The organism is Psychrobacter sp. GW64-MNA-CIBAN-0177, assembly GCF_040309585.1.
In the GTDB taxonomy this organism is placed as follows: Bacteria; Pseudomonadota; Gammaproteobacteria; order Pseudomonadales; family Moraxellaceae; genus Psychrobacter; species Psychrobacter okhotskensis.
The window spans coordinates 57,672-115,342 of sequence record NZ_JBEOOY010000006.1 but is presented as its reverse complement, the minus strand read 5'-3'; the positions used below and the strand labels follow the sequence as shown (position 1 = coordinate 115,342).

The 57,671-nt window shown below is 44.1% G+C and carries 49 protein-coding genes (1 of these 49 only partly in view); 18 read left to right on the top strand and 31 right to left on the bottom strand.

Annotation, left to right across the window (positions count from 1 at the left end):
* The 3 genes from AAEY79_RS06065 to ispH all read right to left on the bottom strand — a co-directional run.
* Positions 1 to 349, bottom strand: partial view of a thioesterase family protein gene (locus AAEY79_RS06065; protein ID WP_025652445.1) — the start only. 467 nt of this gene lie to the left of the window's left edge; only the first 349 of its 816 coding nucleotides appear in the window; it begins with the start codon at positions 347 to 349; its stop codon lies off the left edge, out of view.
* Between the two features lie 149 nt (positions 350 to 498).
* Positions 499 to 744, bottom strand: coding sequence for a hypothetical protein (locus AAEY79_RS06060; protein ID WP_025652444.1), 246 nt, complete (start codon positions 742 to 744; stop codon positions 499 to 501).
* A 1-nt stretch (position 745) separates the two neighbouring features.
* The gene (ispH, locus tag AAEY79_RS06055) at positions 746 to 1,702 is read right to left on the bottom strand and encodes a 4-hydroxy-3-methylbut-2-enyl diphosphate reductase (RefSeq protein WP_025652443.1); all 957 of its coding nucleotides are present in this window, start codon (positions 1,700 to 1,702) and stop codon (positions 746 to 748) included.
* Between the two features lie 349 nt (positions 1,703 to 2,051).
* On the opposite strand from ispH, the gene gmk reads away from it, so the two are divergent.
* The 6 genes from gmk to AAEY79_RS06025 all read left to right on the top strand — a co-directional run bounded on the left by gmk (position 2,052) and on the right by AAEY79_RS06025 (position 10,173).
* Positions 2,052 to 2,678: a guanylate kinase gene (gmk, locus tag AAEY79_RS06050; RefSeq protein ID WP_025652442.1), complete on the top strand. Its 627-nt coding sequence runs from the start codon at positions 2,052 to 2,054 to the stop codon at positions 2,676 to 2,678.
* 220 nt (positions 2,679 to 2,898) lie between these two features.
* Positions 2,899 to 3,159 carry a DNA-directed RNA polymerase subunit omega gene (gene rpoZ / locus AAEY79_RS06045; protein WP_025652441.1) on the top strand — a complete coding sequence of 87 codons (261 nt, stop codon included), beginning with the start codon at positions 2,899 to 2,901 and terminating at the stop codon, positions 3,157 to 3,159.
* 474 nt (positions 3,160 to 3,633) lie between these two features.
* Positions 3,634 to 5,820 (top strand): bifunctional (p)ppGpp synthetase/guanosine-3',5'-bis(diphosphate) 3'-pyrophosphohydrolase, encoded by a 2,187-nt coding sequence (locus AAEY79_RS06040; RefSeq protein WP_173238841.1) that lies wholly within the window; start codon positions 3,634 to 3,636, stop codon positions 5,818 to 5,820.
* A 176-nt stretch (positions 5,821 to 5,996) separates the two neighbouring features.
* Positions 5,997 to 6,377 (top strand): RidA family protein, encoded by a 381-nt coding sequence (locus AAEY79_RS06035; protein WP_025652439.1) that lies wholly within the window; start codon positions 5,997 to 5,999, stop codon positions 6,375 to 6,377.
* Positions 6,378 to 6,521: 144 nt separating this feature from the next.
* Positions 6,522 to 8,819 carry a primosomal protein N' gene (locus AAEY79_RS06030; RefSeq protein ID WP_198552010.1) on the top strand — a complete coding sequence of 766 codons (2,298 nt, stop codon included), beginning with the start codon at positions 6,522 to 6,524 and terminating at the stop codon, positions 8,817 to 8,819.
* A gap of 160 nt (positions 8,820 to 8,979) precedes the next feature.
* Positions 8,980 to 10,173 (top strand): cation diffusion facilitator family transporter, encoded by a 1,194-nt coding sequence (locus tag AAEY79_RS06025; protein ID WP_101212390.1) that lies wholly within the window; start codon positions 8,980 to 8,982, stop codon positions 10,171 to 10,173.
* 64 nt (positions 10,174 to 10,237) lie between these two features.
* Here AAEY79_RS06025 and AAEY79_RS06020 read toward each other — a convergent pair whose 3' ends face one another.
* On the bottom strand, positions 10,238 to 10,552 hold the full coding sequence (locus AAEY79_RS06020; RefSeq protein ID WP_101212388.1) for a hypothetical protein: 315 nt from the start codon (positions 10,550 to 10,552) through the stop codon (positions 10,238 to 10,240).
* 201 nt (positions 10,553 to 10,753) lie between these two features.
* Here AAEY79_RS06020 and AAEY79_RS06015 point away from each other — a divergent pair, with 201 nt between their 5' ends.
* Both AAEY79_RS06015 and AAEY79_RS06010 read left to right on the top strand, forming a co-directional pair.
* Entirely contained in the window at positions 10,754 to 11,458 is a 705-nt protein-coding gene (locus AAEY79_RS06015) for a hypothetical protein (protein ID WP_101212386.1), read from the top strand.
* An 89-nt stretch (positions 11,459 to 11,547) separates the two neighbouring features.
* Positions 11,548 to 13,407, top strand: a complete 1,860-nt coding sequence (locus AAEY79_RS06010; RefSeq protein WP_025652434.1) for a monovalent cation:proton antiporter-2 (CPA2) family protein — start codon at positions 11,548 to 11,550, stop codon at positions 13,405 to 13,407.
* A 34-nt stretch (positions 13,408 to 13,441) separates the two neighbouring features.
* On the opposite strand, the gene AAEY79_RS06005 is transcribed toward AAEY79_RS06010, so the two are convergent.
* On the bottom strand, positions 13,442 to 14,371 hold the full coding sequence (locus AAEY79_RS06005; RefSeq protein ID WP_350587889.1) for a DUF2628 domain-containing protein: 930 nt from the start codon (positions 14,369 to 14,371) through the stop codon (positions 13,442 to 13,444).
* Positions 14,372 to 14,756: 385 nt separating this feature from the next.
* Between AAEY79_RS06005 and trmB the strand changes: the two genes are divergently transcribed.
* The 3 genes from trmB to AAEY79_RS05990 all read left to right on the top strand — a co-directional run bounded on the left by trmB (position 14,757) and on the right by AAEY79_RS05990 (position 18,744).
* Positions 14,757 to 15,488 carry a tRNA (guanosine(46)-N7)-methyltransferase TrmB gene (gene trmB, locus AAEY79_RS06000; protein WP_407074181.1) on the top strand — a complete coding sequence of 244 codons (732 nt, stop codon included), beginning with the start codon at positions 14,757 to 14,759 and terminating at the stop codon, positions 15,486 to 15,488.
* A gap of 1,030 nt (positions 15,489 to 16,518) precedes the next feature.
* Positions 16,519 to 17,577, top strand: coding sequence for a recombinase RecA (gene recA, locus AAEY79_RS05995; protein ID WP_025652431.1), 1,059 nt, complete (start codon positions 16,519 to 16,521; stop codon positions 17,575 to 17,577).
* Between the two features lie 57 nt (positions 17,578 to 17,634).
* Complete coding sequence (locus tag AAEY79_RS05990; protein WP_201575617.1) at positions 17,635 to 18,744, top strand: regulatory protein RecX; 1,110 nt, start codon at positions 17,635 to 17,637, stop codon at positions 18,742 to 18,744.
* Positions 18,745 to 18,766: 22 nt separating this feature from the next.
* Here AAEY79_RS05990 and AAEY79_RS05985 read toward each other — a convergent pair whose 3' ends face one another.
* The 7 genes from AAEY79_RS05985 to AAEY79_RS05955 all read right to left on the bottom strand — a co-directional run bounded on the left by AAEY79_RS05985 (position 18,767) and on the right by AAEY79_RS05955 (position 26,446).
* Entirely contained in the window at positions 18,767 to 20,224 is a 1,458-nt protein-coding gene (locus AAEY79_RS05985) for an anion permease (RefSeq protein WP_101212374.1), read from the bottom strand.
* A gap of 347 nt (positions 20,225 to 20,571) precedes the next feature.
* A complete protein-coding gene (locus tag AAEY79_RS05980; protein WP_350587890.1) occupies positions 20,572 to 21,285 on the bottom strand; it encodes a YidB family protein in 714 nt (237 codons plus the stop codon).
* Positions 21,286 to 21,490: 205 nt separating this feature from the next.
* Positions 21,491 to 21,949 carry a hypothetical protein gene (locus AAEY79_RS05975; protein ID WP_350587891.1) on the bottom strand — a complete coding sequence of 153 codons (459 nt, stop codon included), beginning with the start codon at positions 21,947 to 21,949 and terminating at the stop codon, positions 21,491 to 21,493.
* A gap of 141 nt (positions 21,950 to 22,090) precedes the next feature.
* Positions 22,091 to 22,372, bottom strand: coding sequence for a succinate dehydrogenase assembly factor 2 (locus AAEY79_RS05970; RefSeq protein WP_025652426.1), 282 nt, complete (start codon positions 22,370 to 22,372; stop codon positions 22,091 to 22,093).
* Positions 22,373 to 22,508: 136 nt separating this feature from the next.
* Positions 22,509 to 23,405, bottom strand: coding sequence for a dihydropteroate synthase (gene folP / locus AAEY79_RS05965; RefSeq protein ID WP_350587892.1), 897 nt, complete (start codon positions 23,403 to 23,405; stop codon positions 22,509 to 22,511).
* A 166-nt stretch (positions 23,406 to 23,571) separates the two neighbouring features.
* Positions 23,572 to 25,467 (bottom strand): ATP-dependent zinc metalloprotease FtsH, encoded by a 1,896-nt coding sequence (ftsH, locus tag AAEY79_RS05960; protein WP_350587893.1) that lies wholly within the window; start codon positions 25,465 to 25,467, stop codon positions 23,572 to 23,574.
* A gap of 346 nt (positions 25,468 to 25,813) precedes the next feature.
* Entirely contained in the window at positions 25,814 to 26,446 is a 633-nt protein-coding gene (locus AAEY79_RS05955; RefSeq protein WP_025652421.1) for an RlmE family RNA methyltransferase, read from the bottom strand.
* A gap of 349 nt (positions 26,447 to 26,795) precedes the next feature.
* Here AAEY79_RS05955 and AAEY79_RS05950 point away from each other — a divergent pair, with 349 nt between their 5' ends.
* Together AAEY79_RS05950 and AAEY79_RS05945 are read left to right on the top strand one after the other, a co-directional pair.
* The gene (locus tag AAEY79_RS05950) at positions 26,796 to 27,107 is read left to right on the top strand and encodes a YhbY family RNA-binding protein (RefSeq protein ID WP_025652420.1); all 312 of its coding nucleotides are present in this window, start codon (positions 26,796 to 26,798) and stop codon (positions 27,105 to 27,107) included.
* Between the two features lie 246 nt (positions 27,108 to 27,353).
* On the top strand, positions 27,354 to 28,127 hold the full coding sequence (locus AAEY79_RS05945) for a hypothetical protein (protein ID WP_201565457.1): 774 nt from the start codon (positions 27,354 to 27,356) through the stop codon (positions 28,125 to 28,127).
* A 385-nt stretch (positions 28,128 to 28,512) separates the two neighbouring features.
* On the opposite strand, the gene AAEY79_RS05940 is transcribed toward AAEY79_RS05945, so the two are convergent.
* A complete protein-coding gene (locus AAEY79_RS05940) occupies positions 28,513 to 29,238 on the bottom strand; it encodes a CHAP domain-containing protein (RefSeq protein WP_025652418.1) in 726 nt (241 codons plus the stop codon).
* A 253-nt stretch (positions 29,239 to 29,491) separates the two neighbouring features.
* Here AAEY79_RS05940 and AAEY79_RS05935 point away from each other — a divergent pair, with 253 nt between their 5' ends.
* A complete protein-coding gene (locus AAEY79_RS05935; RefSeq protein WP_101212361.1) occupies positions 29,492 to 30,007 on the top strand; it encodes a hypothetical protein in 516 nt (171 codons plus the stop codon).
* Between the two features lie 298 nt (positions 30,008 to 30,305).
* Here AAEY79_RS05935 and lpxC read toward each other — a convergent pair whose 3' ends face one another.
* The 13 genes from lpxC to AAEY79_RS05870 all read right to left on the bottom strand — a co-directional run bounded on the left by lpxC (position 30,306) and on the right by AAEY79_RS05870 (position 46,540).
* Positions 30,306 to 31,223: a UDP-3-O-acyl-N-acetylglucosamine deacetylase gene (lpxC, locus tag AAEY79_RS05930; RefSeq protein ID WP_025652415.1), complete on the bottom strand. Its 918-nt coding sequence runs from the start codon at positions 31,221 to 31,223 to the stop codon at positions 30,306 to 30,308.
* A 446-nt stretch (positions 31,224 to 31,669) separates the two neighbouring features.
* On the bottom strand, positions 31,670 to 32,869 hold the full coding sequence (ftsZ, locus tag AAEY79_RS05925; RefSeq protein WP_025652414.1) for a cell division protein FtsZ: 1,200 nt from the start codon (positions 32,867 to 32,869) through the stop codon (positions 31,670 to 31,672).
* Positions 32,870 to 33,087: 218 nt separating this feature from the next.
* On the bottom strand, positions 33,088 to 34,380 hold the full coding sequence (ftsA, locus tag AAEY79_RS05920) for a cell division protein FtsA (RefSeq protein WP_352287623.1): 1,293 nt from the start codon (positions 34,378 to 34,380) through the stop codon (positions 33,088 to 33,090).
* Positions 34,381 to 34,542: 162 nt separating this feature from the next.
* The gene (locus tag AAEY79_RS05915; protein ID WP_025652412.1) at positions 34,543 to 35,337 is read right to left on the bottom strand and encodes a cell division protein FtsQ/DivIB; all 795 of its coding nucleotides are present in this window, start codon (positions 35,335 to 35,337) and stop codon (positions 34,543 to 34,545) included.
* 523 nt (positions 35,338 to 35,860) lie between these two features.
* Positions 35,861 to 36,961, bottom strand: coding sequence for a D-alanine--D-alanine ligase (locus AAEY79_RS05910; protein WP_227523271.1), 1,101 nt, complete (start codon positions 36,959 to 36,961; stop codon positions 35,861 to 35,863).
* 31 nt (positions 36,962 to 36,992) lie between these two features.
* On the bottom strand, positions 36,993 to 38,429 hold the full coding sequence (murC, locus tag AAEY79_RS05905) for a UDP-N-acetylmuramate--L-alanine ligase (RefSeq protein ID WP_352287620.1): 1,437 nt from the start codon (positions 38,427 to 38,429) through the stop codon (positions 36,993 to 36,995).
* Positions 38,430 to 38,508: 79 nt separating this feature from the next.
* A complete protein-coding gene (gene murG / locus AAEY79_RS05900; protein ID WP_173238824.1) occupies positions 38,509 to 39,594 on the bottom strand; it encodes an undecaprenyldiphospho-muramoylpentapeptide beta-N-acetylglucosaminyltransferase in 1,086 nt (361 codons plus the stop codon).
* Positions 39,595 to 39,815: 221 nt separating this feature from the next.
* On the bottom strand, positions 39,816 to 40,259 hold the full coding sequence (locus AAEY79_RS05895) for a DUF2147 domain-containing protein (protein WP_201565461.1): 444 nt from the start codon (positions 40,257 to 40,259) through the stop codon (positions 39,816 to 39,818).
* Positions 40,260 to 40,515: 256 nt separating this feature from the next.
* Positions 40,516 to 41,487 (bottom strand): glutathione synthase, encoded by a 972-nt coding sequence (gene gshB / locus AAEY79_RS05890; RefSeq protein WP_173238823.1) that lies wholly within the window; start codon positions 41,485 to 41,487, stop codon positions 40,516 to 40,518.
* Between the two features lie 57 nt (positions 41,488 to 41,544).
* Positions 41,545 to 42,264: an orotate phosphoribosyltransferase gene (gene pyrE, locus AAEY79_RS05885; protein WP_201583029.1), complete on the bottom strand. Its 720-nt coding sequence runs from the start codon at positions 42,262 to 42,264 to the stop codon at positions 41,545 to 41,547.
* Between the two features lie 61 nt (positions 42,265 to 42,325).
* A complete protein-coding gene (locus AAEY79_RS05880) occupies positions 42,326 to 43,339 on the bottom strand; it encodes a hypothetical protein (protein WP_025652405.1) in 1,014 nt (337 codons plus the stop codon).
* Positions 43,340 to 43,396: 57 nt separating this feature from the next.
* Complete coding sequence (locus AAEY79_RS05875; RefSeq protein WP_201583028.1) at positions 43,397 to 44,236, bottom strand: SDR family oxidoreductase; 840 nt, start codon at positions 44,234 to 44,236, stop codon at positions 43,397 to 43,399.
* Positions 44,237 to 44,344: 108 nt separating this feature from the next.
* Positions 44,345 to 46,540, bottom strand: a complete 2,196-nt coding sequence (locus tag AAEY79_RS05870; protein WP_201583027.1) for a DUF4105 domain-containing protein — start codon at positions 46,538 to 46,540, stop codon at positions 44,345 to 44,347.
* A 183-nt stretch (positions 46,541 to 46,723) separates the two neighbouring features.
* Between AAEY79_RS05870 and ampD the strand changes: the two genes are divergently transcribed.
* The 3 genes from ampD (at position 46,724) to AAEY79_RS05855 (ending at position 49,928) form a co-directional block, all read left to right on the top strand.
* Positions 46,724 to 47,308: a 1,6-anhydro-N-acetylmuramyl-L-alanine amidase AmpD gene (ampD, locus tag AAEY79_RS05865; protein ID WP_374189998.1), complete on the top strand. Its 585-nt coding sequence runs from the start codon at positions 46,724 to 46,726 to the stop codon at positions 47,306 to 47,308.
* A 309-nt stretch (positions 47,309 to 47,617) separates the two neighbouring features.
* Positions 47,618 to 49,168: a murein biosynthesis integral membrane protein MurJ gene (gene murJ, locus AAEY79_RS05860; protein ID WP_201583025.1), complete on the top strand. Its 1,551-nt coding sequence runs from the start codon at positions 47,618 to 47,620 to the stop codon at positions 49,166 to 49,168.
* A gap of 127 nt (positions 49,169 to 49,295) precedes the next feature.
* The gene (locus AAEY79_RS05855; protein WP_201565469.1) at positions 49,296 to 49,928 is read left to right on the top strand and encodes a hypothetical protein; all 633 of its coding nucleotides are present in this window, start codon (positions 49,296 to 49,298) and stop codon (positions 49,926 to 49,928) included.
* Between the two features lie 84 nt (positions 49,929 to 50,012).
* Here AAEY79_RS05855 and AAEY79_RS05850 read toward each other — a convergent pair whose 3' ends face one another.
* Positions 50,013 to 50,621 (bottom strand): GNAT family N-acetyltransferase, encoded by a 609-nt coding sequence (locus tag AAEY79_RS05850; protein WP_201565470.1) that lies wholly within the window; start codon positions 50,619 to 50,621, stop codon positions 50,013 to 50,015.
* Between the two features lie 278 nt (positions 50,622 to 50,899).
* Here AAEY79_RS05850 and ribF point away from each other — a divergent pair, with 278 nt between their 5' ends.
* Positions 50,900 to 51,940, top strand: coding sequence for a riboflavin biosynthesis protein RibF (ribF, locus tag AAEY79_RS05845; protein ID WP_201565471.1), 1,041 nt, complete (start codon positions 50,900 to 50,902; stop codon positions 51,938 to 51,940).
* Between the two features lie 149 nt (positions 51,941 to 52,089).
* Here the strand turns inward: ribF and AAEY79_RS05840 are convergent, their stop codons facing one another.
* From AAEY79_RS05840 to AAEY79_RS05825, 4 genes are all read right to left on the bottom strand, one after another.
* Positions 52,090 to 52,329, bottom strand: coding sequence for a DUF2789 family protein (locus tag AAEY79_RS05840; RefSeq protein ID WP_101212337.1), 240 nt, complete (start codon positions 52,327 to 52,329; stop codon positions 52,090 to 52,092).
* 214 nt (positions 52,330 to 52,543) lie between these two features.
* On the bottom strand, positions 52,544 to 53,527 hold the full coding sequence (locus AAEY79_RS05835; protein ID WP_101212575.1) for a malate dehydrogenase: 984 nt from the start codon (positions 53,525 to 53,527) through the stop codon (positions 52,544 to 52,546).
* Positions 53,528 to 53,906: 379 nt separating this feature from the next.
* A complete protein-coding gene (locus tag AAEY79_RS05830; RefSeq protein ID WP_227688920.1) occupies positions 53,907 to 54,698 on the bottom strand; it encodes a hypothetical protein in 792 nt (263 codons plus the stop codon).
* A gap of 514 nt (positions 54,699 to 55,212) precedes the next feature.
* Entirely contained in the window at positions 55,213 to 57,237 is a 2,025-nt protein-coding gene (locus tag AAEY79_RS05825) for a lytic transglycosylase domain-containing protein (RefSeq protein WP_264673013.1), read from the bottom strand.
* Positions 57,238 to 57,671 lie beyond the last annotated feature (434 nt).

The window sequence follows — 57,671 nt, the reverse complement described above, 5'->3', positions numbered from 1 at the left end:
TATCTTGCGTCATTAATCGCCATGCACGTGCAATAATTGCATCACGACCGCCACTACTCATGACCGCCTCAACCAGCTCAATAGTTTTACCCGGACGAATACAACGAGTGGTAATGGTAAAGTCATCAAAGGGTATCAGTCCCAAGATGTCAAGGCTAATACGAGCAATACGCGTATTTGCTTGCGGGGCATATTTACTGAGCTCAGCGGTCAGTATTCCTGTGGCTGGTGCCATATGTTGCTCATGCTCATTCCAAGCACCTTGGACGTTCTTCGTTGGTTGGTAATAGGCGACTACCACACCATCGTCTTGCTGCTCGCGTTTAATAAAGTTGTAATAAGCTGACATGGATATCCTTGATTTTCAATCGAATCCCTCTCATTCATCCAGCGCTTTTGACTGCCGTGAGAAGTGGTGATGGTTATATAAAAAATACGCTTTACCAGAGCGTGTTAAACAGCCGCTGGTAATTTTTAGACTGCGCTTACCTTTACTGTTTATTTAGTAAGCGCTTGCTTTCTCATAGTAAGCAGCGTGCGACTCTTAGCCATTATAAAGAGGAAAAAAGCCATGATGGCAATGAGAACAGCATATAACAGACTATAATCCTTCATAAATTGCGCGGTGTTGAGAACCAACATCGATATCAGTACGACAATGACCAGCATGTTGATTTTCAATTGCTTATTAATGTCTTCAACAGAGGCTTCTGCCAGTACGAATTTATTTTTCTGTTTTTTCATGTTATTTACCCACTTGTGTGACCGGAATACGTAACGCTTTGGGCAAGCTGAAAGTAACGTTTTCTTCGATCCCTGATAGCTCACTCGGTAAATCACCACCCCAATCCTGTAGCTGCTGCAACACTTCTTGAATCAATACTTCTGGCGCTGAAGCCCCTGCGGTGACACCCACACTGTCGATACCGTCGAACCAGCTGTTATCCATTTCGCTAGCATTGTCTATCAAGTAAGCACGGCAGTTCATCCGCTCTGCCAATTCACGCAAGCGATTGGAGTTTGATGAGTTTGGCGAACCGACCACCAATACTATCTCGCAGCGACTGGCCAAGTCTTTGACCGCATCTTGGCGGTTTTGGGTGGCGTAACAGATATCGTCTTTACGCGGCCCTTCGATACTAGGGAACTTGTCACGCAAGGCATCGATGACGCGAGCTGTATCATCCATCGATAAGGTCGTTTGGGTCACGAATGCCAAACGCTCGCCATCCTGCACAGTTAGCTTTGCGACATCGGCTTCATTTTCGACCAGATGAATCTCCCCACCATGGCGACGATTAAAGCGTCCCATCGTGCCTTCTACTTCAGGATGACCTGCATGGCCGATCAATACCGCATCCATGCCATCTTGGGCAAATTTAGCGACTTCGATATGTACTTTGGTAACGAGCGGGCAAGTGGCATCAAAGACGGTCAGGTCACGACGCGTCGCCTCATCTTCGACCGCTTTTGAGACCCCATGCGCCGAGAAAATGACAATGGCTCCATCCGGCACTTCATGTAGCTCTTCGACAAATACGGCACCGCGATTGGCCAAATCCGAGACCACAAATTTATTATGGACGACTTCATGACGGACATAAATAGGGGGCTCAAAGCGTATCAACGCTTCGTTGACAATCGCAATCGCACGATCAACACCAGCACAAAATCCACGTGGATTGGCAAGATAAATTTGCATAAGATGGCCTATCATTAGATAATTTGTATTTATAGCTTAACGTCAAAAGTTTAACGTTCAAAAGTTGGGATGCATTCAATACCCTACTTTAGCATAATTTGCTTTTATTGCCTTTTAAAATACCACCGTCGCAGTCGTAATAGACACAGTTGATCTTTAAAAAATAACGGTTGGTCTTTAAAAAATAAAAGTACCAAAAGCAGTTTATAATTATACAGCGGTTACGGTTTCTCTAACCTTACATGATGGCATTTTATATTTTTACCAGCCTTTGACGCTTTGGCGGTTTACTAACACACACTTTACTAAGACGTACTCCATCAGGACGCACTCCATTAGGAAACATTGTATGACAGGTTCATTATTTATTATTACTGCCGCCTCCGGTACGGGCAAAACGTCATTGGTAAAGCAGCTACTTGCCACCACCAATGACTTGACCGTCAGTGTGTCGCACACGACTCGCGCCCCGCGTCCCGGTGAGATTGATGGTCATCATTATCATTTTACTGATGTTGATACATTTGTGGCTGCTATCGGTGACAATAAATTTTTGGAACACGCCGAAGTGTTTGGTAATTATTATGGCACCTCAGAACAAAGCGTGCGTGCGCAGTTAGACGCCGGTGTCGATGTGATTTTGGAGATTGATTGGCAAGGGGCGCTACAAGTCAAAAAAATATTTACCGATGCGACGATGGTTTTTATTCTGCCGCCAAGTATTGCTACTTTACGCCAGCGCTTATCGACTCGCGCGCAAGATACCCTGGAAGTCATAGAGCAACGCCTAGCGGGCGCGGTAACAGAGATGGCGCAATACGTGAATTTTGATTTTGTCATTATTAATGACAATTTCGAAGTCGCCTTGACTGAGCTAAAGGCCATTATCGTCGCCGATAGACAGACCTTAAAACGTCAACAGCAGCGTTATCATCGCACCATTACCAACTTACTCAATCCCAAAGTAGAAGAGTAACCGGAAAAATAGGTGAAGGCTAAAATCGCACTATCTGCCCTCTTATCTGAGCATTGTGCGCGCCGCCTTCGATATAAGTAGCAGCAGACATAAAAAGCAACCACCTACCTAGGCAAAAAATGCTACAATGTCTAGCTATTCCCCTTTATATTTTTGATATTATTTTTATTGAGTGGCGGGCCATGCCCGTGACTGATAAAAACAACCGAGGTAGCTATTTATGGCACGAGTGACGATTGAAGATTGTTTGGATAATGTTGATAATCGCTTTGAGCTGGTTTTGGTCGCAAGTAAGCGCGCCCGTCAGTTGGCCAAAGGTATCGCTGAGCCGTTGGTTGAAGTCGATAACGACAAGCCTACGGTACTGGCTCTACGTGAAATTGCTGCTGGCAAAATCACCCGCGACATTCTAAATCAGCCAGAGCATAACTTTGCCACGAGCTCACTAGACTTAGCATTGTCAGGCGATCATAGCTTTTAATAAGAACGGCTCGAAACGCATCTGCATATCGATGATAAAACCACAGCTTATGCTGTGGTTTTTCGTTTATACAAGTGTTCTTTTGCCGATTACCAATGCCATTTATACCCGAAATCGTACCATTGGGTTGGAATTTATGAATTTTTTCCTAGCACCTGTGCTTAGCAGTTGACATTGAAGGCGATTTACGATTAATTAGAGGGTGGTCTAGCCTTTCTACTGCTCTCTATTATAATTATCGCGCTCTTTTACAATGATCGTTTTCTTTTATGATATGGTCGCTGCAATTTAAAAGCGTGACAGTATCAACCTTGTGAACGATACGCTAGTACAGCTTGCATGCGGTTGCTTTTATATCCATATATCCATGCACCGATATTATTTTTTTAACGATAGATTAGTATTCATTCAGTCACCATTTACCTTAACAGCGCTCAATCAATGATAGATAATGGAAAATAGGATCGTCACTTTATGAGTCAAACCCTCCCCAAACTCAGTCATCACCTAGTCGATGATGCTCAATATAATTTGCTCCGTTCAGTTGGCTATCTGACTGCTGCTGAACGCCGTGACATTATTGATGCTTGTGAGTTCGGCGATATTGCGCACATTAAAGACAAGCGTAAATCAGGGGAGCCATATATTACTCATCCGATGGCGGTCGCTGAGATATTGGCGGGCTTTCGCTTAGATCGAGATACAATTATTGCGGCGATTTTACATGATACGGTCGAAGATACCGAGGTCAGTGATGAGCAAATTGAGCAGCGTTATGGCAAAGTCGTGGCGAGGCTGGTCGATGGGGTCACCAAACTAAAATCCTCGTCTCATAATAAGCAACAGAATAAAGCTGCTACCTTTCATAAAATCCTGACGGCTACCCTTGCTGATCCACGAGTGCTCATTATTAAGTTGGCCGACCGCTTACACAATATGTCGACGCTGGATGCGGTACGTCCCGAAAAACAGCGCACCACGGCGCAAGAGACATTAGATTTTTATGTGCCATTTGCCCGTCTGATGGGTCTCAATGACATTGCCGATTATATCGAGGTGCTATGTTATCGAAATCTTGATTCTGGGATGTATAACAAGATTTCGGATAAGCTACTGCAACATGGGCTGGGACGAAACTTCCAAAGAGAAGCCATTCATAGCTATCTGACTATTGTCTTAAATAATCTAGGGCTCAATGGCCTCGTGAAAGTATTAGACAATCGTGTGGTGATATATCGGCAGTTTTTCCGCAATCGCGGTGAGATTAATGCCCTGCTCCGTCACTACGCTTTTGAGATTGTGCTCGATAGTATCGAAGAATGTGACAAGCTTGCTTATTACCTAATCAAAAAATATCAGATCGATGACGGCCATATCGCTGACAATATTCGGCGTCCATTACCAGGTGGCAACCAATCACTGACCCTTATTTATGAGCGCGATAACGACTTTGTAAAAGTCACTATCTTGACCAAACAGATGCAAAATGCGGCAAGGCTGGGCGTCATTGGCGCAGAACACGCCTCCGATGTCAGCCAATCAGTCATTCAAGCATCGCTGCGCAATATGAAGGACTTGGTGGATGAGGACAGCCTTAATCAACACAGCCCTGACTTTACCGCTGCGGTCTCGACGATTAATGAGCTGATGGATTATTTGCATTCAAGCAAAATCATCTGTTATAGCCCAAAAGGTCGTGCTTATGAGCTACCGCAAGGAGCCACAGCGCTTGACTTTGCTTACGCTGTTGGACCTATGGTCGGCAATGTCGCCGTTGGTGCCAATATCGATGGTAAAAAGGCCAAGCTGGGTACGGTGGTCAAAAACGGTCAATTGGTCGAGATAGAAGTGAATAGCCACTCGGAACCAAAAGCCGAATGGTTAGGATTTGTGGTAACCAATAAAGCTCGTGAAGAGATTTTACGCTGGTTTAAAGATTTATCTGCAGCTGATAAGCAGCACCACGGTCAACAAGCCTTGGATCGCGCGCTAAAAACCTATCAAAAAAGTCTCGATGATTTAACCGATAGCGACTGGAAAAACTTGACAGAATGGCGCGGTCTGGCAGAAAAAAGTGCGCTATTTGAGCAGATCAGCTCGGGTACGCTATTGCCTCAGCTGGTAGTCACGCGGCTATTTAGCGATGAAGTCAGTGACTTGCAGGCCAAAGAACACAGCGATGATACGGCGCAACCGCAGCAATTGATCGTCAACGCCTCAGGGGTTGAGCTTGATTTTGCCAATTGCTGTCATCCGATCTATGGCGACCCTATCGTTGGCCATTTATCGCGTCATGGCTTGGTGGTACATCGCCATAAATGCTTTTCGCTCGATGATATTCGTAAGGACAACCCTTACCAAGTGATACAGCTGCGCTGGCGCAATGATAAGGCCATCAAACAAAATGAGTCCGGTGAGCACGCTAGCAAAGTCCGTTTTTCGGCTTATTTAAAGCTGTCTCTTGCCCTCAGCGACGAACAAATTAGCGAGGTTATCTACCATCTGCGCCAGTTAAATATGGGGGTCGAAACGGTCGATGTGCGCCATACTGACACCATCATCCATATTGTGGTGCGTAGTCGCAATCACTTAGCACAAGGCATTCGCGAGCTGCGCTCACTATTGGGATTTCCTAATATTATGCGACTTTATCAGCTATAGCTATAAGCGCTATTAATGCTTAATACCTAACTTTTTTGCTGATTGAAGAAGCACTAAACCCTTATAGAGTTAGCCTTAATTTTTAGAAAAAACCAAAACAATGATAAACTTTGCTACTTCGTTTTTAGTCAGTAAATCCAATCAATCAAACGAAAAAAATACGTTAAGGATATAATATGAGTCGTCAAACCATTCAAACAGATAAAGCTCCTGCCGCTGTTGGTACTTACTCACAAGCAGTAAAGGTCGGTAACACCGTCTATATCTCAGGTCAGCTTGGTTTTGATCCTGAAACCATGGAACTGCGCGAGGGTTTTAAAGCACAGGCTGAGCAAGTGTTTGAAAACATTAAAGCCATTTGTGAAGCCGCGGGTGGCAGTCTAAATGACGTGGTTAAATTCAATGTATCTTTGACTGATTTGAATGACTTTGCCACCTTAAACGAGGTATTCATTGCCAACTTAAGCGAGCCATACCCTGCCCGTGCAGCGGTACAAGTAGCCGCACTACCTAAAGGCGGTGTGGTTGAAATTGAGTCTATACTATACATTGAATAATACGGAAGTTATTACACTGAATGCTTAAGTGAATGCGTCAAAATAACGGTTGTTAGCGTAAGCCCAAATATCATTATTTGGGCTTACTGTTATTATCCTCATCGAGTTTATTATTTAGATACCCAAAAGTTAGGAATGCATTTTATGTTGGTACAAGTTGCGCTGCCTGTGCCCCTTTATCGGGTATTTGATTATAGCCTACCGGCAGATATGAACATTTCACTAAATGAGGCTGCATCACAACTACCGCCAATTGGTAGCCGCGTCGAGGTATCATTTGGTCGTCAGACTTTAATTGGTATCGTCATTGCTCATATCGCTGCAGCAGATAGCAGCGTACCAATAAAAAAACTCAAACCTATCAATAAGTGCTTAGATGCCGAGCCGATTTTGGACGCCAGCATGCTAAAGCTGGCTTATTGGCTGGCGAGTTATTACCACTATCCACTCGGTGATGTATTAGCAGTCATCTTGCCCACCCTCGTTCGTCAAGGCAATCCGCTAGACTTATTGATTACCCATTGGCGAATTTTGCCGCATGCGAATGATGATGACTTTCGTGCCAATGCCAAAAAACAAAAGCAGCAATTCGATATGCTTAAACTGCATGGCGAACGCGGTGCGAGTGAAGATACTTTGTTGTTGGAAGGCATGCAAAGAGCCTTCTTAAAGACGCTGGAAGAAAAAGGCCTTATCGAACGCTATATTGAGCCAAAACAAGCACCTGCCCCTGTCAAACTCGCGAAAATGCCACTTGATCTGAACGATGAGCAACAGCTTGCTGTCGACGCTATCATTGCTGCCCACGAAGCTAAGCGCTACACGGGATTTTTATTAAACGGTATTACCGGTAGTGGCAAAACCGAAGTTTATTTGCAAGCGATGCAAGCGGTCTTAGAAGCCGGCAAGCAAGTTTTGATTTTGGTGCCAGAGATTGGACTCACGCCGCAGACGCGCGCGCGCTTTGCCAGTCGCTTTGCCGCTCATATTGTCTTATTGCATTCGGGTATGAACAATACCCATCGCCTGCAAGGTTGGCAAGATTGCCGTACCGGTCATGCGCAAATTATCATTGGAACGCGCTCAGCGGTGCTCTATCCCTTTGCAGATTTGGGCTTAATTGTGGTTGATGAAGCGCATGATGGCTCCTATAAGCAGCAAGATACGCTGCGCTATCATGCCGCTGACGTCGCGCTTTATCGCGGATTACAAGCCAATATCCCCGTCGTACTTGGGACCGCCACCCCGTCTCTTGAGCATCTAAAACTGGTCGATGATGGTAAACTGGTAGAGTGCCAATTGCAAACTCGCCCCGGTAATGCCAAGCTTGCCAGCATGCAGCTGATTGATGCGCGCCTGCAAAGTACGCATCAACAAACGACGAACGAAGGCGCACGCTATGATACTGGTCTGACCGATGCGCTTATCGGCGCAATACGGCAAACACTAGAGGCTGGCGATCAAGTATTAATATTTTTAAATCGTCGCGGCTATGCACCAGTTTTGCTATGCGAAGCTTGCGGTTGGCAAGCAGATTGCCCGCGCTGTGATGCCCATTTAACTGTCCATTATAATAGCCAATCGCCATCTAATTCCTATTCAAGCAGCTCATATTTAAAATGCCACCATTGCGATTGGCAAGCCTATATTCCAACGGTTTGTCCTGATTGTGGCAGTCAAAATTTGGATGCCAAAGGAATGGGCACTACAAGGCTCAGCGAAAACTTGCATGCGATTTTTGCCAATCCGCAAACCAGTAAAGAGCTTTACCCTATTATCCAAATCGATCGCGATACCACCAGACGTAAAGACAGCTGGGAGAATATCTATCAACGTATCAATGAAGGCAAGCCTGCCATATTAGTTGGTACGCAAATGGTCGCCAAAGGTCATCATTTTCCTAATGTTACGCTTGTTTGTTTGCCCAATGCTGATCGTGGCTTTTTATCAGCCGATTTTCGCTCACCGGAACATACTGCACAACTCATGATTCAAGTCGCAGGGCGTGCCGGTCGCGGTGATAAATCGGGGCGCGTATTGATTCAAACGCTGCAGCCCGATAATGAGCTGTTATTAAAATTGGTAAAAGATGGTTATCTTTCATTTGCTCGTGAGCTATTGCAAGAGCGTAAAATGATGGGCTTGCCGCCGCATAGCCACTCTGCCCTAATACGCTGTGAAGGCAAAACTCTTGCCGCCACGACGCAAACGCTTAAAGATGCGATTGCTATTTTGCCAAATGGGCATAATCTTGCTGTCCTCGGTCCTATCGATGCGCCAATGAGTAAAAAGAACAGTCGCTACCACGTGCATTTACTGCTGTTAGGCAAAGACAGACAGCAATTGCATCGGGTATTAAATCATTGGTGGCAACCTGTACTTACCTTGCCAAGCGCCAAATACCTGAAGCTGACCTTGGATATTGACCCTGTTGGTTGGTAACTTCCAACTACTACTCTTTATAAGCCCAACTACTCCTCTATAACTCGCCGTTACTAAAGAACGCTATTAGAAATAGTTCATTTATCGTTTACCGCCTAGATACAGCAAGCACAGCTTTATAAGCAATCAAATTTCACCTTCCATCATCCTGAGTGTTGTTATGAATCAAAATCACCCAAAATCTGAAAAGAATGACCATTCTCATGAGAATGCTGCCGCTGATAATCATAAGCACGGTCAAAAGGATGCAGAAGGTCATTATATTAAAGACAGTTATACTGATAATAATCAAGACAATCACGACCACGATGAACACCTAGAACAGACGGTCGCACCGCGCGATACCAAAGGCTATCAGCGTACCTTGCTATTTAGTTTTATCATTATTACTGGCTATATGTTTATCGAAGCCATCGGTGGCTGGCTCACGGGCAGTTTGGCGCTATTGTCTGATGCTGGTCATATGCTCAGTGACGCCGTAGCCCTTGGCGCGACGTTAATGGCGTTCAAAATTGGTGAAAAAGCAGCCACTCATCAAAAGACGTTTGGCTATAAACGCTTTGAGATTTTAGTGGCAACAGTCAATGGTGCGACGCTGGTTATTATTGCGATCATGATTTTTTATGAGGCGATTAAGCGCTTTAATTCGCCGCCTGAGATTGCGACCCAAGGTATGCTTATCGTTGCTACCATTGGTATGTTGGTCAACATTTTGGTCGCTTGGCTGATGCACCGTGGCAGTCGGGGCACAGATGCGCATGGTCACAGTCATGCAGGCAGTAACGAGGACAGTCAAGGAAAAAATGAGGGTAAAGCACCGGTCAATCTGAATATGCAAAGTGCTTATTTGCATGTATTAAGTGACTTAATGGGTTCGGTTGCCGCTATTGTTGCCGCGCTTTTGATGATGAGCTTTGGCTGGATTTGGGCGGATGCGGCGGCCTCGGTGATTGTCGCCATACTGATTTTGTTTAGTGGTTACCGCGTCGTCCGTGATTCGGTCCATATCCTGATGGAAGGTACGCCAGAAGGTATATCGCTAGTTGAGGTCGAAGACAAATTACTTGCTCACCCGCAAGTGCGACAAGTCCATGACCTGCATGTTTGGAGTATCACCAGCGGTCTCAACGCCCTATCGTGTCACGTGGTCGTCGATGGCGAAATGAGTATTTATGAATCCAGTATCCTGATTACCAGTTTAGAGCACAGCCTCCTTGAGCTTGATATTCACCATGCGACCATTCAGGTTGAAAGCTTAGCGCATCCGCAAACCAAGACGCATAGCGATGCTTTAGTTTGCGATATCTCACAGCAGGCGACTGATACCAATAATCATATTGGTCACAACCATTAAGCATAAGACATTAAATATTAAATCATATAAGTATTAATTAAGACGTCGCCTATCTAGCTGTCAGTTATGAGCGACGTTTTAATTGATATTTTTTTATAAAGTGCTGGCAATAACGCAGCATCAGCCAAATTATCCACAGCGCTGTTATTAGCCAAATACTTAGCCCCAACCCTAACAACGTCATGCGAATCCAAAAATCTAGCGCACCGTTCATGAGGTGCGGCAGATAAGCCGGTCCCATATTGGATGCCATTATTAACCAAAACCCAAATAGCAGCGCCAGTCCTGCACCGATAATCCTTAAAATTATTTTACCAACAGTTTCTAATAAGCCACGCCAGTTATCATATATGGACGAAGGAGGTGAATGATGATTCATAAAAAAGCGCCTAAAAAGTGGCTTAAAAAAGATAAATAAAAGACCTTTATTGCAAATCAGCTTATATCAGGCAGATTTTTATCATTGTAAGAGCATGTTAAAAATAATGGAAAATTTGGCCGCGCCGCCATATTTTTCCTATAAATTCTGTATACTTAAGGCTTAAAACCCTTATTCATAACCAATTGATGACCTTTTGCCATGTCGAGACGCTCAGCTCCTTTCGTTGCTCCTAGCTACATTGATGACCCTATCTCAAGCGAGGGTAAAAAGCATGCCAAAACATTGCTATCAACGCTGCAAGAAGACATTGCTAGCTTTCGAGATGCGCAGTTCCCGCCTGATATTTTGTGTCAAATCCGTGATATGCCTATTTATGAAGGCAATCTAGCCGAAGTCCAAGCCTATCAACAGCGTTGGCAGACGCTGCTCGAACGCGCGATGGCCTTTTATCCGGCGGCCAATCTACCGCCCGATTATCTGCCATTACCTGCCAGCCTCGAGATACCTCAATTTATCTATCATGTTCAGCGCCTGCATCTAACCAAAACTCATGCTAAAGAATCTAAGAGCTTTGGCTCAGTAGGTGCACTTACTGATAAATGCGGGGATTATAGCGCTGATGAGATTGCGCGTATGGCTGCCGTATTGGAGAAGGATGATGAGGCGCGTTTAGTCGCACATCGTGAATTTATTGACTTGCGTGCGTACGTCTTTTGCCGCGATAGTATGGGTGAGATGCTAGAGCCCGAACGTGTGCGCTTTTATCGCACTGGACTTATCGTTCATGCACTGCCCAATTTTAAGATGATAGACAGTCGGCAGACACCGCGTAAGCGTCGTAATGATGCTTATAACAATCCGCTTGCTGATAACGGCGTGTGGAAGATTTATCGCAAAAAATAAAGTATGCTAGCGTTATTTATTATTGTCCTTCTTGTTTTATATTGACTGTTTTACATTGCTTATTTTTTTGCCAATTTTGAGGATTCCAGATGTTCGCTGCCGCCGCCGGCTCACCAAATTTAATGTTACAAGCTACAATTTTCTTAGGAGCTGCCCTGCTCTTTGTACCCCTTGGCAAACGCTTTGGTATTGCGACCGTCCTTGGTTATTTAATCACCGGACTGATATTAGGGCCAAGTGCGCTAGATGTGGCGGGCGACGCTGAGAGCTTATTACATTTTTCTGAATTTGGCGTGGTGATGCTGCTATTCATCATTGGTCTTGAGCTCCAGCCTTCACGGCTTTGGGCGCTACGCCGCTCAATATTCGTCCTTGGTGGCTTACAAGTCGGTCTGTCTGGCACCTTATTGATGAGTATCCTCTATCAATTTTTCTCCTTACCACTCGATACGGCTTTTATCGTCGGCTTCGGCTTAGCGCTCTCCTCCACTGCTTTTGTGCTACAAATACTGACCGAAAAACAGCAGCTATCTAGTACCCATGGTCGCGAAGCGTTTACCATCTTGTTATTCCAAGATATTGCCGTGATTCCCTTATTGGCGGTTATTCCATTTTTGTCAGGGGTGCGCGAGCAGAGCTACGACTTAATCTATTTCGGCAAAGTATTTGCGGTTTTCGCCGGACTTATTTTTGCTAGCCGCTATATCATCCGACCTTTCTTTAAATTTGTGGCATCTAGTGGCGCATCAGAATTATTAACCGCAGTTGCTCTATTTATCGTCATGGGCGTGTCTATTTTGATGGGGCAGATTGGTCTATCGATGGCGCTTGGTGCATTTTTGACTGGGGTTTTGCTGGCGGATTCGGAGTACCGTCACGAGTTAGAAGCCAGTATTGAACCTTTTAAAGGGTTATTACTTGGGCTATTTTTTATGTCGGTCGGAATGCTGACTGATGTCAAACTCATTTTGGCCAAGCCCATCTTTATTATCGGCTGTGCGATGGCATTGATGTTTATCAAGTTCAGTGTGGTCACCGCTATCGCAAAAATATCTGGCAATCGCTGGCCAACCAGTATCAGGTTAGGGGTTACTCTTGCTCAAGGCGGTGAATTTGCATTTGTTTTGTTCAGTGTGGCCACCGCTCAAAATGTCTTGCAACCTGAGCTGGCAAACACCCTAAACCTCATTGTGACCATCTCTATGGCGCTGACGCCGCTGGCATTCTTATTATTAGAAAAAATAGGAGAGCCGTTATTCGCCAAAAGCAAACCCAGCCGTGAGTACGATACCATTCCTGATCATGAGCATCAGGTTATTATCGCTGGTTTTGGCCGTGTCGGTCAGATTATCGGTCGCGTATTACGCATGCACAATATCGAATTTACAGCCATCGAACGCTCCGCCAATCGGGTGGATTTCGTCCGGCGCTTTGGTAACCAAGTCTATTACGGCGATCCAAAAAACCCTGAGATATTGCGCGCCGCTGGTATCAAAAAAGCCCGCGTCTTTATTCTGGCGATTGACGACCTAGAGCGCTCTATTACCACCGCTCAATACCTGCGCAAAAACTACCCTGACTTAATTATCTTGGCACGCGCTCGTGACCGACAGCACTATTACCGTCTCCGTGAAGTTGGGGTTCGTCATATCTGGCGTGAGACTTATTTATCGTCTTTAGATATGTCGCGTGAGTCCTTGCAGCTGCTTGGCATCTCTCCTGAAAAAGCGCGCGAAACCGTGCAAACTTTCCGTGACTATGATGATGATTTGATTGAGCGTCAGCAAGCCATCTATGATGATGAGGCCAGCCTGATAGAGTCAGTACAGTCCTCAATGACAGAGCTTGAGAGCTTATTCGATGAGGATATTGGTAAGGCACGTAAAATGGACTTGAGTGAGTTCTCTGACGCCCTAAAAAACCAAGCAGCGCCCGTTGATGAAAACTAGGATATTGCTACTAACCCCAAGGGATAATTGCCGTTTAATCCGGTGAGCAGTTTGGCGGCGCAAGTTTTTCATTTAGCGAGCTGGTACATTGCCAACTGTTGCTATCTTTCACATGATAAAAAGCGACTGTTTGCTCATTGAGATAACGCAGTGGGAATTTAACGTTATGAATCGTTCCTATGACGGCACAATCTGTTTTAGGAACGCCCGGCACTTGAGTATCAATACGCATCAGCACCTGCGGATCATCTATGTTAAACGGCAAATTAATGGGACACTGCCCGGTCTGTTGGTAAATGACCGCCACACGATTCTGCGTCGTCTTGGTGATGTCATAAGCATTAAACAATACCTCATTGGCTTTTGGCTTCGCAATAATAGGTAAAAACTGCACCTTAATCACCAATAAAGCAAAAGCAAAGAGCCCAAATCCCAAGCCCAAACCAAACAAACTGACCCCGCCCTCTCGGCGCAGATGTGCTTGCTGCGCCGCCTCGTCTCGCGGATGATCCTCAATCGCATCAGCGATTTCGCGCCGTGCCATCCGGTAGTAATAAGCGTCTGTCCAACGTGCCACCATAGACGCCCAAAACAGCCAAATAATCGCTGCAATACCCAGCCGCGTTGCCATTTGATATGCATCTGGAATATAAGACATCGCTACAAATTCAAAAGTGACCAGCACAATAGCAACATTAAGCTGAATAAAAGACCAGCCTGCTACGCTGTAAACAATTGCATCCATATAGCGCTTGCGATATAACAGCCAAGGAAAAGTAATAAAAAATGCGGCCCAGTGCCATTTTGGCGACAGATAACCTTGCTCATCAAACTCTGAGAAGCGCTTGAGATAATAGCGCTGGGTACGATGACCGATAAACCATTTATCCAACTGCTCACGCTTGGCAGCTGTCAGCTGTTCTTGGTAAAACGGTGGTGGCGAGTCCGTCTCAATAAATAACATGGTGACAAGCCTTACTTATTATTAAGCATAAATGTTAACGCGCGGATTTTTATATCTTTTTTTATTCAACGATTCTCATTAAGTGGTTATTTTTAAACCATTATTTTAAAACCACACTTGCTATATGATAACGCCAAAAGCCCTGCGTAGAAAACCCATATATATGAAACCTGTAGACACAAACAGTGTATAAATATATAAAAATTATGGCAGGCACGCTAAAATTGGATTGTGCGTTCACAGCGGTGACGATTTCACTTATAATGAGGCAACTTTACCCACCTAATTAAGCCTTGTTAATCCTATGAGTCAACATCCTGAACACAATGACATCAATAGTAGTCATGATACTACTGATGCGCAAAATCCCAATACTGCTGACACCATGAACACAGACATGCCAACGGACAAGCATATTCGTATTGTTAATACCTTTATGAAACGGCGTACGCACATGAATAAAAATGCCGAAATGGCTCTTACTGATCCAGAATTTGCGCATTATTTGGTCAATAACAGCTTCGGTGATGGCAATCTCGACGGCATCGAGGACTTGCGGGTGTTATTCGCGGATAGCCCTAATGGCAGTGCCGCTCCGCTTACTTTAGAGATTGGGTTTGGGCTGGGTGATTCATTCATCGAGATGGCCGCCGCCGAGCCGACGCGCAATTTCGTTGGCGTCGAAGTCCATGAGCCAGGTATCGGTAAATGCGCTTATATGGCAGGTACGCAAGAGCTAAACAATGTCAAAATCATTAACGGTGATGCCATTCAATTACTCAAGCAATTACCAGAAAACCATATCGACCGCATCCAGCTTTACTTTCCTGACCCATGGCAAAAGAAGCGCCATTATAAGCGCCGTTTTGTCAGTCCTGAGCGTATGGCGATTGTCACGCGCAGTTTAAAGCAAGGTGGCTGGTTCCATACGGCAACCGACTGGGAGCATTATGCCTTTTGGATGGTTGAGGTTTTAGATGGTTTTTCAGGGCTAACCAACCAAGCAGGCGCAGGCAACTTCACAGACCGCCCTGACTTTCGTCCAATGACCAAGTTTGAGCGCCGTGGTTTAGAGCGCGGACATGGTGTCTGGGACTTGATCTATATTAAAGAGTAAACGTTACCACGTTACCCTTAATGGTTTTTCGACAAAGCGGCTAAGATATCTAGCCGCTTTTTTGTACTATCGGTATCGCTTTTCCTCATTCTATCTAAATATATGTAGCGTTTAATTGGCTGAACCCTCTGTCTGAGGTGCTTTGAAGAATTTTATTTATCCAAATTAACAAAGCAGCAATATGTGAAACATAGCCATTTCGACGAAATTTACAGAAGAAGAAATAGTTGCATAATAGCAAAAATGTATAACTGAGTGATTTTCTGCTCCTACTTATTCATACAAACATTGATACTATAAGGGCTGCATGAGTTCTCCCCATAAGCTGTGGATAACCCTGTGTATAAGTCACCACTTGACAAGAATTTTCCTAGGTAGCTTAAAGGGTTAGGTAAAATCGTTCATTTTTTATACAATTTAAAAACCCTTAATATTCAATATCTTAGACATCATTTGAAATCATAATAATTTATTTTTAATATTTTTAAATATTATTCAATTATCAAAGATGTTTCACACACGACGAATAAACTTTGATTATTCGTTGTGGACAACTTATAAATCTATTGACAAACCACCCTGTTATCCGGTCTGAAATAACAGATAAATGCTAGCATGGTTTGTATAAAGTCATCGTTGTTTATCACGCGACAATTAGTGTCGTTTAGCGTTTCCTAACCCTAAAGCCAGTCCTTGGATTTTGTTATAATTGCCTTATCTAATCAATAGTAGTACAAAGCATATGCTTTAATTAATTCACTATTGATACGCCAAAGTCTCCTATAATCATAGATGATTATGAACTTTTTTTTACTTATCTCATTATTTAATTTTACTGTATAGTAGAGTGATATATTAGCTATTACTTACTAATTACCACCTATTACAACGTCGCTAGCCTATTTAAAGGCTGAATCTTTCTTATGATTTAGGTCATTCCTATTATTAGCCTCACTACCCTAGCGTTATATAGTAGCAAAGACATCTTATTTACCATTTCAAAATAATTATTGAATAAAAGGAATCCAGTATGGACGACAATAAAGCCAAAGCACTCAAAGCAGCCCTCGGTCAAATCGAAAAGCAGTTTGGCAAAAACACCATCATGCATCTAGGTGACGACTCAGCCATTATGGATGTTGATGTGGTATCAACAGGCTCACTAGGTCTAGACATTGCGCTCGGTATCGGCGGTCTGCCAAAAGGTCGTATCGTTGAAATTTATGGCCCAGAAAGCTCTGGTAAAACGACTATGACGCTGCAGGCGATTGCAGAATGTCAAAAGCAAGGCGGGACCTGTGCCTTTATCGATGCTGAGCATGCGCTTGACCCTGTCTATGCACGCAAGCTTGGGGTAAACACTGATGACTTATTGCTCTCGCAGCCTGACAATGGCGAGCAAGCACTTGAAATCACCGATATGTTGGTACGCTCAGGCGCAATCGATATGATCGTGATTGACTCAGTAGCTGCCTTGACGCCGCGTGCTGAGATTGAAGGCGAAATGGGTGACTCACATATGGGTCTGCAAGCGCGTCTGATGAGCCAAGCCCTACGTAAAATCACTGGTAACGCCAAACGCTCTAACTGTATGGTGGTGTTTATTAACCAAATCCGTATGAAAATTGGTGTGATGTTCGGTAGCCCTGAAACGACGACTGGTGGTAACGCGCTGAAATTTTACGCTTCTGTACGTATGGATATTCGCCGTATCGGTGCGGTCAAAAATGGTGATGAAATCATCGGGAACCAAACCCGTGTCAAGGTCATCAAAAACAAAATGGCACCGCCCTTCCGCCAAGCAGAGTTTGAAATCACTTATGGTGAAGGTACCAATCATTTAGCCGAAGTGATTGACTTAGGCGTTGAGATTGGGGCGGTTGGTAAAGCAGGCTCTTGGTATAGCTATGGCGATGAAAAAATTGGTCAAGGTAAAGCCAACTCTGTACTGTTCTTAAAAGAAAATCCTGCGATTGCGAAAGAGATTGAAGATAAAATTCGTGATGAAAAACTTGGATCGAAAAAAGAAGCCAAAGCAGCGGATACTAATGAAGCCGATGTAGAACCCGCTTCTGAACCTGTTCAATAACGGCTCCATTATTCACCGTTATCAATGATCATGACTTGTTATGAAAATTAAATTGTTATGAAAATTAAAACTCTAGCTGAAATACTTGCTGAATCGGACACCGATTCAGCGAGTAGTGCTAATACTAACTCAAAAAATTCTGCCCAATCTTCTAAGACTTCTCGGCATTCATCTAAAGACAAGCCTAAACAGTCGGCTAAAACACATAAGCGCTCGACCTACTCTCGTAAAGCTACTTCGTTATCTGATGACTCCAGCTTTGAGATAGAATCAGTTGACGCACCCCCTTCTACTAGAAAAAACCCTACTAGATCCAAGAAACGTAAAAAGCGTTTTCACCCAGCGGCTAACTTTAGCCCTGAGCCTAGTGATGTGCCTGCTTATCAGCCACCAGAAGCGCAAAGTATCAAAGAGATGCTCGCTGAGGTTAAGCAAGATATTCACGGTCATAAAAACGATGAGGACCTTGAGACTAACACGGGGCAAAATCTAGAAAGCTCGAGTTATTCCTCTACGCTAACGGCAAGCCATAACCATGATGGTGATGCTGAAGCCGATAGCACAGCCGACAACCTACCCGCGGCGCTTAAAGCGTATTTGCGCACCCCTGAACAACGTCAAGCGGATATTGATGCCATTAAAGCCGAAAGCCGCTTACGTTGGTTGGCATTTTATTATTTATCGCGACGTGAGTATGGCAAGGCTGAGCTTAAGCAAAAGCTGCTCGATAAAGAGCAAGACCCAGAAAAAGTTGATGCGCTGCTTGAAGAGTTTGCAGAAAAAGGCTATCAAAGTGACTATCGCACTACCCTCATGCTGATTCGCGAAAATATCCGCAAAGGTCGTGGACGAGGACGTATCAAGCAGGAGTTTTATCGTAAAAAAATTGCCATGCCGGGTAATATTGATGAGCTAATCGATATGGCGAATGCAGAGTCAGAGGAGTTTAGCGAATTCGTAGATGACAGCGCTGACAATTTGGTCGATGGTGTCGATTGGCTCAAGCTCGCTGTTGCTGCTCGCACCAAAAAGTACGGCGACGACATTCCTACTGAGCAAAAAGATAAAGCGCGCCAACTACGGTTTTTGCAATATCGTGGCTTTAACACCGATATCTGCTTTGCGGCGCTCAACTACACGCTAGACACGTTAGATGAGCGCTTTTAGGATAGTGACTTATAACGATTGATTAATAATAGCCGAGCACCTTCCACCAAATCAGACCAGCACCTATCCAAATCACCAAATTGACCACACTCATTATCGCGCCAATACTCCACCATTCTCTTAACGTGACATAACCTGAGTTAAAGATAACAGGTGCGGTACCAGTCGCATAGTGGGTAAGCGTCATCATGATGTTCCCTGCTGCGGCCAAGATTAACGCATACAACATTGGCGGCGCACCTAACGTCAATCCTACTGCATAAAAAGCCGCAAATAGTGCGGTAATATGCGCGGTGGTACTAGCAAAGAAGTAATGGATATATAAATAAACCAAAGTCAAAATAGTCACGGCACCGATCCAGCCTACCCCAGTTGTACCAATCAGAGACTCAATATTGCTTGAAAACCAGCCTATCAAACCAAGCTCATTGAGATATGCTGCCATCATAATGAGCGCACCGAACCAAATAATGGTATCCCAAGCAGATTTCTCTTTTAGGATATCATCCCAAGTCAGCACACCCGTTAATATTAAAGTCGTTAGACCAATAAAGGCCGTGGTGGTAGCATCAACACTATATTCTTCACCTAAAATCAGTGCCGGTATATTTGCCCACAACAGCAGCATCAGAGCAAACACCCCGAGCATGATTTTTTCTTGGCGACTTATTTTGCCCATTTCTGCCAAATTGTCCTTGGCAAAACCTTTTGCATCGGGCGTGACTTTGACATCAGGTGGATAAACCATATAAATAACTAAGGGCATGATTACCAAGCACAGTATCCCCGGTACAAACATCGCTACTGCCCACGTCGTCCATGACAGCTGAATGTCACCGCCAGTCGCCTTATTAACTAGGTCTACGACTAAAGGATTGGGCGCAGTAGCTGTAATAAACATACCAGAAGTGATAGGGTTGGCATGATAGTTAACCATTGCCAAGTAGCGACCAATTTTATTTTGCGTACCCTCTTCTGGAGTGGAATGAAAGCTCTGAGCAATGGACTTCATAATAGGGTGGATAATACCGCCGCCACGCGCCGTATTAGAGGGCGTAATGGGCGCTATCATCAATTCAGCCGCAGTCAAAGAATAAGCCACGCCGATCGTTTTTTTACCAAAAATAGAGATGAAATAATAGGCGATACGTCGACCTAGACCTGTTTTTATTAAGCCACGAGATATCATTACCGCGATACCAATCAGCCAAATTAGCGGGCTTGAGTAGCTTGATAAGGCATCGCTAATGGCCTGTTTTGGACTATCACTTGTCACACCCGTCAGTGCCACTAGAGTGACCGCAATAATAGCAATCGCTCCGATGGGCAATACCTTGCCTATAATGGCAACGATAGTGGCAATAAATAATGCCAACATGTGCCACGCTTCAGGCGTGACGCCAGTTGGAACGGGAATGACAAACCAAATAATCAAACCCACTAAAATAGCAATCGCCGCTTGGACAGGCTTAAATGGCATGAGTAAGCATCCTTATTGAGTCATTAATCTTATAAAGTTCTTACACCATCACATAGTCATATCTTATAGAATATTCGCACTATAATAGCTGCCATAAAACAAGACTGGATAGCTCGTTTAAAACTATTATAATATTTATATTACCCTTACGCTATTGTTTACCATTTTTAATATATCTGTTTAGATTGCAAAACAGATAAATGTCGCTAAAACTGGATTTATCATAGTGGTGATAAAAATTGGCAACAAAAAAAAGAGCATGCCATCAGACATACTCTTTCTTAATTAAATTTTTATCAATGCTGTTTTTTTAAAGTGGTTGTTTTAACGTGGTTATTTTAACGTATTTATTTTAACGTGCTCAGTCGACTCGATAACTGACCGATGATCTGATCAATCTCTTGATTGGCCTCAGCTTCGTTGTCTAGATTACCATTCGGAGTCAATTGATTCATCACTTCTGGGAGCAATTCGGCAAGCCCTTGACGCACTTCAGTCTCATTAGCCCCTGTCTTCGCGGCCACTTGCTGAATCTCGTCTTCATCAAATAATTGGTTGATCTCGTTGGGGTCTAAATTGTCGTTATCTTCATTATTACTCATCCAAGAGCGCACTTGATTGTCGTGACCCATACCTGTGATTTTCGATAGAGCAGCGCTTAAGCCACCATTACGTTGAATCCAGCTCAATACCATGGGCATGAGGGCAGCAACCAGCATGCCTTTACCACCGCCAAAGCCGCTTCTATTACTCTTACCACCCAATACGCTGCCCAGGATATCACCCAAGCCGCCAGCACCAGAGCTCATACCACCGCGCTGATTGCCACCGGTGAGACTGCCCATAATATCGTCCAGACCAAATCCATTATCCGCCTGACGATTATACTGCTGTGGATTATAACCACCAGATTGACCACCGCCCAATACGCTACCTAAAATATCACCCAGACCACCCGTACGACGTGATGTCGACCCTTGGTTCACAGGATTACGCTGTGCATCATCTGGCGCCATGGCACTACGCGCTACTTGACTCACTAAATTCCCTAATAAGCTCATAACCTCATCCTTTTTTGTCGTTTTGTTTATTATCTTCAGCCGCTATGTTATTTGACTATAACCAGCAGATAACGTAAACGCTGAATATATTTTAATATAGCAAATCTATCTTACCATCGAGATAGGTGTTTTGTTATTGACCATATTGGCTTATGAAGGCTCATCTAAACCTAATATAACTCTATATAAACCACACCACGCTGTATCAATTAGTCGTTACAGCGCTCACATTTGCTAAAACATTTAATTCGCGCCATTGCTCAAGGCTCACTTGATCGCGAAATACGGTCAATGACATGGAACGCTGATAAGGCTCTTTAATCATAAAATCAAAGCTCATTGCCCAATGATAATGATGGACAGCAAGCAGTTGTGCTTGCCATAGCCCATCGCCTTGGCTCGTCCGTATCCTAAGTTGCCAATGTTGATCGATACGCTTATCAATTGGCGGCTGTGTGAGATGCAACAAAACTGGCCGTGACAGTGCCAGATAGCTGACGACGGCTGCCGTTACTATCAATATAAGTACATACTGCCACAACGCCAACGCAGCCAGCCATGCCAAACCAAGCATGACTAACGCCAAACCAAGATATAGTAAAGTACGCAAATAGCTGGCGGGCTTGATAGCAGTATCAATCCTTAGGGAGGTAATCATCGTCATATATGCAAATCCGCCATATGGGGAAAGCCGTTATAACTATCAGACTTTATCAGCTATCAATATAGACTTAACGACGCAAAAGAAACCTAAAAATATGAATGATTTTAAAATTGTCAAATTATCAAATTATTAATGTCAATGCTATGACACGTCTTTAGCATGACGCCATGTCTTAATTTTATTTACTAGTGCCCATATGCGGTCATCTTCTGGACGGTTTTGATTGGTAAAATAATCGAGTAAATCAGGATCTTCGTGAGTCAGCATTTGGGCAAAGGTCTCTTGTTCAGTAGGTTCTGCGGTTAAGTAAATCTCTTTGACATAAAGGTCAATGTAGAAGTCTAACTCTTTTAAGCCACGACGCGCTTGATAAATGATACGGCGCTGTTCATTGGTTGGCTCAGGCTGGGTCGTAGTGGTCATAGAAATGCTCTCATTATTTTAATAGGTGTTCAGATTAATATTAAGTGTTAATCATTGGCGCTAACTATCAAATATGCATATAGTGCAATAGCAGTGATTAGAGCTATTCTAGCATTGATTTTTTAGTGTTAATTTTTTAGTGTTGATTGTAGGCAGATAACTGCTGCCATAACGCCACAGCTTGCTGCATCATCGCGACATTATGAGTACGGATAATACTAGCGCCTTGTTGCAAGGCAAATATACCCGCAGCAACTCCGACTGTATCACGTTCTATTGCCTCAGTTGTAGCCACTGCTTCGATACCGCTTTTAGTTAATACTTCTGCTAAAAAACGCTTGCGAGAAATACCAAACATCATAGGGAAACCAAGACTTTGTAATTCTCCTAGCTGCGACAATAACGCGCAATGATGCTCGTAGTTTTTGGCAAAACCAAAGCCTGGGTCGATAATGATTTTCTCACACTTGACACCAATGCTGACTACCTCATCGATACGGGCTATTAACTCTGCGCTAACGTCAGCGATCACGTCGTCATAGAGCGCCAGATTATTCATCGTCGTTGGCTCACCGCGCATGTGCATCAACATAACTGGTATATCAAGCTCAGCCGCTAGCGCTGCAGCACCCTCGCATTTGAGCGCTCGTACATCATTCCAAATATCAGCACCCGCCTCAACAGCTGCCCGCATAACGGTAGGATTACTGGTATCGATAGACAACCAAACTACATCGCCAAGTTGCTGTCTAATCGCTTTGACGACCGGTACAACACGCTGCAATTCCTCACTAGTCGCGACAATAGCAGCATTTGGCCGCGTAGATTCGCCGCCAATATCAATAATGGTCGCACCCGCCGCTATCATCTCTTTAGCATGAGCAAGCGCGCTATCAATAGCGTTAAATTGTCCACCGTCCGAAAATGAATCAGGTGTAACGTTAAGAATACCCATGATCTGAGGTCGCGATAGATCCAACATTTTTTCGCGACTAGAGACCGTATAAATAGGTAAAGGCTGAAATAATGACATAACCAATCCGTTGCAAATTAAGTTGATAAACACTGGGTCAGCACTTTATTTTTATCTCATGATATCAGTAAATCTGCTGCTGTTCTAAATGCTTCGTAAAATGATGACAATAAAAAAGCCCTCTATTAAAAAGGGCTTCTTATATTGGCTACTAATGCGCGATAAACTACATCGCTGGTAATGGTGGCGGTGTTGAACCCGTCGTTTTCATATTATCTTTAGCCAAATTAACTTCATTGTGCTGATATACTCTAGGCGGACGTGGATCTTCACCGGCTAAGATATCTTGCAGTTGATCACGGTCAATGGTCTCCCATTTCATCAAGGCATCAACCATCGCATGCATTTTTTCTTGATTACCTTCAATCAATTCGCGCGCGATATCGTATTGCTCTTCTAACATGCGGCGAACTTCGTCGTCAACTTTTTGCTGCGTTGCTTCAGAAATCGTACGACCACCGCCACCAAAGTAACCTTGTGAGTTGTCATCATCTTCATAGACCATGATACCTAAGGCATCAGACATGCCGTATTTGGTTACCATCGCCCGTGCCATTTTGGTTGCCCGTTCAAAGTCGTTTGAGGCACCCGTCGACATTTGATTGATAAAGACTTCTTCAGCGATACGACCACCAAATAAAATCGCAATATCACTGAGCATTTTTGATTTATACATGCTGGTTTGATCATGCTCAGGCAGCTGCCAAGTGACACCCAAAGCAAAACCACGCGGCATAATCGTCACTTTATGCACCGGATCGGTACCCGGTAGTAGCTCAGCCACTAGCGCATGACCTGCTTCATGATAAGCAGTGGCACGGCGCTCTTCTTCACGGATGACCATTGATTTGCGCTCAGGACCCATGTAAAGCTTATCTTTCGCATCTTCAAAGTCATTCATGTCAACGCTACGCTTGTTACGACGCGCAGCAAACAGAGCGGCTTCGTTCACAAGGTTGGCCAATTGCGCGCCACTAAAACCGGGCGTACCACGTGCCAAAGAGTTGGCATCAACACTAACGGTATTCGGCAGTTTTCTTAAATGTACTTTTAATATTTGTTCACGGCCTTTGATATCTGGCAAGCCGACTTGTACCTGACGGTCAAAACGACCCGGACGTAATAATGCCTTGTCAAGTACGTCAGCACGGTTAGTAGCAGCAATGACGATAACGCCTTCATTGCCCTCAAAACCATCCATTTCGACCAACAGTTGGTTCAGCGTTTGCTCGCGCTCATCGTTACCGCCGCCCATACCAGAGCCACGATGACGACCAACTGCATCGATCTCATCGATAAAGATAATACAAGGCGCGCTTTTCTTCGCTTGCTCAAACATATCACGCACACGCGAGGCACCGACACCAACGAACATCTCAACAAAATCAGAACCTGAAATTGAGAAGAACGGTACTTTGGCTTCACCAGCAATTGCTCTTGCTAGCAACGTCTTACCAGTACCTGGAGGACCTACCATCAAGATACCACGGGGGATCGTCGCCCCAAGCTTGGTAAATTTATCTGGATCACGCAAGAACTCGACCACTTCGACCACTTCTTCTTTGGCTTCTTCACAACCTGCCACATCTTCGAAGTTGACCTTGATTTGGTCTTCAGTCAGCATCTTGGCTTTTGACTTGCCAAAGCTCATTGGGCCGCCACCTTTACCGCCTGCACCGCCCTGCATATTACGCATAAAGAATAAGAACAGACCAATAATCAATAGGATTGGGAAACTGGCTATCAGTAACTGCATCAACACACTTTGACGTTTCGGTGCTGTGCCCTGAACCTCAACTTGGTTCTCGCGCAGTAATGGCATTAGTTGCTCATCAGCCACAGCTGGTCGAATGGTCTCAAATGATGAGCCATTTTTCTTTTCGCCGGTGATCTGTTCGCCATCAATTTCAACACTGGCTACCTGACTTTCTGACACAGCGGTCACAAACTCAGAGTAGTTAAGGCTATCCGGCTCAGACGATTGGTCAAAGCCGCTAAACACCAGCACCAAAACGCCGATTACCACCAGCCACAATAAGGTATTTTTTACCATGTCGCTCACTAGTTATTCCCATCCCTTACTTATTGGTGTGTCAACTTGACACGTGACGTCTATAAACGCATTGCTCATTAGTTCAATAACTGCCAAATACGAAACTTATCCTCATCAATGACATATAAATCTATCGTAAATGAGCCAGTAAAGCGCTTATTCTCAGACGACTTTGCTTAAAACATATGCTAGAAACAAAGTTAATATACCATGATATGTGGTGTTATCCTGCATAATTCAAGCAGGTTTTCCTTTTATTCAGTTAACGATTGTAGCGTGTTAAATCTTACATGAAGCTAGCTATATTGTGATGACTTATTCCAAATACAACGAAAGCAACTCATTGAAAGTAAAACTATTTAATGGCAATCCAAAACATCTCTTTCGAGCGTGGTCGTGAAGCGCCAGGCTTGATACTACGAATCTTACTAAAATCAAGCTGCATCTGCTTGCGTAATTCTTGTGTACCCTCGCCTTGAAACACTTTCATAATAAGCGCGCCACCTTCTGGTAAGGTTGCAAGTGCAAAGTCCACTGCCAGCTCGCACAAGTACATCATACGCGGCTGATCAATGGCGCTATTGCCAGCAGTATTGGGTGCCATGTCAGACAATACTACGTCAACCTGCCTGTCACCGACTTCTGCCATAATGGCATCAAAAACCTCAGCTTCACGGAAATCACCTTGGATAAAGGTAACATCAGGCAAAGTATCCATCGCTAAAATATCAGAGGCAATCAAGATACCTTGTTCCCCTACCAATTGGCCAGCAACTTGTGACCAACTGCCCGGCGCACTACCCAAATCAACGACCGTCATGCCTTTTTTGATAAGGTTGGTCTTTTCATTTATTTCTAATAACTTATAAGCAGCACGAGCACGATAGCCATCTTTTTGCGCTTTTTGGACATAATGGTCGTCAATATGCTCTTTCATCCAAGCACTGCTGCTTTTCGACAGTTTTTTGTTCTCAATACGCGTGGCCAAGATACCTGCTCCTATTACTTTTACTTTGCAAAGCTGCAATAAGCATCCAATCAACAGCCATTACTCTTATAAAACATACTTAATATCAAGCCAATCAGGTTTAATACTCTGTTGATTGAGCAATTCATACATTTTTAGTCGTAAACTGCCTTAATTCTATTGGTTTAAACACTGCTTTATCAGACAGTAGCGTTTATAATGTGTTTATACATTCAGTTTAACATTTTCATCACGTAAAATCGTGCAAAATCCTGCTGATCTCATGCAAAATGGGCACAGATTATCTATAATGATCATTAACTGTTTTTGATAGTACACTCTTTTATTTTTACCAACACCTAGGAATTCTATGGAACTCGATAACGCTACAATTAAACGTCTAAAGGGCATCGGTCATGAGCTCAAGCCTATTGTCATGATTGGCAATAAAGGCATTACACCGACCATCACTGAAGAGATTGATCGTGCCTTATCGGATCATGAGCTGATTAAGGTAAAATTACCTGCAGGCACAAAAGAAGAACGCGATGTCATCGGTGCTGAATTGGCAGCAGCAGCCAATGCCTCTTTGGTTCATTCTATTGGGCGTATGGCACTATTACTACGCAAAAACCCAAATGCCAACCCTAAGCTATCAAACCTTGCCCGTCATGCGCAGTAGTATGTCATGCTCAGCTTGGTTTAAATAACTGGCTACCGTTTCACCAAAATAGCAGCTGAGCTATGATGATACAGCCTAAAAGCCGCGATGCAATCTGCTCGCGGCTTTTTTTATTGATATTCTTGAAAGCTAAATTAAAAGCTGACTTGAAATCAGCCTCGTAATACCTTTATTTGAACGTGCTTTATCATATGGTAGTATCAAAGACCTTTTATCTCGTACCAACTTTTTGAGTCATAGAAAATTATGAGCCAGACCTTTAACCTTTGTATCGCCACTGAAACCCTAGCCAATGATGCGCAGCAGCTTAGCGTAAGTACGGACACCCTACATGATATTCGAGTGGTCGTGCACGCGACCATCCTACAGCAGCCAACGTTGCAACTACAGTTAGCCTATCAAATTACCCTACCCACTCAGTCTTTAGCCGATCAATTACATTGGCCGACTTGGGAGGAAACACGCGTTGGCTTTACTGATTATTTGTGGGAGGAGAGCTGCCTTGAGTGTTTTATTGCTGGTAGCGCTTTGGATCAGGATAGTGCTAATAGTAGCAGTACAGCGGCTTATATTGAGGTCAATGCCAGCCCAGATGGTCGTTATGCGCTTTATCAGTTCGAAAGCTATCGAAATCCTGCGACGCTACCGCCACCCCCTTTATTATTAGCAAATGGGCGTACATGCGCAAAGATTGACTGGATTGATCACCCAGATTTACAGATGCCGTCAGTCGGCGTTAACCGCGCTCATAATTCATCAGCAGCGCACACATTATATAATTACAAGCGAACCTTTAGTGTGCCGATAAAAGAACGGTCTAGCCAAAATTTTGCTATTAGCAATATGGTCGTTGAGCACATACATCCCTGCGTCATTTTATGGTTTGGTGAGACTGCTTTATATTTCGCACCCAGTCATGCTTCTCCGCCTGACTTTCACAATCGTCGCTACTGGACTAGGTTTGATTCTAAAGCAGCCTTACTTAACCAGCTAGCATCATCGATAGCAACTGAACGATAATGCTTATCTAGGGCGTGTCCTCATTTTAAAGATGGTGATAAAAACGAGGTAAATTGCAGTCAAGCAAGGAAAAGAGTGCAGATAATATCGAGATATTACCTAGCTATTTGACGATATTTTGGTAAGACTTAACCATTTTTAGCTCATTTAGAGCCCTATCAGTTAAATTGAGGACAAGCCCTAATCCCATTTTTGAACAAAAAAAACCCAGTAATGTCATTAAGAGCATTACTGGATCTGGAGAAAACGATTTACTTAAAACTCGATGTACTTGACGCTTGTAGTCGATAAGATAATTCGGGTATCAGGAAGGCGCATAAAAATATTACAAATAGTAGCCTAAACAAGCCTGATACCGTCTCTCATTTATACAGGATTGACTATATTAGTCAGCCATCGCAAGGTAGATACCACGGTCTGATGCATCATCAACGTATTGCGAATCACGCCATGTCGTATAGTTATAGACGCCGCTGTATGGGCTGATGCTGCTTTGACGGAAATCAGAAACCCAGTCAGAACCATCAAATATTTGAATATGACCATGCGGATGCTTTGAGCTGCGATCATATACTACAACATCGCCAACTTGGGGTGGCATGTTGTTGCTGATTTTGCTAAAGCCTGCACTGCTGAGTGTGCCACGGCTAGCATACTGATACGCTGAAGGATTCGGGGTGAATTCATAACCGGCTGATTGTAAAGCCTTACGCACATAACGAGCACAGTAACCAGAGCTTCTTGATAGTGCCACGCTTGAAGCACGTGCCGCTGCGATAGCAGGAGCAGAATAGCGATCTGGAATTTTACTCGCTTGCTGCTGGCGCTGCTCATAAGACAAGCGACTGGTTAGCGAGGCAAGCTGATATTCTTTTTGCTTGGCATGGGCGCTTAAATTGTCAATGGCTTGACTGATCTCGTCATTGCTAGAGACATAAGCGCCGCTATTGGTGCTATAGATGTTGCGACTAGAACCATAGTTCGCAGAAGCAGAGATATTGGTGATGGTATGACTCAAGGTATTATTTGGTTGAAAGGTGGTTTCGGCAGCACCACTCGTTTGTGCTATGCCCATTCCTAGTACTGACAAAATTAATAAAGCTTGTTTCATAAATTTACTACCTATTTGTTAATACAAGACTGCTCGTCATCCATAACGAAGCATCAATTAGTTTAGAGGACATAATCATCAAATAAACATGATAAAATCCTTAATACAACAGCTCACTCTTCTTTCTACAGTCACTAACGCTGGTTTCTTTGGCAGCGCGGTCATCTGCTTTATAAATCGTTTGCTATCCATCCCATATATACTGTGTTTAATATGAATATCGATTTTGTCACCTACTAGATGAGTCATTACGATGTCAAAAAAACAGCCTAATCGGCTTGCCCAGCTTATTGATCATCAAGCTTTTGCTGGTAGCGCACTACCTCAAACCCTTGCTGACAATATGCGTCTATATATTCAGGCGACCGCTGAGATAAAAGAGCTGCTAGTAGATTGTCTACCAGAGGAAATTCTTAATACCTGTTGGGTCGTTGGCTTAACTGCTGAGCAATTAACACTCAGTGTGGGCTCAATGACTGCTGCTAATCATATTCGCTATTTACAGAACGCTTATTTGCAAGTATTAACAGAGCAGTCAATTACATTTAAACAACTCAAGCAAATTCGCGTCATTGTAGCGAGAATATCTGCGGATAGTCCTTCTTCTAAAAAACTATCTGCGTTATCAGCAACCTCATCAAAGTCTCGCAAAGCCAATGAAAATCAGGCTCTTAGCCAAAACACAAAGCGGACTATATCACAGGCTGCAGAGCATGTCACCACTGATGAAAAGCTCAAAAAAGCACTTTTACGTCTGGCCAATCATTAAAAATCTTGAGTTCTACCTGTAAAGTTATGTAACTATTTTCGGAAAACAGCGCCCTTACGCTAGGTTTTTGTAATGACGTAAACAAAAAAAATCATCTGTTAGTCGCATTCACATTGTGAAGGTAACTAACAGATGATTTTTTTGATTATCTACAACGTCGGTATTATCTACGCTAACGTTATATTATTTAAAAATACTAACTTATATATTCATTTATAAGAATATAAATTAACTATCCTTATAATCATTTTATGTAATATTGCGTAAATGTTTCGATACTTCGTGTATATTCCTGTATTCATCCTTCAACCGCTAGGCCTTTTAGGGGTAAATATTCGATAGGACAGGTTACATTGTCATCAAAAGTTACAATTTCAAAGCTGTCAGGATTGGATAATATTTCACGTATCAACAAATTGTTTAAGGCATGACCAGATTTATAGGCATTAAAACGACCCAGAATTGGATAACCAATCAGATATAAATCGCCTAACGCATCCAAAATCTTATGGCGCACGAACTCGTCATTGAAACGTAAACCTTCTTCGTTAAGGATATTGGCTTCATCGATGACAATCGCATTTTCCATACTACCGCCCAACGCCAAGTTGTTTTGACGCAGAGCTTCTATATCGCGTAAAAACCCAAAAGTACGGGCTGAGCTCAGCTCTTCTATGAAGTTTTGCGTAGAGAACTGCAGCTGGGCATGTTGAAAATTCTTGTCGATAGCAGGATGATCAAAATCAATTTCAAAGTTTAATTCAAAGCCTTCATAAGGACGTAACTCTGCCCATTTATCCTCTACTTTTACTCTGATTGGTCTCAAAATCTTAAGGAATTTCTTTAAGCCTTCTTGCTCACAGAAACCCGCTTGCATTAGTAATGCGACAAACGGTGCAGCGCTCCCATCCATAATCGGTATCTCTGAGGCGGAAACACGAATCAATAGGTTATCAATGCCAAGTCCGGCAATCGCACTTAATAAATGCTCTACCGTACCTACCCGTGCCCCTCCAAATACTAGATTGGATGACATCATGGTGTCCTGCACTAAGAAAGCACTGGCTGGAATCGGTTGACTACCTTCGATATCTGAGCGCTCGAAAACAATACCAGTATCGACTGGCTGTGGATGAAACTCTAAATCAACAGGCTGACCACTATGGAGACCGGTACCTGTAACGGCTATCGCTGCTTTTATAGTTCGTTGGTTCATGGCTGTTTTCCCACATATTTTGTTACAATTGACCTAGTGTACCATTACCCGTACCCAATTCGCCATAGTTAAAAAGCGTTAATTTGCTTATGTCTCTGATTGATAACTCTTATCGTAACTTTGTTATTCAAGCAAATTATATTTAATAAACCTATAAATAACTATAGGAAACAGTCTGTTAAGAATAAATTTTGCTTCACTGCACCTTGTTCGAGACATATTATCAATAAGGGCTTTAGTATTAGTAGCTAATGTTCATAAAACCCCTACCACATGCACATCTCGATTTCGTAAAAAACATATAGCCAGTCAAAAGTAATATCGAACCATCACGCACTGCTGATATCGTCGCGTTTTTAGGATATTTTGACTATACCTTATAAACAAGCACAAAAAAGCCAGCGACATAGCACTGGCTTTTTATAATCACTAGAAGTAAACAACAACTATTTGTTTTGTTGACGCTTTAGATAGTCTTGGATACTGTTGGTCTTGGTTTTAGGCTGCTCTTGTGTCGGATTTGCGCGAGCCAGACTATCTTGATGCAGTTGGGCTTGCGATTGCTTTTGACTGTTTAACGCGCTGGTATGCAAGTTAGGATCAACAGGCTGCGTGCTATTCACCGAAGGTACAGGCTGCTCAACAACTTCAGGCTCTTCACCCGCGTGTTCATCTAAGGTCAAGCCCGTTGCGATGACAGTGACATGCAAATCATCACCCATTTTTTCATCGATAACAGAGCCGTAGAAAATATGAGCATCATCGATATCAGTAATTTCTTCGACGATTGCACTGATTTTGCTCATTTCATCCAATGACAAAGACTCAGATGAAATCACGTTAACCAGTAGACCTTTGGCATTCTCTAAACGTAAATCATCAAGTAACGGTGATCTGATGGCTTTTTCAGTCGCTTGACGCGCACGATCGTCACCGCTGGCACGGCCAATACCCATCATCGCATGACCTTTGGCAGTCATTGCGGTGCGAATATCGTTAAAGTCAATATTGATCATACCTTCGCTGGCGATGGTTTCAGCGATACCTTGCACGGCGTGTAATAACACATCGTCCGCTTTTTTGAACGCATCTTGCATAGAGATATTGCCATAAACGCTCATCAACTTATCATTAGGAATGGTAATGATAGAGTCAACGAAGTTGGTCAACTGCTCAATACCTGCTTTGGCCGCCTTGATACGTTTACCGCCTTCGAATTTGAAAGGTGTGGTCACAACAGCGACCGTCAATACTTCCATCTCTTTAGCAATACGAGCCACGACTGGTGCTGCGCCCGTACCCGTACCACCGCCCATTCCAGCGGTAATAAAGACCATGTCAGAATGTTCGAGTAACGCGCGGATCGCTTCTTCTTCGCTCTCTGCTGCTTCACGTCCGACTTCTGGATTGGCACCAGCGCCTAGACCACGGTTCGTTTTTGCGCCCAGTTGTAACTTATGCGGTGCTGTCAAACGATCAAGTGCTTGTTTATCCGTATTCGCACAGACGAACGTCACACCTCTAATCCCTTGTTGTACCATATGTTCAACAGCATTACCGCCACCACCACCCACACCGAATACTGTGAAGCTTGCTTGGCCGTTATTTTGAAGCTGGTTATCATCTGGCATGGTGTATTTTGACATAAAAAAGATTCTCCAGTTGCAGATAGCGTGATGGTCGATACATGCTAACGCACTCATATGACGCGCTATCGACTTACTATATATAAATGTATTTAAATAAAACAGGGCTATGGCTTAAATCGTTAAGCTGGGACAAAAATATGTCGTCATTGCTCAGGGTATTACTGTCAATGTTACTTTTAATATTACTTTATGCATTTAGTGTCGGTATATCTTTACTATAGTATCTTTTTAAGCACACTAGCAAAACGTTGCCCTGCGCTTTGAAAGACGCCAGTCACTCTATTTTTTTGAAGCGCTTCCGGCTCGCTTTTTTCACTGTGACGAAACTGCTCGCTTTGACTATATAGTAATGTACCAAATGCTGTTTGATAAGCGCGATCATTGACCTGAATATTCAGCTGCTTAAAGGACTCGTCATTATCAAAATGATTATAAGCACTGATCGCCGGATGAGTATTGGTCATCACCACTGGCATTTTTAGCAACTTCTTAGCAAAGGGTATCATACCTTTGACAGCACTACCGCCGCCTGTCAGCACGATCCCTTTGTCGATATAGCTAATCAAATCCGCTTCATGCAGTTGACGCGCCACTTCAGTAAAAATCTGCACATAACGCGCTTCGATAATACGGGCTAAATTATAAATACCGATATTAATCTCGTCGCTGGTCCCTTGCGGTTTAAAAATAAAGAACGAGCTAGGATCGACACTATTGACATCAACCGTACCATGCGATTTTTTAAGTTTTTCAGCTTCTATCATTGATATGCCAACATCTGCTGAAATATCCATCGTCACTTCATGGCTGCCTGTGGCGATACAATGTGTAAAGATCAGCTTGTTTTCTTTGTAGACACAAATACTGGTCGTACTCGCGCCAATATCGACCAAGCACACACCCTGCTGACGCTCGTCGCTCATCAGGCTATATTCTGCACTGGTCACTGCATCGAAGACAATATGATCGATACCAACATCACAGCTCTGTAATAATTTTTGGATATTTTGACGGCTGGCGACTGGCATCATCATCATGTGATACATCACGCTGATATTATGCGCCACCGTTTCGATCGCATCGTCGACCATAAAGTCTTGTTCATCGACATAGATACCTTGCTGACAACAATGCATCAAATAATAGTCTGAAGATAAGTCGCGTGATTTGGCATTGGATAAAGCCTGTACCATGTCTTTGGCACGGACGACTTCGTCCTCTACTCTCACTTCGCCAGCACTGTTTTTGCTAAGTAGCTCAGGCGTCGCTAGGGTCAACCACACACTATGCACCCGGCAATTAGCAGTATCTTCTGCTTCTTGAATGGCTTGTTTGATAGCGCCTTGCAAGCGTTCACGATGTTTTATTTGACCTTGATAAAAGTCACTATTTTTAACTTGCCCCACACCCATGATACGAATGTCTTTTGCAGAGACAACGCTGCCAATAACGACATAAACTGCCGTGGCACTTAGATGGACAACAACCAGATTTTCAGTATTTTTCATGGTACCAGACAAATTATCGCTAAACAGGAGACCAAATGACGTCCCCATTAAATCATTAAAAAAGCGCTATTACTACGCTGTTATATCCTACTGTACGTTCAATTTTGATGCTTATACAATACTTCTGCTTACTTATTATTGACTGTGTTTTCTGACTGTCAATTATTTTGCTGCTTCGGCTTCGGGTTGTGCCATATTCCAAGCAATGGTAAAACCGTTTTTGTAACGTAAATCGACCGACTGTATCTCTTTTCGGCGGTTACTTAACTGATTACCTAATAATTGACTTAGATTCAGCAGTTTTTGTGCGGTGTTTTCATTGTCAACAATGACGCGCTGACCATTATCAAAACGAATGAGCCACGTCATTCTTGGTGACAGAATAATATCAGCGACTTGCATATCAAGTGGCGCATACCAATCATTGATTTGCTGCATTTGTTGCATGATAACCGGTGCTTGCGTTATCTCACCTTGTAACGTAGCAAATTGCGCTTGTGTCAAATCTCTACTGTCAGCGGGAACAAAAACAGCCCCTTTTGCATCAACCAAACGCTCGGTACCAAAATTAGCAACTGCTTGCTTGGGGAGTGCTGTGACGACGATACCACGTTGCCAATCCCGAGACACACTCACTTGGTCAACCCAAGCAAGGCCAGTAGTGATGTCCCTTAGTGCTTGTAAATCAGACGTAAAAAAACTGCTGACTTTCTGTTGGTTCATCACTTGCTGTAGTGCTCGATACTGAGCGACTGTCAAACCTTGATTGCTGACATGAATAGCTGCTGGAGGTGCATCGCGTAGGGCTTTGCCACCCATAATCAATATAAGCACTAATAAACCCAACACCAATACCATAAAAAAATATCTGACCGAAGTCGGTACTTGGAAGTTAGATTTTGGGCGACGGGTTTTATCACTCATCAAGTCAGTTACGTCGTTGACAGTTTGAGCCATAATGACCTTTGTCCCTATTTTGCATAAAACTATTTGCATAAAGCCAATAGTGCGTTCTATTAAAAGTTAATCTGCATCACGGACGCAGAGAATGACGGATTGAATATGTTAGCAAAATATTTGGCGAAAATGAGTGATATAACCCTGTTATCTGATTTCAAACGTAACATTTTTCTCATTTTATGAAGAACTTATAACATATACTCATAAAACAACATAAATATCACTAAAACGATTCAATAATTACAATATTAACGTATTTTGCGGTCAAACAATAGCCTAACCCTTACTACTAACAACGAATTTACACAAGTTTACACGAAGCTGTGGTATAGCAGGGCTAGCGATACATTCATATCTGCTTATATTCATAAATATTCAATAATGTCAGTATCTATTTGACGATTATTTTTACCCATTAATAATCACTTTTCAAACTTCTATAGTATCAATAGCGATTATCACAAACTGCGTTATGAATATTAAGCCAGACAAGAACATTTAAGCTGAATCTACCAACTGTTTATAATGTTTGCGTAAGGATGTGCCAGCACAGCGTATTGAAATCCATACCACGCGCCTTAGCTGCCATCGGTACCAAACTATGACTGGTCATGCCCGGGACGGTATTAATCTCAAGCAACCAAAAGTTACCTGCTTCGTCCTGCATAGCATCGATACGCCCCCACCCTTTGGCATCAACAGCACGGAATGCAGCAAGGCTCAAATCTTGTAAATGCTTTTCATCAGCGTCACTTAAGCCGCACGGAATATAGTAGCTGGTATCGTTACGATTGTATTTGGCTTCAAAATCATAGAAGTTGGTGATATCAGCAGGCTCAAGACGAATGACCGGATAGGCTTCGTCATCGATAATAACAATCGTAAACTCGCGACCAGTAATCCAGCGCTCAGCCATGACAGCATCACCGCACTGTACCGCTGTTGCATAAGCCGCCGGCAACTCGTCCAAGTTATTAACCTTGGTCATGCCAATACTCGAACCTTCATGAACGGGCTTGATAATGAGTGGCAGACCTAGCATATTGACCACTTGCTGCCAGTCGGTATCGGCCGTCAATAGTGAAAATGGTGCCGTCGCTAAGCCGCAGCCTTGCCACAATTGCTTGGTACGAACCTTGTCCATGCCCAGCGCTGATGCCAAAATGCCTGAACCTGTCTGCGGAATATCAAACCATTGCAACACGCCTTGTAGCAAACCATCTTCACCGCCGCGACCATGCAACACATTAAACACGCGATCATAATCACGCAGCTCAGTAATGTCCTGATGCTTAGGATCAAAATGAGTGGCATCAACGCCTTGGTTTTGTAGCGCTTGCAAGACAGCGGCGCCACTGTCTAACGACACGCTGCGCTCATTGCTACTGCCACCATAAATAACGGCTACTTTACCAAACTGGCCAGCATCTTTTACTTCGCTGTTGTTATTGCTTAGTTCTGCCCTATCATTAGCGACTTTATCACTTGCAAGCTTGTCTTGCTCCGCTTGAGCCGCCGCCGCTAGTGCTGTCTCTGGGTTGGTAATCGTTGCTTTACCTTCAACATTATCGCTGGCTTTATGAAGGTCGTTTGCATTTTTTTGGTGGTTATTGCTTGTCATAAGGATAGTTCCTAGAATTCTTTTTAGCTTATTAGATATAAAGGTTATTGGCGGCCAAATCTACTGCTATCTGGCCCACATTACCCGCACCTTGGGTAATCAGCATGTCATTGGCTTTTAATAAACGCTGCATGACCGGTGCTAAATTGTCCTTGTCAATAATCGTCGGTTCAACTTCACCGCGCAGCCGAATGCTACGTGCCAATGACTTGGTATCAGCACCAGTAATCGGGCTTTCACCTGCTGAATATACGTCTAATAATAATAGCTCATCTACGCTGGAGAGTACTTCGACAAAATCATCAAAACAATCGCGGGTACGGCTATAACGGTGCGGCTGAAACATCATTACCAAACGACGCTCAGGGAAGCTTTGACGCGCCGCTTTAATCGTCGCGTCGACTTCTTTTGGATGATGACCATAATCGTCAATCAACAACACGTCACCATCATCGATACTGACAGAGGCATGCTGCTCAAAACGACGACCCACGCCTTCGAATTTTTGCAAGGCGCGTTTGATGGCCTCGTCATCGACACCTTCATCTGTCGCCATGGTAATAGCGGCAAGCACATTGTAGACGTTATGAGTACCAGGAATATTAAGGGTCAAACGTAAAGGCTCGCGGTCACGGCGCAATACGGTAAAGTGAGTTTTTGTGCCCTCTGTCACCAAGTCAACGGCCTGTACATCGTTAAAAGGCTCAAGCCCAAAGGTCAATATGGGACGACCAATATCATCAATCATCGCATATAATTCTGGGTCATCACCGCACACAACGGCCAAACCATAAAACGGCATATTTTGTAAAAACTGAATATAAGCGGCTTTTAATTTGTCAAAACTATTTTCATACGTTTCCATATGGTCTTGATCGATGTTGGTCACAATTGCAGCCATCGGATGCAAAGACAAAAACGAGGCATCAGACTCATCGGCTTCTGCTACTAAGAAACGGCTGCTACCCAGTGCGGCATTTTTGCCAGAAGCGTTCAGCTTACCACCAATCACGTAGGTAGGATCGAGCTGCCCTTCTGCCATCATCGTAGTGAGCAAACTGGTCGTTGTGGTCTTGCCATGCGCGCCGGCCACGGCAATGCCATGACGATAACGCATTAATTCACCCAACATATCGGCGCGGCGTACCACTGGCAGACGCGCTTCAAGCGCTGCTTTTACTTCAGGATTGCTGCGATCAATCGCTGACGATACAACGATGACATCCGCATTGGCAATATTTTTGGAATCGTGACCTATCGATATCTCAATACCAATCTGCTGTAGACGGCGAGTCACCAGGCTATCAGCAATATCAGAACCGCTGACTTGATAGCCCTGATTCTTCATCACTTCCGCGATACCGCACATCCCCGAGCCGCCAATACCGACAAAATGCAAGTGCTGAATACGGCGCATCTCTGGTATTTCAATCAAACGCTTAGGTAAGGCTTTCGCAGGAATAGACATAGGGTTTTCTCTTTATATAAGACTAATGAAATTTGCTAAAGTAAAAAATCGCTGACAAAATTAATGCTAAGACCGACGCTTATAATGCTTGCCAGATAATATCAGCGACTTGCTGGCTGGCGCGGCGATTGGCGAGCGCATGGCCTTTTTTGGCCATCGTCAAGCAGGTTTGTCGATCCAGTACAGCAAGCTCATCACTTAAACGCTTCGCTGTCAGCTCAGACTGCGGTAATAAAATCGCTGCCTCGTGTGATGTCAAGGTACGCGCATTCGCTGTTTGATGGTCATCAACGGCATGCGGTAGCGGCACAAAAATCGCAGCGATACCGACGTTTTGGATTTCGGTAACGGTCAATGCGCCTGCGCGGCAAACAATCATATCCGCCCAATTATAAGCCGCTGCCATGTCATCGATAAAGGGCTGTACGGTAAAGTGATGCGCACTTAAATTCTCGCTATCATAAGCCGTTTGCGTGGCTGCGTCGTTATTACGGCCACACTGATGACGCACTTCAAAAGGACGGTCTATTAATGCCAGCGCTTTTGGTACGATTTCGTTTAAAACTTGCGCACCAAGTGAGCCGCCTACGACCAACAACTTAAGTGGTGAGCTATCAGTGACATCATAACGCTCAGCCGGTTCGGCAACCCCCGTAATGGCGTTACGCACTGGATTGCCAACCGTTTCAAGCTTAGCATCAAGCTGACTATTCGCAAAGGTATTCTCAAATGCTTGTAATACTTTAGTGGCCATCTTAGCCAAATAACGATTACTCATACCAGCAATGGCATTTTGCTCGTGAATAATCAGCGGTGTTTTGGTCAGACGCGCCGCAATCCCGCCGGGTGCAGTCACATAACCGCCAAAGCCAACGACAATATCAATCTGATTGTTGCGAATGACTTTGATGGCGGCCATGGTAGCTGAGAGTAAGGTAACCGGCAATTTTAGTAAGCGCCCTAGCCCTTTACCGCGCAGGCCCTGCATATCGATAGCATGAAACTGATACCCAGTCGGCGCAACCAAGCCATTCTCCATACCGTTTGGCGTCCCTAACCAATGGATAATAGCACCGCGCTCGGTTAGTGCTTCGGCCACGGCAAGCGCTGGAAATACGTGCCCACCTGTGCCAGCAGCCATCATCAATATATGCGGTGTTTTCATGAACGTCTGCCTATCTTTTCTTTATTTATATGAAGGGTTTGTCAGCCTGCAGTCATATCGATCGTTAGAGAATACTGACACTGTAAAAGCCCGCATAGTATAGAGGAAATCAATGTCTTATATACAGTAATTTCTGGTTTACCAATAACAAAAATCCAAGCCGTGAGCAATCGCGACTTGGCTTTGTTGATGACTTAGATTGAAGGGTAAAACGTCAATGCTTAACGGTGTTTTAAAATACGAGTTTTACCCAGTAATGAGATGCCTTTATAGCCACGTAGCTTCAGCGTATCGCCTTGTAATTCTGCTTTTCCAGAAAAGGTTCTGCCAGTCTCTGGCTCAATACCGCTACCATTGACATATTTATTAGGATCGTTAGCATCTGGCTCTAAATCCCACAGCACCGTCGCTCCCGTCAAAGGCTTGTTTTTAAATTTACCTTTACATTCATCACAGACTTTTTTATTTTTGGCACGAGGGTCCAAAATCTCAACAATTTTGGCCGAAAGCTTACCGTTGCTTTCAGAAAACCTTAACACCGCATCGGGCTTACCACTATCGTTGTAAGTGGTCCATTTGGTATTGTTGAGTTGGTCTGCTGCACTGGCACTAAAACCCAATGCTAGGCCTGCGGTAAGTAAGAGTGATTTTGCAAATGTATTCATAGTACGTCCTTGTGTTATGAAAGAGTTGATACAGTGCTTGGTATCATCTTATAGCTCGATAATACTGTCCTATCATATAAAATTATGATAAATAATCAAGATATCTTAGCATAATTATTAGGTTTTTTATGAACATAAGTTTCTTTTCAATCACTCTTTTCTTACTACTAAAGCTTGATAGCTTTACAGTTTAATAATTATAAAGGTTAATGACTATTTAGCTCAAATAACTGTTTATTTGAAATAGCTATTGAACTTAGACAGCCAATTTATTTTCAATCGCTACGATAAAGTCTGTACCAATATCGGTGCCACATTGGTCATCAATCTCACGTACGCAAGTTGGACTAGTGACGTTAATCTCCGTAATACGGCCACCGATTAAGTCTAAGCCGACGAACATTAGTCCTTTTTCTTTGACGATTGGCGCGACCACTTCTGCGACTTGACGCTCAACGTCAGTCAGCGGCATAGCCACACCGCTACCGCCGGCAGCCAGATTACCACGGGTCTCGCCTTTGGTAGGAATACGCGCCAAGCTATAATCGATTACCACGCCATCGACGATTAGCACGCGCTTATCGCCTTGTTTGATCTCTGGTAAATAACGCTGTGCCATAATTGGCAAGGTCTCAAGCTCAGTTAATATCTCCAGCGTCACTCCAATGTTTGGGCTATCAGCAGTCAAACGAAAAATACCAGTACCGCCCATACCATCTAACGGCTTGACGATAACGTCTTGCTGTTCAGCGATAAACTTGCGAATATGCGCTTGTTTACTGGTCACAATCGTTGGGCTCATATAGTCGCTAAACCAAGTTGCAAACAATTTCTCATTACAGTCGCGAATTGCTTGTGGGTCATTGACCACCAACACACCTGCCGATTTGGCATGATCGAGCATATAAGTCGCATAGATAAAGCGCATGTCAAACGGGGGATCTTTACGCATCAAAATCACGTCATAGTCGCTGACTGACACTGTCGCCTTGTCGCCTAGCGTATAAAAATCTTCAGGATTGCGTGCAACGGTTACTGGCTGCGCATCTATCATCAGCTGCCCACGATCCAACCATAGATCATGTATTTGGCAATAGCCCAGTGTGTGTCCTCGATCTTGTGCTGCCCACATCATCGCAAGGCTGGTGTCTTTTTTATAATTAACCCGCTCGATAGGATCCATAATGACGAGTATTTTTAGAGATTTTTTTTGCTTTTCTTGGCTCATGATAAGGCTCACTTACGTTATATTATTATTAGAATAGATTCAAACTTCAGTACCCAACTATACACCGTACTGCGCGCGGTAATGCTGCATTTTTGCCAGTTGCGTCGCATCTTTATACTGACCGCTTTGTACGTCATGGTCATCCGCTAAATAGCTGATTAAATCGTCGATATCGACGAGTGCACGTACTGGTACTTTTAGGGTCGCAGCAAGCTCTTGAATAGCAGAATGATCGCTTTGGCCTTTTTCTTTACGATCGAGGGCCACTATAATACCGGCCACACTAGCACCTGCTTGCTCTAAAATATCGACCACTTCGCGCATCGCTGTGCCCGCCGTAATCACATCGTCAAGTACCCAAACGGCTTTGCCACTGACATCAGCACCTACCAAATTACCCCCTTCACCGTGGGTTTTGGCTTCTTTACGGTTATAACCCCATTCGGCATTAATGCCATGATGCAGCCATAACGCTTGCGCGGTTGCAGCCACAAATGGAATGCCTTTATAGGCCGCACCAAAAATGACCAGCTCTTGCTGCTCTGCACCGTTATTGTTAGCTGCCATCTGTTCGGCCATTTTCTCAGCCAAAGCATCTGCATAACCACGTGCTAGTAATGACAACATCTCACCCGTTGCCAGCAAGCCAGCATTAAAAAAATACGGACTGATACGACCAGACTTGAGCACGAACTCACCAAACTTCAGGACTTGATTGTCTAAAGCCAGTTGAATAAATTGGTGGGATGAGAAAGAAGGGTTTTGAGCATGAGACATTATGGCGTTCCTATCGTCGAAAAGAAGGTCAAAAAACTGGCATTATTGTACGCATTATTGGTCAGCTTGACCAACCATTGATGTCGTAATCCTGCATATTGGGGTAACGAGTCAGTAGCCCACTACGTGATGAACAATTAAAATAACACTGGCCATCATGGCTCACTTGTATGTCCCAGCCTAAATGATAAGCGGCAACAATGATATGCCCAGCAAATATGCGCATCTGACGATAAGCATGGCGCTGGGCGGGCTCACAAACAATTTGGCTAAGCAGATAGCTGCGTACATGCTGACAGATTTGCGCAGCGCTATAGCTATGATTGATGCTTTTGCGCGTACTACATTGCTTTAGGGCATGAACGGCGACACTACACGCCATAATATCCGTCGCCAAACTGCCCTCGCCTGTCTCAAACTGCTGCGGCTGCAAAACCACTTGCCAATCATCGGCATAGAGGCTGCTGAGTAATTCATCAGGATTATAGTGTTTGGTCAATGCACGCAGCGACGCTGAAGTACTTTTGGTGCTCTTATTAATCTTGTTCGGATCGCTCTGTAGCGGACTATCCGCAAGCGTAAAACCGTAACGATGCAGTTTTGGATAAGCACGAAGTACTTGCTGAATATCTGACATGTCCAACAAAGTCATATCGGTTAATGGCGATAATAATGGCTGCTCGCTATGATTGTGATAAAAGCTGTCGGGAAACTCAACAAGTTGGGCGGCATTGAGTAAGGACAAATGCTCAGTCAGCGCCTCTGAGGCAATAAGCGCCCACTTCGATAGTGTCGCCTCATTAGGCTGATAAAAGCGCGCAGAATTCCCATAAAGCCGTCGTAATTGACCATTTAAGCGTCGAGCAGGTTCTGGAATATCACTTAACGGACGTGCAGGATCAAGGGGCGATTGACTGGGATCAAAATTGGGATGGACGATTGCAGGCTGCTGTGAATCAGCTAGCATAGATGATTGCTCAGCCTTTTTTTGCACATGGTTTTCTGCCAGCTTACCGCCTTCTGCTGCCAGATTAGCATGAGACAAACGGTCATCAGAAGTAGAAGGCTGGGTCATGAAATCTCCATAAACTATAAAACATAAAAACAATTCTAATTAAATCAAACTATCATCTTACTCTTGATAACTCAAAATATCACGATAACCTGCTTGCCAGTCAGGATAATCCAGCCAAGCTAACGGAATGTTGCTATGCAAGCGCTTCCCCGTAACTGCTGTTTTTGAATGATCAATAGTAGGCGGTGTCTCACCTATTTGCTCGCTTAACCAAACGCCTAGCTCATGAGTGGTGACGGGCGCATAGTCAGTGGCGATATAAAGTGGCTTTGGTGCCTCAATGGTCAGGACGTTGGTGATAATATTGACCAAATCACGATCCATAATACGATTACTCCAGTGCTGTGCGGCTACTGGCTCTTTTTGTTTCTCTTTGGCCTTGCATAAGCGCATGAGACGCGCGCGACCATAAATACCGCTCGGACGAATGATAACGGCTTTATCGCCAAAGCCTTGTTGCAGCACTTGTTCTGCTTGCAAGATTACCTTTGATGCTTCGCGCTCAGGGCTGACAGGCACAGTATCTGCATCAATCCATTCGCCACTATCCTGACCATAAACACCCGTTGAGGAAATAAAAACAACGCGCGCAAGGTTGGTTAGCTTATCCGCAAACTCTGCTAAGTGTTGATTAATCGCCAAATAACTGTCGTGATAACCGCTGGTTGAATACTCATCAGGAGTGACGATAATTGCAATATGAGTAAATTCTTGCAGTTGGGCAGCGCTAAGCGTCAACGCATCAGCTTGCATAAACTTTGCATTACTATTCAAATCATAATGCTCGCGTTCATTGCGGGCAAGGCCTGTGACCGATGAGCCTTCCTCAGCAAGTTTATTGGTAACGGGCAAACCGATATCACCTTGTCCAATAATCAGTAAATTTTGCGTACTCATAATGCGTCCTTTCTTTAACAAAAGCCTTTTGGCACAAGTTTTTCATTACCAGTCTTTCACGCACCATCTAAAAATACTACTTATGAAGACAGCGGCTAGAAATAGTGGTTAGAAATAGCGTCTGTATGACAGCTGCACGTCGTCATTAGCATCGATGCGATCTTGCCATTCATAATTAGCATTAATACGTAATGCTTGTTTTTTATCGATATCGTATTGCAGACCTAACGTTGAGACCGGCTGCCAGTAGTGACCGCGAGCGTTAGAGTCATCACTGCTGCCATGATACCAATATGGCAATTGCAATTCAGCCTGCGCGCGTAACTGATTGTTAATCTGATAACGGCAACCAGCATTCACGCCTGCACCTACTCGAAAGCCTTTATTGATACCGCGCCCTGCTTGCCCCGTGCCTGATAGCAATGCGTAACATAGCTGCGGCGGCATCTCGCCAGTACCAGCGCTTGGCGTACCAAACGCCCACGACCAGCCCGTCTCATAGCCCACGCTCCCGACCAAATGATCGCTGCCAGCTTGCTGTGAGCCATCGTTTACTCGGGTTGCCTCGACACTGACACCCCAAGTTTTGCCTTGCTTAGCGCTATTTACCGGGTTAAATGAGCGGCCACGCAGCAGTGTAATGTTCTGCAAGACCACGCTGTCCAGCTGTTTATTGTTACTGTTGTCATCATTATCATAAAAGCGTAGCGTCGCTGCCAGCCCTTCTAAATTAAAAAACTGTGAAAACCCAGTGGTACGATCAAGGGTGTCATGAAAACCTGCACGCACACCCACATCGATATAGTTATTGTCACCGCGTTGTCCGACACCAATCTGCGCCATTTGCAATGGATGTCTATCTATTGGGTTATTGTTCGAAGCGACGATAGGCAGGTTGCGTATGGTTTGACCATCTGCTGACATACTGGATGCTGGATTGCGCTCTGCAGATTTGATCTCTTGGGCTGCCTCTTTAGGCAATGGCTGATAACCTAGCTTAGCGGCGACCTTGGCTTGATTGAGCGCGGCTTGACGCACAGTATCATCAGCTGGCGTATAACTAGGGTTTGCCAGTAAGTCTTCTTCATTAAGCAGCTGAATGACGTCAGAAGGTACGACGGCATAAGGCAGTCGGCTTAATAAATGCTGCTGTGGGCGTACGACGTCGATAAGACGTAAAACCTCAGAGGCGCAATTATCGGTGGTGAAGTAATACGGTAACTCTAACCCTTTGGTCTCCCAAACATGCAACATGATTTGCTGCACCTCGCTTGGGGTCAAATTCAACTGATACGTCCACGCATCACGCTCATCGTCTTTGAGATACTTCGCCAGCTTTTCTGGATAAGGATCGATTTCGATGGCGTTATCATAGCCACCTGTCATAGATTTGAAAGCATAAATCAAAAAGCTGTCGTCTGGATCACCATCGACCGTATAATTCAGCGCGTAGGCATGATGAATCTGACTGGGATCAGCCACACTGGCCTTTGAGTCAATACGCAATAAAGTATGGGCAAAGGCTGATATAGGATTGTCCAAATACTCTTCGGCAAACATAATAGACAGCTGCTCGGGCGCTAGTGTTTGCATCCACTCATTCAGCTCTGGACACTCAGCTTGCCAGTTTGTCTTATCAATATTTAGCGTATCAGTCAGCCATTGAACGCGCGCTGGGAAACGACAGAGCACCGAGTTATTAGCGGTATTGTTTTTAATCGCTGTGTTTTTTTTAACGGTCGTGTTAGGCGTCGGCGCTAATTCTTCAGCAAGGGCGACCAGCAACGCATCAAGCTCTGCACCTGAGTCTTGTTGACCTTTTTCACTCAAAAAGAAGCTAGCATCCTCAACGAGACTTGTGTCTTTTTTCTTACCAATTAAGTTTTTTTGATCATCAAAGAAGTACAATAAACGTCGCCATGTCGTATGCTGAGCTAGGTTTTCTGTTTTTGCCTTCTCGCGCCACGATGCTAGCAGCTGCTCGGCAGTAATGTTGGTAATACTACTGACGTTATTATCGACACCGCTAGTAGTTTTATTGGTGCGTGGCTGATCAGTGACATCTTTATTTGAGGTGCTATTTGGCTTGATGTTATTATCTAGCTCAGCATCAGCGTTGTTATCCAACGCTAACGCGCCTGTGGTCACAAGCTCTGCTGGCGTTGGCAAAAATGCCTGCGCTTGTGCCGTCAGCAACAGACCTGCAACCATTAATGGTAAACGCGCGCGCCTGCTCATCTTCGTTGGCGTATAATCTGTCGTCAACAGGTTGGAGTGCACCACAAGGTTTGAATATATAGACATGAGTAATATCTCGCACTGTAAGAGCCATACGCTTATCGCGTTATTGGGTCTATCTAATCGTCAAAAGAAGGTTATGATTAGCTGTTTTTTAAAAAATTTCGCTATTAATTAATAAAAAATTGGTAATCACGAGTATTTGCTACGCACTTATTAACCCCATAATAAAAGAGAGCACTTATGTCCATGACACCGCCAATGACTATCAAAGACGGGCGCTTATCCTCAGCCACTTGGCTTATGTCGCCGAACTATAATAAACGACCCGACAACCTGACTATTGACACCATTATCATTCACAATATTAGCCTACCACCGAATGAGTTTGGCGTCTGCGGCAGTGATGGTGTTCATTATGTAAAAGCATTATTTACCAATCAATTAGACTGGGATGCGCATCCTTATTTTCAAACCATTCAGGGCGCAGAGGTCTCAGCACATCTATTTATAGAACGTGATGGTGCTATCACACAGTTTGTAAACTTTGCCGAGCGCGCATGGCATGCAGGCAGATCTAGCTATCTTGGCCGTCCTGAATGTAATGATTATAGCATTGGCATCGAGCTGGAAGGGTCAGATTTTGTGTCCTTTACCTCTGTGCAATATGACACACTTGCAGCCGTTATCGCTGCACTATATGACGCCTACCCCAAAACCCGCCGCCACCTAACGGGTCATAGTGATATCGCGCCGGGTCGAAAGACAGACCCTGGCGATTACTTTGACTGGCCAAAGTTACGTGCGCTGGTAGGAAAAAACCTTACGGACTAGGCGTGTCCTCAATTCAACTGATAGCGATCTAAATGGGCTAAAAATGGTTAAATCTTGCCAATCATCGTTAAATAGCTAGGCAATATTTCGATATTATCCTTGTTTAACTACAGTTTACCTCACTTTTATCACCATTTTTAAAATGAGGACACGCCCTAGCTTATATAAGAATCCTGAACTAATTCCACATTCAATCCATTTATCTCGATTATGAAAATGCTATAATCCGTCAGTTTTTTGATAACAGCAACTCAGCAAACAATCATCAGTAAACAACCAGCAGTAAACAACTTAGCAAAATAGGGTCTCATGGCAAAAAGTCGGTTATTTCGCTCAACCATGGTCGTCAGCAGCATGACCATGCTGTCCCGTATCTTAGGTCTGGTACGCGATGTCGTATTATTAGGGGTGTTTGGTGCAGGTGGTCTGATGGATGCCTTTTTGGTCGCCTTTAAGATACCTAACTTTTTGCGCCGTCTGTTTGCTGAAGGCGCCTTTAGCCAAGCTTTCGTGCCAGTACTGTCCGAATACAAAGAAAAATATAGCTTACAACAGGTACAGATATTAGTCAGTCGTACCTCAGGCGCCCTGTTGTTGATTCTATCCATGCTCACTGTGGTCGTCATTTTGATGGCGCCGTGGGTAGTGACTTTATTTGCTCCTGGATTTGCTGATCAACCTGGTAAATTTGCCATCACCGCCGAGCTGCTGCGTCTTACCTTTCCCTATTTATTATTTATTTCTATGACCGCTTTTGCTAGCGGTATTCTGCAAAGCTACGGGCGTTTTGCTGCGCCCGCTTTTGCACCGGTACTGTTGAATTTATGTATGATTGGCGGCGCATTAATTTTTGCCCCTATGTTCGATACACCGATTATGGCGCTTGGTTATGCCGTTGCAATCGCCGGTTTGCTACAGTTTCTCATACAGCTGCCGCAGTTATGGCAACAAAAGCTGCTGGTCGCGCCTAAGATTGATTTTCAGCACGAAGGCGTTAAACGTATCTTGAAGCTGATGCTGCCTGCTATCTTTGGTGTCTCTGTCACTCAGATCAATCTGCTCCTCAATACTATTTTTGCCTCATTAATGATTGGCGGATCAGTCTCTTGGCTTTATGCGGCAGAACGTATGAGCGAGCTGCCGTTAGGACTGATTGGCGTAGCGATTGGTACAGTCATTTTGCCAAGCTTATCAAAGAGTGAAGCGCAAAAGGATGATGTTAGCTTTAAAAAGACCATTGATTGGGCGGCACGTTTAATCATATTGGTGGGTGTGCCCGCATCAGCCGCCCTATTTATCTTGGCTGATGTGCTGATGCAAGCGCTGTTCTTGCGTGGTGAATTTACCTTGCGTGATGCGCAAATGAGTTCGCTGGCGTTACGCAGTATGGCCGGTGGGATTTTAGGCTTTATGCTCATTAAAATATTTGCGCCCGCATTTTTTGCCCGTCAAGACACTAGAACGCCAGTAAAAATCGGTATCATATCGGTCTTTGCCAATATGGTTTTTAGTGTGATCTTTATCGGGATATTCTACTTTTTAGAGATACCTCTGCATGGTGGTCTTGCCCTTGCGACCACAGGAGCGGCCTTCGTAAACGCGGGCTTATTATATTATTTCTTACATAAGCGCGATATTTTCCGTTTTGGCAACCATTGGAAAAAGCTGTTTGCCCAGTTTGCAATCTCTACCGCCTCTATGGTTGCCATCCTTTATATCATGTTGCCCTACTTCCCAGCCGACGAGGCTCAGTGGCGACGTATCGCGGCTCTGCTCATTATGTGTGCAGTAGGTGCTTTGGTTTATGGGGTGGTATTACTAGCAACAGGCTTCCGTCCACGTCAGCTAAAGCATGGCTAATTTATCTGTGAATGTTGAATAAATGACTTACTAAACCAAAACAAGCTTAATATGAGAATTGACAGTGAATGCCGCTGATAGTTGCCATAATTGTTTATTGATAAATAAATAAAATCTGAGGGTTACTATGACAATCAAGCATTCGATGCTGCAACGCTTACCAATGCTAATAACCGCTAGTGTATTGAGCACTGGATTGCTCATCAGTGGTTGTAGCAACAACGATAATGTAGAAACAGATGGCGCAAACACAGCAAGCGATACAGCCGCCATCGCTGACAACCCTGAAATCGATGCAGCCAATCAAACGGCAGGCGTTGATACGAAGAGCACGGTTGCAGGCGAGCAAATGACTGATAGCGCTGAAGACGAAACAGCTATTGACAGTGACAATATTAACCCTGTGATAAGCGCAGATAAAGAAAACGCCAAGCAGCCAAGCTTAGTCACTAACCCGACTCAATCTGGTACGCCAGAAGACACGGTTAAGCAAGCATTAGATAGCTTATATCAAGGTGACGTGAAAAAATCAGCCGGATACTATAAAGTAGACATGGCAAACTTTGAAGCAGAGCTTGCTAAGACGCAATCTGCTTTTCAGCAAACCGTCGATGGCGTTACTATCCTTGATACGACATATAATGCTAATAAAACTCGTGCAACCATCACTGGTGAGCTGATGCTAAAGGGTCAGAGTGAGCCCGCACCCTTGACTTATGAATTGCAAAAAATAGCGGGGCAATGGAAAATTTTGGGTTAAGACGCCACCCTGTATTCTTCCATGAGCAATTTAGAAAAAACCACTTTTTTAAAGTGGCTTTTTTGGCAATACTTTATCTCAATCTCACAACAATTCATCTGCTGTCACTGCTTTACCTAGCATCACGACATCAGCGATAAACCCTTCCATATCGCAAACTTTTGGCATGTAGCCCCACTGCTCAAAACCAAACTTACGGAACAGTCCTAAGCTTGGCTGATTATGGGCGAACACAAGGGCGACGATATTGTTAATACCGAGGCTTGGCGCTTGTGTCACCATCCAGCGCATCAGCGAGCTACCCAAGCCCTGCCCATGATAGTCCTGATGCAGATAAATACTAATTTCGCTGCTGATATGATAGGCCATACGTGCGTACAGATCACTATAGCTGCCCCACGCCACTATCGGCGCTGACGCTGTTTGCTCTGCGCTTTCGCCAGCCGTCGCCACTGCTCTCACGACATAAATAGGTCGAGTAGCACTATTTAAATGCTCATCAAACCAAGCCTCGCGCTCTTCACAAGTCACGTGTGTCAGATTGGCCGTTGCTTGTTTGCCCGCGATGCTTTGATTATAAATAGCCAAAATCTCTGATAAATCGTTCTGACTTGCACGCTCGACAACGAACGAATCGTTTAGATTATATTTTGATGAAATAGGCGGTATAGTAGTCAGGGCAACGTCAGTCATAATATCTCCATCGTTAATGGCGTGGTTGGTAATAGCTGCTGGTAAGTGACAACCATTAAGTGCTGTCCATCTGCAATAATGTTGGTAAATGAACTATCTATTTAATTGATACAGCAGTGATAAATAATGATACTTATCGCCTCTTACTTCGATTATGGAAGGACTATAGGATGTTAGTAGGGCTATTTTACTTTATAATGGCTGCTTTTAGACACATCGATTTTTAGTATAGGTGTGTTTTTTCGTTTTTTATCTGGTCTTATCATAGCTGAAAACTTATGAATACCTACTTTCTTGAGCAACTGATTGCGTCGCCGAGCGCTTTGCCTACCAACACTAGCCCGATAGACCTAGCACCTTGCGTGTTGACTATCGGTAATTTCGATGGCGTCCATCTGGGTCATCAAGCGATGCTGTCCCAAGTTCGGGAGATTGCCCAAGCACAAAACCTTGGCTCTGCCGTCATGATATTTGAGCCACAACCTCGTGAGTTTTTTGCCCCTGACACTGCCCCTGCGCGCCTGACCAATTTGGCAGAAAAACAAGCATTGCTCGCCGAATATGGTGTTGAAACTTTGATTGTAGCAGGCTTTGATTCTGATTTTCGATCGCTATCGGCCAAGGCCTTTGCGGATATTTTGGCACTGCGCTTAAACGTCAAATCCTTGGTGTTGGGTGATGACTTTAAATTTGGTCATGACCGTACTGGCGACAGTCAGTTTTTGCGGGATTATGGCTTAGATGTGACCAACCTACATACGGTTACTGATCGTAGTGAAAAAGCGGCACGTATTAGCTCCACTCGCGTTCGCGACTTATTATTGGCTGGCGACCTTGACGCTGCTAATGCGCTACTTGGTCGCGATTATGCCATGACAGGATTGGTAGTCGGCGGTGATAAAATCGGTCGCACTATGGACTTCCCTACGGCGAATATTGACTTAAAACGCTTAAAGCCAGCCTTACATGGTATATTTGCCGTCGATGTGGTGAGTCTAGATGATGATGGCGAAGTCATCACCAATGGTTTGACTGCACAAGCAACTGATGGAAAAATAGGCGTGGCAGGCTTGCGTCCGCATAGCTTATTTGGCACCGCCAGCATTGGTATCAGACCTTCTATTGATAAAGAGCATAACTGGCGTTTGGAAGTGCACTTTCCAGAGTTGCAAGCGGATTTGTATGACCTAACTCTACAGGTACGCTTTTTACATTACCTACATGGTGAACGTCATTATGATGGCTTAGAGGCGCTAAAAGTCGGTATCCATAACGATGTAAAAGCGTTACTCGAATGGCGAGCCAAGCAGCCTAGTTAGCATCTTAACTAAAATTATTATAATTGAGATATAGAACAGCAAAAACCCACAATTTTAAATTTATAGAATTGTGGGTTTTTTAATCGACTTATTATTTGTTTTTAAACTTATAGTCAAAATATCCTAAAAACGCGACGGTATTGCTGATTTTATGCGTCTGGATGCATCCGCACATTTAGCTCATCAATAGTCTCAACCCATGCAGCATCTTGCGTCCACTCTTCTTGTAAAAACATCCGTTGACTGTCATTCCAGACATCAGATTTTATCAACTCTTCGTTTTTAGTCAGTTGATGCTTCTCAATAAAACTACTAATCGCTTCGTCAGAGCTATCTAGTCCTAATTGGGCGAATAACTCATTCATACTATATTCAGGTTCACCTAGCATACTTTTTCTCCTTAAATACTACCAGTTTAATTGTCTTTATTATTTAGAATACACCACTTCATTGTAGCAAGCTTGAGACTAATAGCTGTTAATCAACGTTTAGCTAACGTTAGCAATTGTATTGATGGTTACTCAAGACATAAAAAAGCCCTCTAATGACAGAAGGCTTCTCTCTATACTACTTTTAATATTACTGTATCAATAGATTATCTGCTTATGGTAGCAAATGTGATACTGCATCACGCTCTTCGCTAAGCTCTTGTTCAGTGGCTGCCATCTTCTCTTTTGAGAAATCCGATGACACGTCAACGCCGTCTACGATAGACCAGTCGCCGTTAGCACAGGTCACTGGGAATGAGTAGATCAAGCCTTCAGCAATACCGTATTCGCCGTTTGAGTAAACGCCCATAGAGACCCAATCATTCTCATCGCTACCTAGCGCCCATGTACGTACATGGGCAATGGCTGCGTTGGCCGCAGAAGCAGCAGATGATGCACCGCGAGCTTTAATGATTGCAGCGCCGCGTTGTTGTACTTCTGGGATATAAGTACCTTCGTACCACTCACGATCGACTAAATCTAGTGCTGGCTTGCCGTTTACAGTTGCAGCCGTTAGATCTGGATACTGAGTTGATGAATGGTTACCCCAAATGATCATTTTTTTCACGTCATTAACGGTGCTGTCCGTTTTGCCAGCCAACTGTGCCATCGCACGGTTATGATCTAGGCGAGTCATAGCCGTAAAATTACGTGGATCTAAATCTGGTGCATTACGCTGAGCGATAAGCGCATTGGTGTTCGCAGGGTTGCCGACGACCAATACTTTTACATCACGGCTAGCAACGTCGTTCAGTGCTTTACCTTGCGCTGAGAAAATCGCAGCATTGGCTTCTAGCAAATCTTTACGTTCCATACCTGGGCCACGCGGACGTGAACCGACTAGCAGAGCATAGTCAACATCTTTGAATGCAACGGTCGCATCATCAGTTTGAACGATACCGGCCAATAATGGAAATGCACAGTCTTCTAATTCCATGACCACACCCTTTAGGGCGTCAAGTGCTGGGGCGATTTCAAGCAATTGCAAAATAACTGGCTGATCTTTACCTAGCATCTCACCAGAGGCAATACGAAATAACATAGCATAGCTGATATTACCAGCGGCACCAGTGACGGCAACACGTAAAGGCTGTTTCATTGACATTGAATACTCCCTAATTATAGATTAGATAATTCACGATTCTAATGAATAGTTCTGATTAATGATTCTAATGGATGGTTCTGATTGATGAATATCGTTTGAGATAGCGATCTGCTCACTGTATATAGCAGTCATAAACCGATAGCTAGTGTAGCACCTCAGCCTATTAATCGTCTAGAGAAAGCAAGAAGGCTATGCACGACTATATTGTTACATTTTATACGGGTAGCAAGACAAAGCTGATAACAAAGCCTTTGGTATAAAGGTTTAAGAATAAAGAGAAGGGGATAAAAAAAACAGTGTTAGCAACAATAATTTAAGAGCAATCCTGTTTGTAAATTAACACATATCAATCAATTAGCCGTCGCAAAGGACGTTACTTACCACCTGAAATAATGAACTTTTTGCCGCAATTGTCTACTACCTCATTACAGCTACCAAATTCGCTACCTTCATAGCAAACGTGGACATCGGTCAATATTGTCTGACGTCGACTGCCCGCTTGGCAAATTAAGTCGATGCTAGAAGCTGGCATACCACTATTAAGGCGGGTCATCTGCCCAATAAAACGTGATTTTGAGACGGTATAACTGTTGCCCGTATTCAGCTCGTTAGGCAGTTTTAGAGCGCTGGCATAGTTGGTGATTTGGCGAAAATAATTGCTGGCACTCAATGGACTACAGGCACCATAATGTTGCCATACTTGGCTACGTACCGTGGTGTCTGGCATGATGCGATTGACAACTTTTAGCTGCAATGGGGTCAGACGTGGCTCGGCACCACGCCCGCAGCGCTCGCCATAACCCATATCCAGACCTGATACGGTTAACGAATAACCCTCTAAACATTGACGCATACGCGCTCGTGTTGGCTGCAAGCTACACAGTGCCGGTGTCATCTCAATCATCAGTACCCGCTGCCCGCTTTTAACAGCGCTGGCCGCATGAGCTGGCATCAGCATCGCGCTTTGTAGCACTAGCAAGGCAGTACCGCTCATCGCCGTATACCCTTTATCCTTACACTTTCTACTTATCGCAGGCTTTTTGCTTACTGCATCGTCGTTCAACAATGCAGATGACTTAATCGGCGTTGATGTCGACAGCACATCCACCCGCGTCTGATCCGGTAACTGACGATTAGTTTGCGATAATCTAGCGTGCACTGACATAGTCAGATTGAAATATTTTTTGATCATAAGGGATTAAGGCATCTAGCAATGATAAAAGAGTGGGTAAGCTTGGATAAAAGTAATTAAAGTAGCAATATTCATCAAACCAAGCTAAAAATAAACCAACAAAAAATACGGACACTAACTAAAGCAATGGTAGCAAAATGCTTTTTTTAATCTATAGCAGAAACGTAAACATCACTTAAGTGTCGCTTAAACAGAAGAAGTAGCATGAAAACTGCTTAGAAGACAAACAACTATGGGGAATGAAAAGTAATATCGAACCATCACGCACTGCTGATATCAATTTTTCTTGCTTGCTGTGCCTGCGCAGACGGAGGCGACAAAAAATTGATATCAGCAATAGCGTCGCGTTTTTAGGATGTTTTGACTATGCCTTGCAGAAGAACAACTGATTGGTGCAAATACAATTTGTATTTAAAAATAAATCGGTAAAAAAAAGAAACCATTAACAGTTTATCGTTAATGGTTTCTTTTTTGCTAAGTGAGCACTTTAGAATGCAGCAGGAATCGTTCCCATGCGTTGACTAATAGGCTGACTACGACCCAATAAGCTACTATAAATAGTGGCGTTTTCCATGACATGCTTCACATAATTGCGCGTTTCCGGAAAAGCAATTGACTCAACGTATTGGTCAGCATCGAGTGAACCATAAACTGGCTGCCAGCGCTTGGCATTATTAGGACCTGCATTATAGCCGGCTGTTGCCAGTACTGGCTGATAGTTTAATTTGCCCAAGATATCACCCATATACCAAGTCCCATAACGGATATTGGTATCGCCACTGTTAGCGCGACTGGCACTATAAGTCTCACCTAAATTACGGGCGATATATTTTGCTGTATCAGGCATGACTTGCATCAACCCACTGGCACCAACACCTGAGCGCGCTGAGGCTACAAATCGACTCTCTTGACGCATGATGCCATAAGCCCATGCCGGATCAATCCCCGCTGATTGGCTGTAGCGAACGACGGCATCTTGGTGCGGCATCGGATGCGATAAAGCCAAGCTGTCGACTCTGTCAGTATTGTCCACAGCATAAATTGCTCGATCGAGCCAGCCCATGTCATGTGCCAAGCTCGCCGCAGCGATAATCAAATTATCATCACGATTGTCACGTGCTTGCTTGACAGCCCAATTCCATTCACGATTGGCATAGGCACGACTGGCATCAGCATTGTATAAAGCAAACGCCCGAGCGAAGTTAGCGTTTTGCATGACGCGTGCACGATCGGCAGTACTGACATTTGGCAAGTTGCTACCACCCAAACGACTGGCATCAAAACGTTGACCGGCTTTGTCTTTTGCCATTAAGCCGTAATACTCATTACTTTTTGCCAAATTCTGATACATCTTCTTAGCGGTATTGCGCTTGTTAGCATCGCTTGATTGCTCATAAGCACGTGCCAACCAATATTGCCATTGATTGCCTTTTTGCGTTTCACTGTCCATGTGAGCGATGGCCTCGACCACATCATCCCAACGCCCAAAGCGAATGGCCGCCATGGCGTAGTCTTCGGCTTCTTCAAAGTTAAAGTCATCGTCTAAGCTACTACGGAACCAATCAACCGCCTCAGCATTAAAGCCATCATCGGTATTATGGTTCATACGTTGCACCCCAAGGGTACGATACGCATAGCGACGCGTCTCATCATTTAACAATCTCGCTGAACGCTGATTGTCTTGCTTGATATCAAAATCTAGCTGCAACGCGGCTTCACGATAAGATTTATCTGCTAGGCGACCCATCGCATATAAGTACAAGTATTGATTGGTTTGACTGTTTGGCTCACGGGTAAAACGGGTAAAAAATGAAGACGGGCTCAGCTGAATCTCACTGAGTGCAGAATAAGGAATAGGCGTGCCCAGACGTGACGACAACGCCATGATATCGCCCGTTTTACCCTTACGTAGCATGCGCTTCAGGCGTGCCGCTCGATCTTGATTGCTAATCATAGGGTTGTTGTTCATCTCCATCGCCAGCTGATCACACAAGGCGGGTTGCTTTTTGGTCGTCAGCCAAACATCCGGCTTGGCTGCCATGGCGCGCATGGTATCGCCACCATTATTAAACCCAAGCGCAACGGCGCACTTCTCACTGGCATCGGCATTGGTGATCAAATTTGCCACTTGGCGTACTGAGGCATAATCATTAGAGCCTGCTTTGGTTTCCGCAAAATCAGCCACGAGCTTTTCGGCCATGACCGTATCTGGATATTGACGCACAAACTGCGACACTGCTGCCGAGCTTTGGGAATTTAGATCTAAATTCATCCGCCAGTAAGTCGGATACATCGCAAACAAACCGCCACTCATCATTTGCTCATAATTATAGAGCGCACTGACATCACCACGATCGGCGGCGATGGCTGCTGCCGTGAATGAGTCAATACTGCTGTCTTGCTGATAAGTGCCGTAAGATACTGGCTCAGCACACGCCACCTGAGACAAACCTAAGGCGCCCATTGCCGTGGCGACACTCAGCGCTCCAATGCGCAGCGATCTGGTATTCATAGGACTGGCTTGCTCGCTAGTCTTGGCTGTGGGTATGGCATTGACGTCATAACTGTCGCTATGGTTACGTTTGGCAGCGCGGCGCTTTGTCATACTTACTCTCTTTATCATCGTAGTGGTATTTAATCGTTGGCTTGTCGGTGCTTATCTTTGTTGAGGAAATGTTTTATCAAGAATAATGTTTTGTCGAGGACACTCTTAGAATAGGCTCATCATACTATAGTTGTTTAACTTTCAACCAGCATCCTTACCATTTGTTAATAATTAGGACAGCAGCACGAAACATAAAAGTGATAGAAGCATAAAAATGATAATAGTATGGCTAACTCGTAGAGATAAACAATAAAATTTTCCATAATAAGACAAATTAGCTGCGCCTTACCAATATCCACTACTTACGGTAGTAATATTGATCCGCCTTAGCACTAATTTAT

Coding starts and splice junctions, on each gene's coding strand:
- AAEY79_RS05975 (WP_350587891.1), bottom strand. CDS start 21,949: ATGACGATGATTACCTCCCTAAGGATTGATACTGCTATCAAGCCCGCC.
- trmB (WP_407074181.1), top strand. CDS start 14,757: ATGAACACAGACATGCCAACGGACAAGCATATTCGTATTGTTAATACC.
- AAEY79_RS06005 (WP_350587889.1), bottom strand. CDS start 14,371: ATGTTATTTATTGAGACGGACTCGCCACCACCGTTTTACCAAGAACAG.
- ribF (WP_201565471.1), top strand. CDS start 50,900: ATGAATACCTACTTTCTTGAGCAACTGATTGCGTCGCCGAGCGCTTTG.
- ampD (WP_374189998.1), top strand. CDS start 46,724: ATGACACCGCCAATGACTATCAAAGACGGGCGCTTATCCTCAGCCACT.
- AAEY79_RS06035 (WP_025652439.1), top strand. CDS start 5,997: ATGAGTCGTCAAACCATTCAAACAGATAAAGCTCCTGCCGCTGTTGGT.
- AAEY79_RS05880 (WP_025652405.1), bottom strand. CDS start 43,339: ATGACCCAGCCTTCTACTTCTGATGACCGTTTGTCTCATGCTAATCTG.
- AAEY79_RS05935 (WP_101212361.1), top strand. CDS start 29,492: ATGTCAAAAAAACAGCCTAATCGGCTTGCCCAGCTTATTGATCATCAA.
- ftsZ (WP_025652414.1), bottom strand. CDS start 32,869: ATGTCAAAATACACCATGCCAGATGATAACCAGCTTCAAAATAACGGC.
- AAEY79_RS05840 (WP_101212337.1), bottom strand. CDS start 52,329: ATGCTAGGTGAACCTGAATATAGTATGAATGAGTTATTCGCCCAATTA.
- AAEY79_RS05850 (WP_201565470.1), bottom strand. CDS start 50,621: ATGACTGACGTTGCCCTGACTACTATACCGCCTATTTCATCAAAATAT.
- gmk (WP_025652442.1), top strand. CDS start 2,052: ATGACAGGTTCATTATTTATTATTACTGCCGCCTCCGGTACGGGCAAA.
- AAEY79_RS05990 (WP_201575617.1), top strand. CDS start 17,635: ATGAAAATTAAAACTCTAGCTGAAATACTTGCTGAATCGGACACCGAT.
- AAEY79_RS06060 (WP_025652444.1), bottom strand. CDS start 744: ATGAAAAAACAGAAAAATAAATTCGTACTGGCAGAAGCCTCTGTTGAA.
- AAEY79_RS05825 (WP_264673013.1), bottom strand. CDS start 57,237: ATGAATACCAGATCGCTGCGCATTGGAGCGCTGAGTGTCGCCACGGCA.
- AAEY79_RS06025 (WP_101212390.1), top strand. CDS start 8,980: ATGAATCAAAATCACCCAAAATCTGAAAAGAATGACCATTCTCATGAG.
- AAEY79_RS06040 (WP_173238841.1), top strand. CDS start 3,634: ATGAGTCAAACCCTCCCCAAACTCAGTCATCACCTAGTCGATGATGCT.
- AAEY79_RS05830 (WP_227688920.1), bottom strand. CDS start 54,698: ATGTCAGTGCACGCTAGATTATCGCAAACTAATCGTCAGTTACCGGAT.
- AAEY79_RS05910 (WP_227523271.1), bottom strand. CDS start 36,961: ATGACAAGCAATAACCACCAAAAAAATGCAAACGACCTTCATAAAGCC.
- AAEY79_RS06010 (WP_025652434.1), top strand. CDS start 11,548: ATGTTCGCTGCCGCCGCCGGCTCACCAAATTTAATGTTACAAGCTACA.
- murC (WP_352287620.1), bottom strand. CDS start 38,429: ATGTCTATTCCTGCGAAAGCCTTACCTAAGCGTTTGATTGAAATACCA.
- pyrE (WP_201583029.1), bottom strand. CDS start 42,264: ATGTCTCATGCTCAAAACCCTTCTTTCTCATCCCACCAATTTATTCAA.
- AAEY79_RS05855 (WP_201565469.1), top strand. CDS start 49,296: ATGACAATCAAGCATTCGATGCTGCAACGCTTACCAATGCTAATAACC.
- AAEY79_RS05945 (WP_201565457.1), top strand. CDS start 27,354: ATGAGCCAGACCTTTAACCTTTGTATCGCCACTGAAACCCTAGCCAAT.
- recA (WP_025652431.1), top strand. CDS start 16,519: ATGGACGACAATAAAGCCAAAGCACTCAAAGCAGCCCTCGGTCAAATC.
- murJ (WP_201583025.1), top strand. CDS start 47,618: ATGGCAAAAAGTCGGTTATTTCGCTCAACCATGGTCGTCAGCAGCATG.
- AAEY79_RS06015 (WP_101212386.1), top strand. CDS start 10,754: ATGTCGAGACGCTCAGCTCCTTTCGTTGCTCCTAGCTACATTGATGAC.
- AAEY79_RS05835 (WP_101212575.1), bottom strand. CDS start 53,527: ATGAAACAGCCTTTACGTGTTGCCGTCACTGGTGCCGCTGGTAATATC.
- AAEY79_RS05950 (WP_025652420.1), top strand. CDS start 26,796: ATGGAACTCGATAACGCTACAATTAAACGTCTAAAGGGCATCGGTCAT.
- AAEY79_RS06020 (WP_101212388.1), bottom strand. CDS start 10,552: ATGAATCATCATTCACCTCCTTCGTCCATATATGATAACTGGCGTGGC.
- AAEY79_RS05970 (WP_025652426.1), bottom strand. CDS start 22,372: ATGACCACTACGACCCAGCCTGAGCCAACCAATGAACAGCGCCGTATC.
- AAEY79_RS05940 (WP_025652418.1), bottom strand. CDS start 29,238: ATGAAACAAGCTTTATTAATTTTGTCAGTACTAGGAATGGGCATAGCA.
- murG (WP_173238824.1), bottom strand. CDS start 39,594: ATGAAAACACCGCATATATTGATGATGGCTGCTGGCACAGGTGGGCAC.
- rpoZ (WP_025652441.1), top strand. CDS start 2,899: ATGGCACGAGTGACGATTGAAGATTGTTTGGATAATGTTGATAATCGC.
- gshB (WP_173238823.1), bottom strand. CDS start 41,487: ATGAGCCAAGAAAAGCAAAAAAAATCTCTAAAAATACTCGTCATTATG.
- AAEY79_RS05875 (WP_201583028.1), bottom strand. CDS start 44,236: ATGAGTACGCAAAATTTACTGATTATTGGACAAGGTGATATCGGTTTG.
- AAEY79_RS05985 (WP_101212374.1), bottom strand. CDS start 20,224: ATGCCATTTAAGCCTGTCCAAGCGGCGATTGCTATTTTAGTGGGTTTG.
- AAEY79_RS05870 (WP_201583027.1), bottom strand. CDS start 46,540: ATGTCTATATATTCAAACCTTGTGGTGCACTCCAACCTGTTGACGACA.
- ftsA (WP_352287623.1), bottom strand. CDS start 34,380: ATGAAAAATACTGAAAATCTGGTTGTTGTCCATCTAAGTGCCACGGCA.
- AAEY79_RS05980 (WP_350587890.1), bottom strand. CDS start 21,285: ATGAGCTTATTAGGGAATTTAGTGAGTCAAGTAGCGCGTAGTGCCATG.
- AAEY79_RS05915 (WP_025652412.1), bottom strand. CDS start 35,337: ATGGCTCAAACTGTCAACGACGTAACTGACTTGATGAGTGATAAAACC.
- folP (WP_350587892.1), bottom strand. CDS start 23,405: ATGTCATTATTTCAGCCTTTACCTATTTATACGGTCTCTAGTCGCGAA.
- lpxC (WP_025652415.1), bottom strand. CDS start 31,223: ATGAACCAACGAACTATAAAAGCAGCGATAGCCGTTACAGGTACCGGT.
- AAEY79_RS06030 (WP_198552010.1), top strand. CDS start 6,522: ATGTTGGTACAAGTTGCGCTGCCTGTGCCCCTTTATCGGGTATTTGAT.
- AAEY79_RS05895 (WP_201565461.1), bottom strand. CDS start 40,259: ATGAATACATTTGCAAAATCACTCTTACTTACCGCAGGCCTAGCATTG.
- ispH (WP_025652443.1), bottom strand. CDS start 1,702: ATGCAAATTTATCTTGCCAATCCACGTGGATTTTGTGCTGGTGTTGAT.